Here is a 55,918-nt window from a genome sequence, read left to right as displayed (position 1 = left end):
CCATGCAGACACGGCGTCGCAAGGCGACCACCAGCCCATTTTCACCCCGGAACGGGCGACCGCAAGGTCACATTGGCTGGAATGCAATTCCGGCGGAAAGTGGATCACTGGCCTCGTGCCAGCTGCTCCAGCAGGGGCCGCGTCCGGTAGGCGACGACCTCGTGCATCGCCACCGACATCGTCGTCCGTTCGACCCCGGGGACCGCGAGAACCAGTCCGGCGATGCGATACAGATCGTCGGCGTCGGTGGCCACCACGCCGACCAGCAGGTCGGCCGCGCCCGAGAGCCCGGTGACCTGGGTGACCTGGGTGAAGGTCTCCAGCGCGGCGATGACGTCCTCGAGTCGGTGCTGATCGACCACCACGGTGATGAAGGCCTTCAGCGGATAACCGAGGTCGCGCGGGGACACGCAGCGATCGATCGGTGCGAGCACCCTGTCCTGGTCCCATCGGGCCAGCCGTGCCTGAACGGTGTTGCGCGCCAGATTCAGCATCGCCGCCAACTGCACCCCGGTGGCTCGCGGCGCGTCACACAACGCCAGCAACAATCGGGCGTCGGTGCGGTCCAATCTCGTCATGCCGCCCAGTATCGCACGTCACACTCTTCATATTCTGGGCAACATGCTCAATGACCTCCTGGTTGCTTGCTCACTATGCAACCTGATGCCACCCTGGAAAGAGCAATACGCCCATCAGATTGCGAGGTGGTGAGACCAGGTGACCGATCTCGACGTTCGCCGACCGGACCGACTTCCGTACGCACTCGGCGACCGCTACCGCACCGGATCGGGCCGCGTCGTGCTGACCGGCGTCCAGGCGATCGCCCGCGGGTTGGTCGAACAACACGAGCGCGATACACGTGCCGGGCTGCGGATCGCGACGTTCGTCTCGGGCTATCAGGGCAGCCCACTCGGCGGTGTCGACCGCATGCTGGCCGCGATGCCCGACGTCCTGACCGAACACGACATCACCTTTGTCCCCGGCCTCAACGAAGAACTGGCGGCGACGTCGGTGTGGGGCAGCCAGGCGGACCTCGCCACGATGCCGGCGATGTCCGGGGGGAGGCCGACCCACGACGGGGTGGTGGGTGTCTGGTACGGCAAGGGGCCCGGACTGGATCGCGCGACCGATGCCCTCCGGCACGCCAACATGTACGGCGCCAACCCGCGCGGCGGAATGCTGCTCCTGGTCGGGGACGACCCGGCGTCGAAGTCCTCCACGGTTCCCGCCGTCAGCGAGCGGTCATTGGCCGCGCTCGGCATTCCGGTGCTGTTCCCGAGGAATGCCCGCGAGATCGTCACGATGACCATGCACGGCGTGGCGTTGTCGCGGGCGTCGGGATGCGTGGTGGCCCTCAAGATCGTCGCCGACGTGGCCGACGGCGCATGGTCTTTCGACTCCCACGACGCCGATGTCGAGATCACCGTTCCCGAAGTCCTCTGGGAAGGCAAGCCGTTCGCCTACCGTCAGCGGCCGATGGCGGCTCCCGCTGCCAGCCTGGATGCGGAGGCGGACCTCTACGGACCGCGCACCGAGGTGGTGCGTGCCTACGGCGCCGCCAACCACCTCGACGTCATCGACATCGACCCACCCGATGCGACCATCGGGATCGCCGCCACCGGAACGACGTTCGACTCGGTGCGGCAAGCCCTCGCCGACCTCGGCGCCGACGACTTCGCGTTGCGCCATGCCGGTGTCAGGCTGCTCCGCATCGGCATGCCCACCCCGCTGGGTCCCGACACCGTCACCGCATTCGCCCGGGGCCTCGACGAGATCCTCGTCGTCGAGGACAAGACCGCCTTCGTCGAGACCCAGATCCGCGAAATCCTGTACGGCCGCGCGGGTGCCCCGCGGATCGCCGGCAAGAAGGACGGCGCGGGGCGACCACTGATTCCCGCGGGCGGGGAACTGACGGCCGGGCGACTGCTCGTACCGCTGCGCCGGGTACTCGAGGATCGGCTGGAACTCGCGAAGCCGCCGCCACCGGCGCTGTCGCTGGAAGTGCTTCCGGCGCAACGCGCCGCGTACTTCTGCAGTGGTTGCCCGCACAACCGCTCGACCGCGGTACCCGACGGTTCGCTGGCCGGCGGCGGGATCGGCTGCCACACCATGGTGACGATGTCCGGCCGGAAGGACAGCGCGGTCACCGGCCTCACCCAGATGGGCGGGGAGGGCACCCAGTGGATCGGTCAGGCCCCCTTCACCGACGTGCCCCACCTGTTCCAGAACATCGGCGACGGAACGTTCTTCCACTCGGGTCAGCTCGCCGTCCAGGCGTGCGTCGCGGCCGGCGTCAACATCACCTACAAGCTGCTGTGGAACGAGGTGGTGGCGATGACCGGGGCCCAGAACGCCGAGGGCGCCCTCACCGTGGCGCAGGTGACGCACAAGCTGGCAGCCGAGGGCGTCAGGGAGATCATCGTCTGCGCCGACGATCCCAAGCGGCACAACAAGCGTGCGCTCGCCAAGGGCACGCTGCTCTGGCACCGCGACCGTCTCGACGAGGCGCAGAGGCGGTTGCGCGACGTCGCGGGTGTGACCGTCCTGATCTACGACCAGCACTGCGCGGCCGATGCCCGCAGGCAACGCAAGCGGGGCACGCTGCCGGTCCGCACCACCCGGGTGCTCATCAACGAAGCGGTCTGCGAAGGCTGCGGAGACTGTGGCGTCAAATCCAATTGCCTGTCCGTGCAACCGGTGGAGACCGAATTCGGCCGCAAGACACGGATCGACCAGACCTCCTGCAACACCGACTACAGCTGCCTGGACGGAGACTGCCCGTCCTTCGTCACGGTCGAGGTGCAGTCCGGCAAGCCACCGCGGCGCCGGCATGCGCCCGAACCTCCGGCGGTGCCCGACGTCGCCTGCGAGCCGGGGGCCGCCACGCGCAACGTCCTGTTCGCCGGCATCGGGGGCACCGGCATCGTCACGGTGAACCAAGTCCTCGCGACCGCGGCGCTTCGGGCAGGCTACGACGTGGAGAGCCTGGATCAGACCGGTCTGAGCCAGAAGGCCGGCCCTGTCGTGTCACACCTGCGATTCGCCGCAGGCGAGCTCGATCCCGCCAACCGGCTCACCCCGGGCAGCGCGGACTGCATCGTCGCCTTCGATCTGCTGGTCGCCGCGGATCGCAGAAACCTCGGCTACGGCGACCCCGCCAACACCGTCGCCGTCGCGTCGACCAGCAAGACGCCGACCGGAGAGATGGTGTACGACAAGACGATCGCCTACCCCGAGACGAGCTACCTGCTCAACAGGCTCGGCCAGGTGTCGCACAGCGTGCACTCCCTGGATGCGCTCGCGGCGGCCCAGGCACTGTTCGGCGACTCGACCGCCGCCAACTTCCTGCTGATCGGTGCCGCCTATCAGACCGGGGCGCTCGGCATTCCGGCGTGGTCGATCGAGGAGGCGATCGGGATCAACGGCGTGGCCGTCGAGGCGAACACCGCCGCCTTCCGGTGGGGGCGCGTCGCCATCGCCGACCCGGCCCACTTTCACGACGTCGTGTCGCCGGTGCGCGTCCGGGAACCCGCCGCACTGCCCAGACGTGTCCTGGACGGCGCCACTTTCGCCGGCCGGGTGGGCGACCTCATCGCACGACGGGCGGCCGACCTCGTCGGGTTCCAGAACGAGGCCGTGGCCCGTCGCTATGTGACTGTGCTGCAGTCGATCTGGACCGCGGAACGTGCGGTGGGGGATCGCACCGAGTTCAGCGAGGCCGTCGCCAAGGGGCTCTACAAGCTCACCGCGTACAAGGACGAGTACGAGGTGGCGCGGCTGTTGTCGGACCCGCAGTTCCGCTCGTTCGTGCAGTCCGAGGTCCCGGGGGCGGAGAAGCTGACCTACCGGCTCCATCCGCCGGCACTTCGGGCGATGGGGTGGAAGAAGAAGATCGGCCTCGGCCCGCGAAGCCACATCGCCCTGCGAATCCTGGCGCAGGGAAAGCGGCTCCGGGGAACCCGATTCGATCCTTTCGGCTACTCGCGGGTCCGCAGGACCGAACGAGACCTGATCGCCGAGTACATCACCATCGTCACCCGCCTCGCCGCAGGCCTGGATCAGGCCGGTTACGACCGGGCGGTGGAGATCGCAGCACTCGCCGACATGGTGCGCGGTTACGAGGGCATCAAACTCGCCAGCGTCGAGGCCTATCACGGCAAACTGCGTGAACTCGGTGCCCTCTAGTCCCGTGGCTGCACATGCTTGGTGATCCACTGGGCGGCGAGCTTGACCAGACCGGACTGCGGGTAGCGAACGTGGGCGTCGAAATCGTCGCCGCGCGAGCAGACCGGATCGTTGGTGTTGCACAGGTCGGCGGTGCGGGCGCCGAAGTCGGGGCTCAGGGTCGTCAACGGGCGGCCGAGTCGCGCCGACGGGTTACCGAAGACGGCGACGGCCGCGACGTGGGGAACGACGGCTGCGGGTAGCGGCGCGGTGTAAGCGAGCGCTGCGACGGGTGAGGTGGTGACGACGTCGACGACGGCGGCGCCCTGCGAGTAACCGCCCAGCACGATCTTGGTGTCCGGGCACGTCGCGGCGATCGACTGCACCCGCTTGCTGGCGTCGTTGGCGCCCGCGGCGACCTGGAGGAAATCCCACGAGGCCGGGTAGTTCACCGCGTAGGCGCCGACCGACTGGCCCTTCACCATCGGGCGCAGTGTGTCGACCAGCGCCTTGCCGACCCTACCGAGCCCGGCAGGCTCGTCGGTACCTCGGGCGAAGACGATCTCGATGTCGTTGCACCTCGGGGCAGCGGACGCCGTGGGCACTGGGACGCTGGTCAGCGCCGCGACTGCGGCCAGCGTCGCCCAACCGGCGACGATCGCACTGCGGGGCGTGCCGACAGACACGGTCTCTCCTCGACCTGACGCGTGAGCGAGTACGCCTCTTTGTACCCCAATTATCACTAAAATCACTCCAGTAACAACCGGGGCCGGACGAGTGGTAAGGGCTACATCCGATGCCGGCGGGGTCGCCGCGGCGCCAGTGCCGACCGGGCAGGCAATGCCGCGGAGCCGAGCGCTCGAGCGAAGCGACCGGTGCCGGGTAGCAGGCCCATTCGGGTGCTGCGCAGGTCACCGCGGGCGATCGCGACGAACGTCTTGAGGCCGCGTCGCCGCCCGCGGAGTGCCTTGCCTGCCAGCAATCCGCAGACGACGCCGACGACGAAGGCGCAGCGGGCACGCCGCTTGTCTGTCCGAGGCACGGATGCCGACAGGAGTCCGACGACGCCAGCGCCTGCGGCGAACGCCAGAACCAGTGACACCAACCCAGCCGTGCCGAGCGACCCCATGCGGCAACCTCCAGGCCGTCGTCCGGGTCGGCGGCTCGCCCGATCCAACCACCGTCGCGACCCGATCGACGTCGGCGCGCACCGATCGTGACCGAAGCGAGCGCCAACCGTTAGCCGCGCGGCCGCTGATCTGCCCCGGACCGGCCGGCAAGGTCTTTTGGCCCCCGGTGACGGTGACCATTGCCCGCAGAGACTTCGCGCCGAGAAGAAATAGCGTCGAGATCACGATGCAGGCCAGGCTTGGCCGCCACGTCGAAGGGGAATGACATGTCTTCGAGTTCAGCTGACTCCGGGATCGTCGTCGGCGTCGACGGGTCGCCAGAGTCCAAGGCGGTCGTCGCATGGGCGGCTCATGAGGCGGCATTGCGCGGCTCGCGGCTGACCCTCGTCCACGCCCTGACCGATCCGAGCGCCGCGGCGTGGCTCGATGTGCCGTTGCCGGCGGACTACTGGACCGAGCAGAGCGCGATGGCCAAGGATCTGCTCGAGGACGTGGCCCGTACCGCCCGAGAGGCGTTGCCGCAGGATCGCGCCGTCGCGATCGAGCAGAAATCGGTGTCGGGGAGCCCGCTGGCCGTGCTGGTCGACTCCTCAGAGGACGCCGAGATGGTGGTGGTCGGGTGCCGCGGTCTCGGTGGCATCCAGCGCGCGTTGCTGGGTTCTGTCAGCTCCGGTCTGGTTCATCATGCACACTGCCCGGTCGCCGTCATCCACGTCGAGGACCCGCCGACGGATCGTGCCGCGGACGCTCCCGTGGTCGTCGGCATCGACGGGTCCCCGGCGTCCGAGCGGGCGGTCGAGATCGCCTTCGACGAAGCCTCGCGACGTGGCGTCGACCTGATCGCCCTCCACACATGGCTCGAAAGCACCGACGATTTCATCGGTGTCGGCTGGGCGGAAGTTCGCGCACAGGCCGACGAGACGCTGGCGGAACGACTGGCGGGCTGGCAGGAGCGCTACCCGGACGTGGTGGTCCGCCGTGTCGTGAAGATGGACAACCCGGCCCGCGAACTCCTGGAGTTGTCCACATCCGCCCAACTGCTGGTCGTCGGGAGTCACGGCCGCGGGGGGATCGCCGGGATGGTCCTCGGTTCCGTCAGTTCGGCGGTGGTACACGGCGCGCGCGTCCCCGTGATCGTCGCGAGGGCGCGTCCGTGAGCGGGTCGCCCGTCGTCGTCGGCGTCGACGGTTCGCAGACGTCCGTCGCGGCGGCACGCTGGGCGGGCGCGGTCGCCGAGAAGATCGGCACCGGCCTGCACATCGTGCATGTCGAGCCCAGCCTCGGGCGTAACCTCGCCGACTCGGCGGCCGCGATCGCGGCGGCCGCGATGAGCTACCGCCGCGACGCCGTGGAGATCCTGCTGAAGGAAGCGTCCGAAGCGGTGCGTGCCGACCTTCCTGCCCTGGTGATCACCACCGAGTCGGTCGACGGGCCCGTCGACAAGGCACTGATCGAGGCGGGCGGCGCGGCGCGAATGGTGGTGTTGGGCGGTGACGGCCCGGCACCGCTCGTGGCGTTGTTGACAGGTTCGGCGACCGTCAGCACCGCCTCGCACGCACCGTGTCCGGTCGTCGCCTGGCGGGGCAGCCGACAACCGGATGGTGAGCGTGCGGTCGTCGTCGGATTCGACTTCACCCCGGCCGCCGAGGCCGCCCTGAGCAATGCGTTCATGTTCGCCGACACACTCAAAGTGCCTCTGCGCGTGGTGTATTCCTGGCCGATGCGAGTGCCCGCAGCCCCGGTGTCCATTCCGTTCCTGATCGACTGGGAGGCGCTGGAAGCCGCGGAGTGGGTTCGGCTGACCGAGGTCGTCGACCGGCGCAGCAAGTCCTATCCCGGTGTGAGCACCCAATGCTTCATCGAACCCGCCGGCCCGGCCAAGGCGCTGGCGATGCACGGATCCGATGCCCAGCTCGTCGTGGTCGGCACCCGCGAGCGCAGCGTGCTGGCCGGTGCGCTGCTGGGCTCGACGAGCATGAATCTGCTACAGCACAGCAAGATTCCGGTGATGATCTGCAGGCCGGGTGTCACTCCGCGGAATGATGGCGAGGATGGTCCAGCCGGGAGATGAACACCGCCGCCTGGGTGCGACGTTCCATGCCCAGCTTCGCCAACAGCCTGGACACATAGTTCTTCACGGTCTTCTCGGCCAGGAACATCCGGGCCGCGATCTGCTTGTTCGTCAGGCCCTCACCGAGCAGATCCAGCAACACCCGTTCCTGATCGCTGAGTCCGGACAGCGGATCGGCGTGGTCGGCGTCGGAGCGCAGCTTGGCCATCAGCGCCGCGGCGGCCCTGTTGTCGAGCAACGATCGGCCGGCGCCGACATCCTTGATCGCGGCGGCGAGTTCCATGCCCTTGATGTCCTTGATGACGTATCCGCTGGCGCCCGCCAGGATCGCGTCCAGCATCGCTTCGTCAGAGGTGAACGAGGTCAGCATCAGGCAACGCAGGTTCGGGAGCATCGAGAGCAGATCTCGGCACAGTTCGATTCCGTTGCCGTCGGGCAGGCGGACGTCGAGCACCGCGACGTCGGGTTGAAGGGCCGGTATCCGCGCCAGGGCCTGCGACACCGAACCCGCCTCGCCGATGACCTCGAGCTCTTCGTCGGCGCTGAGCAGGTCGACCAGCCCGCGGCGGACCACCTCATGGTCGTCGACGAGAAAGACCTTCACCACGGGATCGCCCTTCGCTGGACAGTGAACCATATTCACAGTACGTTCTGCGGTTCGCAGATCAATACCGAACAATTCGCGTGGTTCACTGCCGCGTATCCGGGTGGGCCGACGAGCTCTCTGACCGTGTCGGCGTGTTCCCGGCCAACGACGACCAGTTGGATCGAGTTCGCGTTCTTGGTGAGATACGCCAGGGTGTTGCCGTGAACGGCCACCGCCTGCACGTCGACGTCCGGGTAGCTCCGTCGCCATTTCGCCAACCGGCGATCGAGTCGCGCCTTCGCCAGCTTGTTGCGGTCCGGTCCCGCGTGGCTGTCGTAGATGTCGGTGAACCCGCACTGCCAGGTGGTCACCACCCGAAGGGCAGCGCCACGGAGCCGTGCCTCGTCGAGTGCGTGTCGTACGACGACGTCGGTGACGTCGGAGTCGTCGATCTCGGCGACCACCCAGCCGGCGCTCGCTGCGCCAGGGTCATGGCCGCGAACCACCGCCACCGGGCAACAGGCGGCGGTGGCCAATGCCGCGGCGGTCGACCCGACCGGGTCGCCGCGGCCGTGCCTGAGCCCCACGGAGCCGACACAGAGCAGCACGGCAGTTCGGGAGGCCTCGACGAGCGCGTGGGTCGGTCGTCCGTGCACCATCTCGGTTTCGATCTTGACCGCCTTGCCGGTCGCCTCGACGACGGACAGGGCGTACCGCACTGCCTCGTCGGCGTCGGCCCGGCATCGGGCACGCTCCTCGGCGCCCGCGCCGGGGCAGCAGTCGGGGCTCAAAGCGCAGACCAGACGGAGCGGAATGTCGCGGCCGGCTGCCTCGTCGACTGCCCACAGGGCCGCGTCCAGCGCCGACCGGGAGCCGTCGATGCCGACCACGACGGAGGGCCCAGACGTGTGTTCTCGCATGCTCGCTCCGATGTTGGCGAACTCTCTGGCCGGACGTTACCGGCGTCACTTCCGGTCAGACAGGGCCGAAGGTCACCCCTGCGTGGTGTTCGGTCGAACGTGGAAGACGTCATCGATCGGTCGGCGCGGAGTCGGAGGCGGCGCCTCGGCGACGGCCGGGGCCAGACCCACCCGCACCAGGATCTGCGGGTGGTCGCCCCCGCTCAGTGACGCCACGACCGTCCGGCCGGCCGGTACCTCCATGAGGTGGGTGACCGGGCAGGTGGCCAGGTCCGCCATCGTCGCGTCGAGCAGCACGGCGGACAGCGCTTCCCCGCACCGCAACACGCTGTCGTGTGCGTCGTCGAACGTCGACAGCACCAGGATCTTCGAGTGGTCCTCGCCGACTTCGGGTCGTCGGTGCGAGTCCGGGGTCACCGGGAAACTCCGGTTGAGAACCCGGTCGCTCTCGGCCGCCGATACCAGGGATTCCTGCGGAATGCCCTCAGAGGTGGTGGTGTCACCTGTTGTCCACCAGAGGAGTTCCTCGTGGTAGGAGGAGTCGTACATGCGCAGTGACTCGGTGAGATCCGATGCCTTGGCCAGCTCCGGCCGGTGCTCGTCGGCGATCACGGCCAGCCGCACCGACCGGTCGTCCAGGACCGAGCGCACCTCCGATTCGAACAGATCCCAGTCCGGCGGCGCCGCGAACGGCAGCCGGTCGGTCCGTCGCAGCAGGATCGCGTCGGCGCGGCGGCGATGCCCGTCGGTGACGAACTCGGTGGGGCTGAAGTCGATCGAGGCCAGGTGGTCGACGTTGTTGGGGTTGGGAAACCGATCGACGTTGGCCGTCCATCCCGCTGCGGTCATCGCCACCCGGAAATGATCGAGCACGGCGCCGCAGCCGAGCAGGGCCTCGCGTCCGGAACTGTCGGTGGACCGGATGACGCGCTCCTGGTCGGCGAACAACTGGACGACGTTGCCGTCGAGCACCCAGCGCCAGGGCTGGCTGTTGTGCAGTGACGGCGCCCGGCAGGCCAACTGCAGTGCTGCTCTGATGATCTCGACATCCACGAAGGAGTCACGCATCGCACCCTCCTCAATCGTCACCCATCATCCGCGCAGTGGGTGGCAACCGCCAGAGTCGATGGTCCCCGGTGCGGGGCCTTAGTGCCCTGGTATGCCGGATCGTCACCGTCGACGCTGGAGGGTATGAACCGCTTTCCGGTACCGCCGTGCGCGGACGACGAACCAGTGGCGGCTGCCGCGGGGGACTTGGCCGCGCAGGTGCGAGAGACGCACACCGGCGTCGTCGTCCTGCTCGGGGACCGGGCCTACAAGGCGAAGAAGCCGGTGGTCACCGACTTCCTGGACTTCAGCACGACCGCCAGCCGGGAGCGCGCCTGCCAACACGAGGTCGCCCTCAACAGGAGGCTCGCTCCCGACAGTTATCTGGGGGTGGCCCATGTGACCGATCCGCAGGGCGGTCCGGCCGAACCCGTGATCGTCATGCGCCGCCACGCCGATGCCGACCGCCTCTCCACCCGGGTGAAGAGCGGCGCGCCCGTCCACGAACAACTGCGCGCGATCGCTACCGTGCTCGCGCGCTTCCATTCGGTCGCCGAGCGTGGCCCGGCAATCGACACCCAGGGCACCGCGGATGCGGTGTGGGCACGCTGGCAGCAGAACCTCCGCGAGTTGGAGGGCTATTCCGACGTGGTGGCACCCGACGCGGTGCGGGACGCGGCGCGTATGGCCGGTCGATTCGTCGCGGGCCGTGAGCCGTTGTTCACCCGCCGCATCGCCGAGCGTCACATCCTCGACGGGCATGCCGACCTGCTGGCCGACGACATCTTCTGCCTGCCGGACGGCCCCGCTCTGCTCGACTGCCTCGAATTCGACGACCGACTTCGCCACGTCGACGGCATCGACGACGCCGCGTTCCTCGCGATGGACCTGGAATTCCTAGGACGCAAGGACCTCGCGGACTTCTTCCTCGAGGAGTACATGCGGTGCAGCGGCGATCCCGCACCGCGCGTTCTGGCGGACTTCTATGTGGCCTATCGGGCGGTGGTTCGCGCCAAGGTCGACTGCGTGCGGGTCACCCAGGGGCATCGAGAAGCGTCGGACGACGCCCGCCGACACCTCGACATCGCCCTCGAGCACCTGAGCGCGGGTACGGTCCGGCTCATCATCGTCGGAGGAGGGCCGGGTTCCGGGAAGACCACCCTGTCGAAAGCGTTGGCCGCCGAGATCGGGGCGACCGTGATCTCGACCGACGATGTCCGTCGGCAGCTACAGGCCGAGGGTGTGGTCTCGGGCGCGGCAGGCGAGCTCAACGCGGGTCTGTACTCGCCGTCGAACGTAGCGCTCGTGTACGACGAGGTGCTCCGGCGAGCTCGAGAGTCGTTGGGTGGCGGACACTCCGTGGTCCTGGACGGCACCTGGAGAGAGGCTCAGCAACGCGACCGCGCCCACGAACTGGGTCGCCAGGCGTCGGTGCCGGTGGTCGAATTGCGCTGCTCTGTCCCGGTTTCCGAGGCTGCGGCCAGGGTCGGGCACCGACCACGGTCGAACTCGGACGCGACACCGGACATCGCCACTGCTCTCGGCGACGCCGGTGCCGCGGGACGGGAGGCCCACGTCATCGATACGGGTCGACCGCTGGCCGACTCCGTGGCGGAGGCCCGACGACTGTGTCGCCTCGCCACCTGAGCCTGCGGCGCCGGCGACGGTGACCTTTGGCCCTCCTGCCGGGCCGGGCCACGGCGTAGGAATAGATCATGAGGAACAACGCAGAGACACCACAAGTCCTCGACGTCGACGTCACGACCCACGGCCGCATGCCCGGCGCGGCCGACTACGCGCGCAGCAAGATCGGCGAGATCGGCACGCGCACCCGCAAGCCGGTGCTGCACGCCCGGGTCCGACTCACCAGGCACACCGACCCTGCGGTGCGCTGCCCCGTCGTCGCCCAGGCCAACCTGGACGTGGACGGCCGCATGGTGCGGGCCCAGGTCGAGGCGGCGACGGCGCGCGAAGCCATCGATCGGCTCGACGAGCGGCTGAGGCGCCGCCTGGAACGAACTGCCGAACACTGGGAAGCGCAGCGCGGGCGACTGCCGGAGGACAACCCCCACGAGTGGCGGCACCAGTCCGCGCCCACCGCCAGGCCGCAGCACTACCCCCGGCCCGCTGATGACCGCCGGATCATCCGGCACAAGTCGTTCACGATGGCGCCGTGCACAATCGACGAAGCCGCCCAGGAAATGGAATCGCTCGACTACGACTTCCACCTCTTCACCGAGAGGGCCACCGGTTTCGCCAGCGTGCTCTACCGTGGCGGCCCGACGGGCTACCGGCTGGCGCAGGTGATCGCCGTGGCGCCGGATGAACTGGCTCCGTTCGAGCTTCCGCTGACCTTCAGTTCCCAACCGGCCCCGTGCATCACGACCGAGGAAGCGACAGAGCGGCTCGGGCTGCTCGGCCTGCCGTTCCTGTTCTTCATCGACGCCGCTCAGGGCCGCGCCAACATTCTGTACCACCGTTACGACGGTCATTACGGGCTGATCACGCCCGCCGACTGACCGCCGCGGGGTGGTCGGTGCGAGTCGCCAAAACCTCGATCCCACAACTGGATCGCCGATCCGATCCAGTTGCCAGACGGCCCCGGAGTTGTTCGATAGCTTCTTCGGGGCCGTCGCTCATCGGCGGACGATCAGCACCGAGGATCTGCCGTGGCGGAAGACAGCGTGACCGAACGGCCCGACGATGTCTGCGAGCTGATCGGCCTGCGAACCACCGATCACCGTCAACTGAATCCGTTCGTCGTTGTGCCTCAGGAAGTGTGCGACGCCGGCCTGGTCGGCGACGGGGTAGATGTGCACCTCGGGGTGGTGCTCTTTCATCTTCTCGACGTCGCGGTCGAGGCTGTCGCGGGTGCGCTGCCCCTCGCCGAGGGCGAGTACCGGGGCCTTGCGCAGCCGCGCCTCCGCCAGTGCGTGTTCGACGACGGACTCGTTGTCGGGTGCGTCGTTGACGGCGACGACGATCCAGCTGGTCTCGCCGTCGGAACCGTCGTCGTCGCGGGGCCGGATGATCGCCACCGGGCAGTGCGCCTTCTCGGCCAGTTCGGTTGCCGCCGAACCCAGGATCGCGCGGGCGTGTCGCCCGATCCCGACCGACCCGACGCAGACCATGGCCGCATCGCGGGATTCCCCGATGAGGGCGGCGCCCGGAGGGCCGGTGAGAATGGCGGTGTCGACCTCGACGGTCAGACCTTCGGCGTCCATTGCGTCTCGCGCCGCATGAAGTGAGGCGTTGCCGTGGTGCACGTCGCGGTCGTAGTCGTCGGCGGACGGATGTGTGGCCTTGGTGACGAAGACCAGGCGCAGCGGGACACTTCTGCTGATGGCTTCGTCAGCAGCCCATCGCGCGGCCTGGACCGCCGTGTCGGAGCCGTCGATGCCTGCGACCACCGGTGTGGGTGCGTGGGTGCCGTTCATCGTGGTCACCGGTGCTCTCTCAGCAGGGCCAGGCGCCGTCGATATTCGTCATCGTCGACTTCGCCGCGCGCATAACGCTCGGCCAGGAGGTCCTCCGCCGGGGCCGACGTCGGTGCTGCGCTGCGGCCGCGATCAGTCGCGACATATCGAATCGCCAACACCACCACGGTGATCACCACCGCCCAGAACACCACCGTCAACACGGCCATCAGGATCCACCAACCGCTCCCGCCGCCATGCCACATCCAGCTGTCCCCGTCATACATCACGGCGATCACCTCATCCACAGAGCCGTACCGTCACCTGGGGCTCAGGGTGCGCCGCTGCGGAGTCGACGGCTAGAGCCTTAGGACCCCAAAGGACCACGGTTCAATCATCGGTGAGGGTGAAGTAACTCTCCTCTTCCTGCAGGAAGTGCAGGCGCAGCAAGGTGTAGAGCCCGTACAGGCAGGCCAGCAGATCGTCGACCTGATCTGGTTGAATTCCGCTGTCCGCCTTGGCGAGTGCGAGGTGAGTGCCTATCCGATCGGACAGCCGCTGAATCTCGGCGTGGGTGCGGCTCATGGTCGCGGTGGCCTCGCCGGTGCCCAGGGGGCGGGCCAGCGCCGGGTAGAGAAGGGTTTCCTCGGCACGTTCGTGCGGCAGCAGCTTCTCGGTCAGGAAAGTGTGCGCGAGCTTCAAAGCCTGCAACGCGCCGGCGTCGGCTCCCGCGACCAGACGATCTGCGGCGTCCCGCAGCAGCCCGAGCGTGTCGCGCAGCTCGTCGTGTTCGGCCGCGAACCGGCGCAACATGTCGTCGGTGTCGTCCGCCAGCCCGACCTCCAGCGCCGGGTTGCCCTTCAGCGCCCGCAAGGCGTTGAGGATGACGGCGACGTCGATGCCCTCCTGCAGCAGAGCACCCGCAGCGGGCGGCAACCAGCCGAACGCGGCGATCGCCATGGCGATCAGCGACAACGTCATCCCGACGGTGGCGCTCTGCACGGCGATGCGGCGCGACCAGCGGGCGATGTCCATCGCATCGGCGAGCCTGTCCAGGCGATCGGAGGTCAACACGATGTCGGCGGCCTCCGAGGACGCCGTCGCTCCGCGCGCGCCCATCGCGACGCCCACGGTGGCCGCGGCCAACGCCGGAGCATCGTTCACGCCGTCGCCGACCATCACCGTCACCGCGCGATCGCGCTCGGCGCGCACCGCGGCGACCTTGTCGGCCGGGCTCTGCTGGGCGTAGACCTCGTCGAGACCGAGCACGGTGGCGACTTCGCGCGCGGGCTCCGCGCGATCGCCGGTCAACATCACCAACCGCTTCAGCCCGGCGGCGCGCAACCGCCGTACGGTGCGGGGTGCGTTGCGGCGGATGGGGTCTCGCAGCAACACCGCACCCACCGGCTCGTCGTCGACACACACCCAGGCGATCGCCGCCGAATCCAGGCGGGCCCGGTTCTCCGCGGCCCTGGCCCACCCCGCGTGGTGCGCATCGCCAACCAGTTTGCCGACGTGTACCCGCTTGCCGTCGATGGTGGCGGTGACGCCGCGCCCCGGCTCTTCGACCACGTCACCGGGCAGCGACAACCCGGGGACCCGGGTCAGCGCTTCGGTGACGATGGCTTCGGCCAGCACATGCGGGGACATCTGCTCGACCGACGCCGCAAGCTGCAGTATCTCGGTGGTGTCGCGGCCCGGTGCGGTCGCGATCTCGACGACGACCGGTCGCCCGACCGTGAGGGTGCCGGTCTTGTCCATCACCAAGGTCGTTGCGTGACCCAGGTTCTCCAGTGCGGCGCCGCTGCGGATCACCACGCCCTGGCGCGAGGCACGCGACAACCCGGAGACGATCGCCACCGGGGCGGCGAGCAGCAACGGGCACGGAGTCGCGACCACCAGAACGGCCACCGCTCGCACGGCTGATCCGCTCGTCAGCCATGCGACGCCCGCGATGGCCAAGGTCAGCGGCAGGAACCACGCGGCGTACCGATCCGCGAGCCGGATGAGCGGGGCACTCTCGGCGCCGGCCTGCTCGGCCAACCGGACGATGCCTGCATACGTGCTGTCCTCTGCCGACGCCGTGGCGCGGAACTCGAATGCGTTGCCCGCGTTCACCACACCGCTGCGGACGGGCTCGCCGGCAGCACGCTCGACCTGCAGAGGTTCGCCGGTCAGCACCGACTCGTCCAGCACCGCCGTGGCGCCGACGATGCGGCCGTCGACCGGGACGACCTCACCCGGGCCGACCACCAGGAGGTCGTCGACCGCCACGTCGGCCAGTGGGATCGCCGCTACTTCGGTGCCGACCCGGCGCCGCGCGAAGCGGGGCGCGTGTTCGAGCAGCGCGCGTAGGTCGTGGGAGGCGCGACGCTCGGCGGATGCTTCGAGCGCGCGCCCGCCCGCCAGCATCACCGCGATCAGCGATCCCGCCAGGTACTCCCCGACGAGAAGGGTGCCGACCAGGGACAGCACCGCGATGAGATCGACGCCGGCGCGGCCCCGGCGTAGCGCTGCGAGCACCCACAGCACCGCAGGCACCAACGCGACCAATGTGCCTGCGATCCAGCAGCCGTCGGCGAGGGTGAGCCGGCCAGCGAGCCAGGCGATACCACCGGCGGCCAACGCGGCGAGCGTGATCACCACCAGCGCGGGCTCGAGGCGCGGTCGCCACCATGCGACCGATCGATGTGCTGCTGAGGTCATGTGGTCCATCACGTGCCAGGACATTTCCCTCCTACTATCGCACTTGCTGTGTGTCGGCAGGGTTTGGTTGGCCAGGTCAGGCGTTGCAGGCCGGTAAGGTCCTGTCGCATGGCGAGCGACCTGATCCTCGACGCCGTCGGACGTCCGGGCAGCGCAATGTCACATGCTTCCACCCGGATTCCCACGGCCGCAGCGGATGACTCGGTGGCCGCCACCCTTGACCGAATGCGCGGCGAGAGGTTTGACAGTGCAGCGACGGTGGCGGTGCTCGACGACGACCGCCTGCTCGGCGTCGCGACGATCGAGAGGATGTTCGCCGCGCCTGCGGGCGCCACGCTGAACGATGTCATGGACTCGGCGCCGCCTGTGGTGGCACCGGACACCGATCAGGAACACGCCGCGTGGCAGGCGGTGCAGCGGGGTGAACCCGGCCTTGCCGTGGTCGGCGGCGACGGCCGGTTTCGAGGTCTGATCGCGCCGCAGCAGTTGCTCGCAGTTCTGCTGGTCGAGCACGACGAGGACATGGCCCGTCTGGGTGGCTTCCTGCATTCGGTCCAAGAGGCCAGGACGACCACCGTGGAAAGCGTCACCCGGCGGTTGTGGCACCGGATGCCGTGGCTGCTCGTCGGGCTGGTCGGCGCGATGATCGCCGCGGGGCTGATGTCGACGTTCGAGGGTCGGCTCGGTGCGACGCTCGCGGTCGCCTACTTCGTGCCCGGAATCGTCTACCTCGCCGACGCCGTGGGAACGCAGACCGAGACCGTCGCGATCCGCGGGCTGTCGGTGGGTATCGGTATTCGCCGCATTCTCGGCCCGGAAGTACTCACCGGACTGCTCGTGGGCGTGCTGCTGGGCGGTGGCATGTTTCCGATGGTCGGTCTCATGGTCGGCGATTGGATGCTGGCGTGCGCGGTTGCCGTCGCGCTGCTGGCCGCGAGCTCGATCGCCACGGTGGTGGCGCTCGTGTTGCCCTGGCTGATCAACCGGATGGGAAAGGATCCCGCCTTCGGGTCGGGCCCGCTGGCGACCGTGATCCAGGATCTGCTGACGATCGCGATCTATCTCGGCGCGGTGACGGTGCTGCTTGCGTGACAGTCTCCGCGGCAGAGTATCGGCTGCCGAAGGTCCCTCCGGCAAGAGGACCTACGGCGGCTGACTGCCTGCGTTCGCCCCTTCATCGCGCACCGTCCCGGATGGTCTGATCAATCGACACGGACTGAACGGGGGGCGATCATGAGGTCACTGACATGCCTGGTACGCCGAAGCCCGGCGACGCCGACCTACCAGCTCACCGACCGGCTTCACGAGGGGCGCACGGTTCGCGTACCGGCCGAGGGAATCAATGGAACGGTCGCCGGCTGGCTCGCCGATTTGGGCGTGCACAGCCCGTTGGTCGACGACCTCGCGCGGCTGGTGTGTGAGGGCGAGTGGGTGGCGGCCCATGCCGTCGCCGAGCGCCTTTCCGTCGAGGTGACCGTCGCCCCTCACGCCTGATCCGCGCGGACCCGCGTTCCGGCCGTGCCGTTGACGATGTCGGTGATCTCGACGAGCGAGCCGATGACGGCTTCGTTGCCGGTGTGACGCGTGAAGTCGCATGCGGCTTGCACTTTGGGGCCCATCGAGCCCGCGGGCAGGTCGAGGCCGGCGAAGTCGTCGGGAGTGACCCGGCCGAGGCGGGCCTGCGCCGGGGTGCCCCATCCGGTGTAGACGCCGTCGACGTCGGTGGCGATGACGAGCAGGTCGGCATCGAGTTGCTCGGCCAGCAGCGCCGACGCGAGGTCCTTGTCGATGACGGCCTCGACGCCACGCAGGTCACCGTGTTCGTCGTACATGGTCGGGATGCCGCCTCCGCCTGCACAGATCACGATCACACCCTGGTCCACCAGGGTGCGGATCGGCTGGATCTCGAAGATCCGCTTGGGTTTCGGGCTGGCGACGACCCGCCGGAACTTGTCGCCGTCCGCAACGATGCTCCAGCCGCCTGCCGCCGCGAGACGCTCGGCGGTTTCTCGGTCGTAGACCGGCCCGATCGGCTTGGTGGGGTGGTCGAAGGCGGGGTCGTCCCCGTCCACCTCGATCATCGTCAGGAGGGTGGCGATCGGCTGCTCGGTCGGCAGCACGTTGCCGAGTTCCTGCTCGATGACGTAGCCGATCATCGCCTCGGTCTGGGCGCCGAGGACGTCGAGCGGATACGGAGCGACGCCATGGTAGGCCGCCGCCTGCAGTGCCAGCAGACCCACCTGCGGGCCGTTGCCGTGCGCGACGACGATCTCGTTGCCTTCCACGATCGCGGCGATGCGCTCGGCGGCCACCCGGATGTTCGCCCGCTGATTGTCCGCGGTCATGGGCTGGCCGCGCTGCAACAGCGCGTTGCCACCCAACGCGATCACGATCCTCATCGCTTCAGCTCAGCGCCGAGACGAGCACGGCCTTGATCGTGTGCATCCGGTTCTCGGCCTGCTCGAAGGCGATGTTCACCGGACTCTCGAAGACGTCCTCGGTGACCTCGATCCCGTTGGACAGGAACGGGTACTGCGCCGCGATCTTGGCACCGATCGTGGTCTCACAGTTGTGATAGGCGGGCAGGCAGTGCATGAACTTCACCCGCGGGTTGCCCGCAGCCGAGATCAGGGCGGAGTTCACCTGGAAGGGGAGCAGCATGTTGATCCGCTCGCTCCACGTCTCCAGCGGTTCACCCATGGACACCCACACATCGGTGTGGATGAAGTCGACACCGCCGACCGCCTTGTCAGGGTCGTCGGTGATGGTGATCCGGGCCCCCGACGCCGCGGCGAACCCCTCGCACATCGCCACGTGGTCCTCGCTCGGCCACAGTTCCCTCGGCGCGCCGATGCGCACGTCCATGCCGAGCTTGGCCCCGACCAGCAGCAGGGAGTTCGCCATGTTGTTGCGGCCGTCGCCGACGAACGCATAGGAGATGTCGTGCAACGGCTTCGGGCAGTGCTCGGTCATGGTCAGCACATCGGCCAGCATCTGGGTCGGATGGAACTCGTCGGTGAGCCCGTTGAAGACGGGGACACCGGCGTATTCGGCGAGTTCGTCGACGGTCTCCTGTGCGGTCCCGCGGTACTCGATCGCGTCGTACATCCGGCCCAGCACCCGGGCGGTGTCCTTCATCGACTCCTTGTGCCCGATCTGGGACGACGCCGGATCGATGTAGGTCACGTGAGCACCCTCGTCGTAGGCCGCGACCTCGAATGCGCAGCGGGTGCGGGTGGACGTCTTCTCGAAGATCAGGGCGATGTTCTTGCCCGCCAGACTGTTCCGCGTGTCCCCGGAGTATTTGGCCCGCTTCAGGTCCCGGGCCAGGTCGAGCAGGTAGTGCAGGTCCCGGTCGCTGTGGTGCACCAGCGTGAGCAGGCTGCGGTTGCGATTGTTGAACGCCATGGTCGGCTTCCTTCAGGGTGATCGATCAGGTGTAGAGCGGGTCGCGCAGGATCGGGCAGGTCATGCATCGGCCGCCGCCGCGGCCGCGCCCCAGCTCGCTGGCGTCGATGGTGACGACCTCGACGCCCGCCTTGCGCAGCGCCGTGTTGGTCAGGATGTTTCGGTCGTAGCCGATGACGACGCCCGGCTCGAGTGCGACCACGTTGTTGCCGTCGTCCCACTGCTCGCGCTGGATGCCGTAGACGTCGCCTGCGGTGGTTACGACCCGGAAGTCCACGCCCACGGCATCGCCGATCGTGTCCACCAACCCCTTCGGCTCACGCCGGACGTCCAGGCCCGACGGCGCGCTGTCGTCGGGGCGCAGGCTGATCGGCACGATCCCGTCGACGATCGGAGCGAACGCCGTCACCAGGTCGCGGTCGCAGAAGGTGAACACCGTGTCCAGGTGCATGGCCGAGCGGGTTTTCGGCAGGCTGGCGACGATCACCCGTTCGGCGGCACCGGCGGCGAACAGGTTGCGCGCCACCTGGGTGATCGCCTGATGGGAGGACCGCTCGCCCATGCCGATCACGACGAGCCCCTTGCCGATCGGCATCACGTCACCGCCCTCGAGGGTGGCCAGGCCGTGGTCGGTGGGCGGTCCGTCGGGATCGCCGAGCCATACGTCGTACTTCTCGTCGGCGAAGGCCGGATGGAACCTGTAGACGGCAGTGGTGAGCAGGGTCTCCCGGCGCCGTGCCGGCCAGTACATCGGGTTGAGCGTGACGCCCGAGAAGATCCACGCGGTGTTGTCGCGCATGAACTGCGTGTTGGGCAGGGGCCTGATGACGAACCCCGCCGGGTCCAACGCGTTGAACAGCGACAGGAAGCTGCTGTCCACCTCGTCGACCACGTCCTGGTAGGCGACGCCGCCGATCAGGAACTCGGCGAGCCTCTCCGGCGACAGCCCGGTCAGCCAGGCACGGATCTCGTGGGTGAGGCCCGGCCCGACCAGGTCGTTGGTCACGGTGCGATCCAGCACCCACTCGCGGGCGCCCGGATCGCCCACCACGTCGGCGAGAAGATCCTGGAGCTCGAGCACCTCGATGCCGTGGTCGACCATCTTGGCGACGAAGTCGAAGTGGTCGCGGCGCGCCTGCTGCAACCAGATCACGTCATCGAAGAGCAACTCGTGGCAGTTCTCCGGGGTGAGGCGTTGGTGGGCCAGTCCGGGTGCGCAGACCAGGACGCGGCGCAGGCGGCCCGCCTCCGACCAGACGCCGAGCCGGGGTTCGGTGGCGGTCACAGGACCGCGAGGTTTCCGGTGGCCATCAGCACGGCGGCCAGGACGGACGTCAACGCCACCACCGCGACGATCACCATCTCGGGCCTGGTGAACGCAGGCAGCCGGCTCTCCCGGCGCGCCCACAGGTACAGCGCAGTGCCCGCCAGGTAGAACATCGCCGCCACCAGCAGGTACTGCCACCCGCCCGCGTACACCAGCCACACCGCGTACCCGAGAGCGATGACGCCGATGACCAGATCTCGGGTCCGACCGCCGCCCGACTCGTATGTGTCACCGCGCACGGCCAGCATCACCTGGTAGGCGGCCGACCAGAGGTACGGCAGCAGAATCAGCGATGTCGCCAGGTAGATCAGGTTGGTGTAGGTGCTCTCGTTGGCCAGCGTCCACAGCAGCAGCGCCTGGACACAGATGTTGGTCAGCCACAACGCATTCGCAGGTGCACCGTGGGTGTTCTCCTTGGCCAGCGCCTTGGGCATCACGTGTTCGATGGCGGGCAGACGCAGGATCTCGACGCACAGCAACACCCACGCGATCAGGGCGCCCAGCAACGAGATGACCAGCCCGATCGAGATGAACGCCGCACCCCAGCCGCCCACCTGGCTCTCGAGGACCCCGGCCATCGACGGATCCGGGACCCCGGCGAGCTCCGCCTGGGTCATCAACCCGTACGACAGCAGGTTCACGAGCAGCAACAGGGCCAGCACGCCGACGAAGCCGAGCACCGTGGCCCGGCCGACGTCCTTGCGTCGGGCGGCACGCTGGGAGTAGACCGACGCCCCCTCGATGCCGATGAACACCCACACGGTCACCAGCATCATGTTCTTGACCTGGGTCATCGTATCGCCGAGCGGCGCACCGTCGATCTCGGCGGTCCGGCCCCAGAAATCGGCACCGAAGAGGCCCGCCTTGAACCCGACGGCGGCGATGGCGATGAACACCAGGATCGGGACCACCTTGGCGATGGTGACCAAGACGTTGACGAATGCGGCCGTCTGGACACCGCGAAGCGTCAGGAAGTGCACGATCCACAGCACGATCGACGCGCCGATGATCGCGGGAACGGTTGCGCCACCTTCGAATCCGGGGAAGAAGTAGCCCAGCGTGGAGAACAACAGGACGAGGTAGGCCACGTTGCCGACCCATGCCGACACCCAGTAGCCGAATGCCGACGTGAATCCGATGTAGTTGCCGAAACCGGCCCTGGCGTAACCGTAGACACCGCCGTCGACATCTGGTTTGCGGCTGGCCAGTGTCTGGAAGACGAACGCCAGCGTCAGCATGCCGACGCCCGTGATCGCCCAGCCGATGAGAAGTGGCCCCGGAGCGGCACTTCCGGCCATCTGCGAAGGCAGGGCGAAGATCCCGCTGCCGATCATCGAACCGACGACGATCGCCGTCAGCGCGGCCAGCCCGAGACCGGCCTTGCCGCCGGCGGGTCGGGTCTCTGGTGGTGGGGTAATCAGTGTGTCGGACAACGTCGTCCTCCAAGCTCGTGCCGGACGAGGGCGGGAACATCGCCTCGCAGCCCGAGGCTAAGAGCATTCGCCGGTACGCCGTGGAGGCTTTGGTCCTCTATCAAGAGGCTTTGGTCACCCGCGGGTCGCTGCCGATGGCGGACCCGGAACGCCCGTGACTACGACTCGGGCTGTGGAGGCGTGGATTTGGCCGACTTGGCCACGGTGAGCAGTACCGTCGAACCCTCGATGGCTTCGAGCGAGTGGCGCGAATCCGGCACGATGATCAGATCACCTGTCGAGCCCTCCCAGCTGTCGCGTCCCGAGGTCAGCCGAACCCTGCCGTGCAGAACGTGAACCGTCGCTTCGCCGGGATTCTCGTGTTCGTCCAGCTTCTGTCCCGCCACCAACGCGATCAACGTTTGACGCAGGACGTGTTCGTGGCCGCCGTACACCGTGTGGGCGCTGCGTCCACTCGAGGCGCGTTCCGCGCCTGCCAATTGCTCGCGAGCCAATGCCGTCAACGAGATCTTGTTCATCGGTCCACGGTAGCCGTCCCGCCGCACCGGCCGTGACCCGATGGGCCGGGTGCCCCTTTCTCGTCGGGGTGACACCCGATGGAACCTGACCGTTGCCCCGGCATTTCTCCGATATTGCGACCACGGTCATGCAGGAGTGGTTATCTGGGGTGGTGAGCACGGTCACCGAACCGTCGACACTCGCAGGGCAGCGCGTCAACCTGGCGCTGGCGACTTGGGTTTCGGCCATCAACTTCTGGGCCTGGAACATGATCGGCCCACTGTCCACGACATATGCCGGTGATCTCTCGCTGAGTAGCACCCAGGCCTCGATGCTGGTCGCGACACCGATCCTGGTCGGGGCTGTCGGCAGGATCGCGGTCGGTTCGCTGACCGACAGGTTCGGCGGCCGCATCATGTTCATCGCGATCTGCCTGGCCTCGATCCTGCCCGTACTGGCGGTGGGGATCGCCGGAACAGTGCATTCGTATCCGCTGCTGCTGGTGTTCGGCTTCTTCCTTGGTATCGCGGGAACCGTCTTCGCGGTCGGCATCCCCTTCGCCAACAGTTGGTACGAGCCCGCCCGCCGTGGCTTCGCGACCGGGGTCTTCGGCGCGGGCATGGTCGGCACCGCACTGTCGGCCTTCTTCACCCCCCGGTTCGTCGGCTGGTTCGGCCTGTTGACCACGCACGTCGTGATCGCCGTCGCGCTGGCGGTGACCGCGCTCGTCTGCGTGCTGGTGATGCGCAACTCGCCGATGTTCACCCCGAACACCGATCCGGTGCTGCCCAAACTGAAGGCGGCCGCAAAGCTCGGGGTGACGTGGGAGATGTGCTTTCTCTACGCGGTCGTCTTCGGCGGCTTCGTCGCGTTCAGCAATTACCTGCCGACCTATATCAAGACGGTCTACGGATTCTCGCCGGTGGATGCGGGGGCCCGTACCGCGGCCTTCGCGCTCGCGGCCGTGGTCGCCAGGCCGATCGGTGGTGCGCTGTCCGATCGCATCCCCCCGAAGTTCGTGGTGCTGGTCTCCCTGGCGGGGACCGCGCTGATGGCGTTCATCGCCGTGTTCCAGCCTCCGCCGGACCTGTGGTCGGCGGCCACGTTCATCGCGCTGGCGCTGTTCCTGGGCATGGGCACCGGCGGCGTGTTCGCCTGGGTCTCCCGCCGCGCACCGGCCAGCTCGGTCGGCTCCGTCACCGGAATCGTCGCCGCCGCAGGCGGATTGGGTGGCTACTTCCCGCCGCTGGTGATGGGCGCGACCTACGACCCGGCGGACAACGACTACACCTTCGGGCTGTTGCTGCTGGTGGCCACCGCGCTCGTCGCGTTGGCGTACACCGCGGTGCGGTTGCACGCCCGAGAACCGGTCGCGCGCGACGGGCCGGGGGTCGCCACGTGAGCGGGCAGACCGGCGGCCCGATCGAGGCGTTGCTCGGCCGCAGTGCCAGGTTCTTCACCCCCGGTGAGATCTCCGACGACCTGCGTACCGTCACCCGGCGCGGCGGCCGCGAGGGCGACGTGTTCTACCGGGACCGGTGGAGCCACGACAAGGTGGTCCGGTCGACCCACGGCGTCAACTGCACCGGGTCGTGCTCGTGGAAGGTCTACGTCAAGGACGGCATCATCACCTGGGAGACCCAGGAGACCGACTACCCGTCGGTGGGGCCCGACAGACCCGAGTACGAACCCCGCGGCTGTCCGCGCGGCGCCGCGTTCTCCTGGTACACGTATTCGCCCACGCGGGTGCGCTATCCCTACGCGCGCGGCGTACTGGTCGAGATGTACCGGCAGGCACGGGCCCGGCTGGGTGACCCCGTCCTGGCCTGGGCCGACATCCAGGCCGACCCCGACCGACGGCGGCGCTACCAGCAGGCCCGCGGCAAGGGTGGGCTGGTGCGGGTGACGTGGGCCGAGGCCACCGAGATGATCGCGGCCGCGCACGTGCACACGATCAAGGAGTACGGACCGGACCGGGTGGCCGGCTTCTCGCCGATCCCGGCGATGTCGATGGTGTCCTTCGCCGCCGGGTCCCGGTTCGTCGAGTTGCTCGGTGGCGTGATGACGTCGTTCTACGACTGGTACGCCGACCTGCCGGTGGCCTCGCCGCAGGTGTTCGGCGACCAGACCGACGTCCCGGAATCCGGGGACTGGTGGGACGCGTCGTACCTGATGATGTGGGGCTCGAACGTCCCGGTCACCCGCACCCCCGACGCGCACTGGATGGCCGAGGTGCGTTATCGCGGCACCAAGGTCGTCAGCGTGAGCCCCGACTACGCCGACAACACCAAGTTCGCCGACGAGTGGATGCCCTGCGCGGCGGGCACCGACGGCGCCCTGGCGATGGCGATGGGCCACGTGATCCTCTCGGAATGCTTCGTGCGCAACCGGATCCCGTTCTTCGTGGACTACGTGCGGCAGTACACAGATCTGCCGTTTCTGGTCAAGCTCGAGGACCGCGACGGCGTGCTCGTGCCGGGAAAGAATCTCACGGCGGCCGACCTCGGCGGGTCCGTCGCCAACACCGAGAACGCGGCGTTCAAGCCGGTCCTGCTCGACGGCGCGACCGACGACGTCGTAGTGCCCAAGGGTTCGCTCGGGTTCCGCTACGGCGACGACGGCGTCGGCAAGTGGAACCTCGAACTCGGCGACCTGGTGCCTGCGCTGACGGTGTCGCGCCCCGACGGGCCGACGGCGGTGGTGCACCTGCCGCGGTTCGACACGATCGACGGGCACGGCGAGACACTGGCGCGCGGTGTGCCGGTACGGGAGGTCGGCGGACGCCTGGTGTGCACGGTGTTCGACCTGATGCTCGCCCACTACGGGGTGTCCCGGCCGGGCCTGCCCGGCACCTGGCCCACCGGTTACGACGACGCCACCGAGCCCTACACCCCGGCCTGGCAGGAGCCGATCACCGGAGTGTCCGCCGCACAAGCCATTCGCATCGCCAAGGAGTTCGCGCGCAACGCCGAAGAGTCAGGCGGGCGCTCGATGATCATCATGGGGGCCGGCATCTGCCAGTGGTTCCACGGTGACGCCACGTACCGCGCGGTGCTGGCGCTGCTGCTGCTCACCGGGTCGATGGGCCGCAACGGCGGCGGCTGGGCGCATTACGTCGGCCAGGAGAAGTGCCGGCCGGTCACCGGGTGGGCAGCGATGGCGATGGGCACCGACTGGTGCAGGCCGCCGCGGCAGATGGCGGGCACGTCGTACTGGTACACCCACACCGACCAGTGGCGCTACGACGGTTACCGCGCGGACGCGTTGGCAAGCCCGTTGGGCCGAGGCAGGTTTCGCGACAAACACACCATGGATGTGCTCGCCTCGGCCGTCGCGATGGGGTGGACGCCGTTCTATCCGCAGTTCGACCGGTCCAGCCTCGACGTCGCCGACGAGGCCCGCGCCGCCGGCCGGGACATCCCCGCCTACATCGCCGAACAACTGGCCGCAGGCGAGCTCAAGCTGGCCGTCACCGAACCGGACGACCCGAGGAACTGGCCCCGGGTGCTCAACATCTGGCGGGCCAACCTGCTCGGCTCGTCGAGCAAGGGCAACGAGTACTTCCTGCGCCATCTGCTGGGCACCACGTCGAACCTGCAGGCCGACCCGGCCCCGGAAAAACTGCGTCCCAACGATATCGCCTGGACGGACGACGTTCCCGAGGGCAAGGTCGACATGCTGATGTCGATCGACTTCCGGATGACGTCGACCACACTGCTGTCCGACGTCGTGCTGCCCGCGGCGACGTGGTACGAGAAGGGCGATCTGTCGAGCACCGACATGCACCCGTTCATCCACGCGTTCAGCCCGGCGATCGATCCGCCGTGGGAAACCCGCTCGGACTTCGAGGCGTTCGGCGCGATCGCCCGGACATTCAGTACGCTGGCGGCCCGGCACCTCGGCACCCGCACCGATGCCGTTCTCGGTGTGCTGCAACACGACACGCCCGGCGCGATGGCGTATCCCGGTGGTGTCGAACATGATTGGCGCACCACGGGGGAGACTCCGGTGCCGGGGAAGACGATGGGCCCGATCGCGGTCGTCGAACGCGACTACGCTGCGGTCGCCGACAAGTGGGCGGCACTGGGCCCGCTCGTCGACACGCTGGGGCTGACCACCAAGGGGGTCACCACACATCCGGTGGAGGAGGTCGCCCAGCTTGGCGGCAAGTTCGGCGTGATGAACTCCGGCCCGGCGGAGGGCCGTCCGGCGATCACGACGGCCGAGCGGATGGCCGACGTGATCCTCGCGCTGTCGGGCACCTCGAACGGGCGACTCGCCGTCCAGGGGTTCCGGGAGCTGGAGAAGCGCACCGGCCGGGCACTGGTGCACCTCGCCGAGGGCAGCGAGGAACGCCGCATCACCTACGCCGACACCCAGGCCCGGCCCGTCCCGGTGATCACCAGCCCGGAATGGTCCGGCAGCGAGACCGGCGGCCGCCGCTACGCCCCGTTCACCGTGAACATCGAGGAGCTCAAGCCCTTTCACACGCTGACCGGCCGGATGCACTTCTACGTCGACCACGACTGGCTCGAGGAACTCGGCGAGCAACTGCCCACCTACCGGCCGCCGCTGGACATGTCCCGGTTGTTCGGTGAGCCCGCGCTGGGGGACGGCGGGCAGGCCGACGGTGTCGGTCTCACGGTGCGCTACCTGACGCCGCATTCGAAGTGGTCCATCCACTCCGAGTACCAGGACAACCTGTTCATGCTCTCGCTCTCGCGCGGCGGCCCGACCATGTGGATGAGCCCCGCCGACGCCGCGAAGATCTCCGTGCGCGACAACGACTGGGTCGAGGCCGTCAATCGCAACGGCGTCGTGGTGTGCCGGGCTGTCGTCTCCCACCGCATGCCCGACGGCGTGGTGTACGTCTACCACGCGCAGGAACGCACCATCGACGTGCCGCTCACCGAGACCACCGGCACCCGCGGCGGCATCCACAACTCGCTGACCCGACTGCTGGTCAAGCCCACCCACCTCGCGGGCGGATACGCCCAGCACGCGTTCGCCTTCAACTATCTGGGTCCCACCGGGAACCAGCGCGACGAGGTGACCGTCGTCCGTCGACGTTCGCAGGAGGTGACGTACTGATGAAACCGATGGCCCAGATGGCGATGGTGATGAACCTCGACAAGTGCATCGGGTGCCACACCTGTTCGGTGACCTGCAAGCAGGCGTGGACCAACCGGTCGGGCACCGAGTACGTGTGGTTCAACAACGTCGAAACCCGCCCGGGACAGGGGTATCCGCGCACCTACGAGGATCAGGACCGGTGGCGGGGCGGCTGGATGCGCGACAAGCGGGGCCGGTTGCGGCTGCGCGACGGCGGCCGGCTACACAAGCTGTTGCGGATCTTCTCCAATCCGAAAATGCCCAGCATCAACGACTACTACGAGCCGTGGACCTACGACTACGAGAACCTCACCTCCGCACCGCTGGGCGAGCACATGCCGGTGGCGCCGCCGCGCAGCCTGATCAGCGGGAAACCGATGAAGGTGTCGTGGTCGGCGAACTGGGACGACGACCTCGGCGGTTCCCCGGAGATCGTGCCGGGCGATCCGGTGCTCAAGCAGGTGAGCGAGCAGGTCCGCCTCGAACTCGAGCAGACCTTCATGTTCTACCTGCCGCGCATCTGCGAGCACTGCCTGAACCCGTCGTGTGTGTCCTCGTGCCCGTCGGGGGCGATGTACAAGCGCACCGAGGACGGCATCGTTCTCGTCGACCAGGATCGCTGCCGCGGCTGGCGGATGTGCGTGTCCGGCTGCCCCTACAAGAAGGTGTACTTCAACCACAAGACCGGCAAGGCCGAGAAGTGCACGTTCTGCTACCCGCGCGTCGAGGTCGGGCTGCCCACCGTGTGCGCCGAGACGTGTGTGGGGCGGTTGCGTTACATCGGGCTGGTCCTCTACGACGTGGACCGGGTGCTCGAGGCGGCATCGGTGGAGAACGACGCCGACCTGTACGAGGCACAGCGCCAGATCCTGCTCGACCCCGCGGACCCGGAGGTCATCGCTGCTGCCCGGGCCGAAGGCATCTCCGACGAGTGGATCGAGGCCGCGCAGCGATCGCCGGTCTACGCGCTGATCAACACCTTCCGCGTGGCCCTTCCACTGCATCCGGAGTACCGGACCATGCCGATGGTCTGGTACATCCCGCCCCTGTCGCCGGTGGTCGACGCCGTCAGCCGTGACGGGCACGACGGCGAGGACATCGGCAACCTGTTCGGGGCGCTGGAGTCGCTTCGCATCCCGATCGCGTACCTGGCCGGGTTGTTCACCGCCGGTGATACCGGCACCGTCGAAGCGGTGCTACGCCGCCTTGCGGCGATGCGGTCGTACATGCGTGACATCAACCTGGGTCGCGAGACGCAGCCGCACATCCCGCAGTCGGTCGGGATGACCGAGGAACAGATGTACGACATGTACCGGCTGCTGGCGATCGCGAAATACGAAGAGCGCTACGTTATTCCGACCGCGTACGCCGACGAGGGCCATCAGCTCGAGGAAACCGCGACCGAGTGTGCGCTGTCGTTCGACGGCGGACCGGGAATGTACGAGTCGGGTCCGTTCGGCGAGGCCAGCGGGGGCCCGGTGCCCGTCGCGGTGGAGACGTTCAACGCGCTCAAGCAGCGGCAGACCGGCGAAGGCATGGCCGCCAACGCCGAGCGCCCGTCCCGGGTGAACCTGCTGAACTGGGACGGTAGGGGAGTGCCGAGAGAAATGTTCCCGCGATGAGGCTGCTCAACCGTGCCCGCGGCGCCACGGTGTCACTGCAGGATCGGCTGGTGTGGCAGTGCGCCTCGCTGCTGCTGGCCTACCCCGACGACCACCTGACCGAACGCCTGCGCACCGTCGACGAATTGCGGGCACCCGCGGCCGGTCCGGCCGCCGACCTGCTGGCCCGAACCGTCACCGCGCTGGCGTCGACCCCGCCGATGCGGGCGGCGGCCGAGTACGTCGAAACCTTCGACCTGCGGCGTCGCTCGACGATGTACCTGACCTACTGGACGGCGGGCGACACCCGCAACCGCGGCCGGGAGATGCATGCGTTCACCCAGGCCTACCTCGATGCCGGCGTCCACCCGCCCGCCGACGAGGCGCCCGACCATCTTCCGGTCGTGCTCGAGTTCGCCGCGACCGTGGACCCGGTGGCAGGACGACGGCTGCTGATCGAGCACCGGGTTCCCATCGGGGTGCTGCACGACAGCCTGACCGAACGCCGATCGCCCTATGCCGACACCATCGCCGCGGTGTGCGCGACCCTTCCTGCCCGCGGTGAACAGGACGAGCGCCGGGCCCAGCAGCTGGCGCAGGTCGGTCCACCGACTGAATCGGTTGGGCTGGCGCCGTTCACACTGACGGTGCCGCCGCGGCGCTCCGAAGGGGGCCGCTGACATGTCCACCGGCGAGATCTTCTGGGACGTCGTGCCCTACGTCGTCCTTGCCATCGTCGCCATCGGCACCTGGTGGCGCTACCGCTACGACAAGTTCGGGTGGACCACGCGCTCGTCGCAACTCTACGAGTCGAGGTTGCTGCGAATCGCCAGTCCGATGTTCCACTTCGGCATCCTGGTGGTCGTCTTCGGTCACTTCATCGGTCTGGTGATCCCGCAGACGTGGACGGACGCAGTGGGGTTGAGCCAGCACGCCTACCACGTCCAGGCGGTGACCCTGGGCTCGATCGCCGGGATCTCCACGCTGACGGGCATCGTGCTGCTGATCTACCGCCGCCGCACCACCGGCCCGGTGTTCATGGCCACGACCGCGAACGACAAGTTGATGTACGTCGTGCTCGTCGCGGCGATCGTGGCGGGACTGTGCGCGACGGCGCTGGGATCCGGTGTCCTCGGAGAGGAGCACAACTACCGCGAGACCGTCTCCGTGTGGTTCCGGTCGATCTGGATCCTGCAGCCGCGGGGTGACCTGATGGTGCAGGCGCCCTTGTATTTCCAGCTGCACGTGATGATCGGGCTGGCGCTGTTCGCGCTGTGGCCGTTCACCCGGCTGGTGCACGCGTTCAGCGCGCCGATCGGCTACCTGTTCCGGCCCTACGTCGTGTACCGCAGCCGCGACGTCGCCGCCAAGGACCATCTGATCGGGTCCACACCGCAGCGACGGGGGTGGTGAGCGCGATCGGCGACGGGCCCGCGATGGTGACCAACGGCCCTGCCGATCCCGCGGCGACCGGGGATACTGGTCATTGGCCCGTGGCATGCGCGAGCGGCTAGGCGATCGACGATCGATGGGAGCATCCAGATGAACCCTGACGTCGAGGCCCTCCTGCGGCGATTCCACTACGACGGAACGCGGTTGATCGACATCCTGTGGGACATCCAGCGCCTGTACGGCCACATTCCCGATGAGCATCTGCCCCAGATGGCCGACGCACTGAACCGGTCCGCGCGCGACATCACTGAGACCGCATCGTTCTACCACTTCTTCCACACCAGGCCGTCGGGGCGGCACCGGATCTACCTGAGCAACACGGTGATCGCCAAGAACCTCGGGTACCAGGCGGTGCACGACGCGCTCGAGCAGGAGACAGGGGTCCGCTTCGGAGGGGCCGATGGGGCGGCGACGTTCGGCCTGTTCGAAACGCCGTGCATCGGACTCAGCGATCAGGAACCGGCGATGCTGCTCGATGACGTGGTGTTCACCCGTTTGACGCCCGGCCGGGTCGCAGACATCGTCGCCCAGTTGAAGGCGGGCCGAGCCGCCGCGGACATCGCAAACCCGGCGGGGCTACCGGAAGATGACATCGCCTACGTCGACAGCCTGGTGGAGTCGAACGTCCACACGGGCGGGCCGGTGTTCTTCTGCGGCGGGGACGACCACCAGATGTCGCTCAAGCGCTGCCTCGCGGGCACGCCGGAGCAGACGATCGACGCGATCACCGAGTCCGGACTCCGCGGATACGGCGGCGCGGGCTTTGCCACCGGGCTGAAGTGGCGCCTGTGCCGGGCCGCGCCGGGTGCGGACAAGTACGTCATCTGCAACGCCGACGAGGGTGAGCCCGGCACGTTCAAGGACCGGGCGCTGCTGACCCGGGCCCCGAAGGACGTCTTCACCGGAATGGTCATCGCCGCGTATGCGATCGGTGCCGGGCACGGGATCGTCTATTTGCGAGCCGAGTACGTCTATCTCAGGCGATATCTGGAACGCCAACTGCGCGAACTCCGCGAAGGCGGGCTCCTCGGACGCGACATCGGCGGCCAGGCCGGCTTCGATTTCGACATCCGGATCCAGATGGGTGCAGGCGCCTATGTCTGTGGCGAGGAGTCCGCACTGATCGAGTCCTGCGAGGGCAAGCGGGGCACCCCCCGGCTGAAACCGCCCTACCCCATCCAGGTGGGTTACCTCGGCAGGCCCACCTGCGTGAACAATGTCGAAACCTTCGCTGCCGCAAGCCGGGTCACGGCGGAGGGTGCCGAGTGGTTCCGGGGTATGGGTACCCCCACCTCGGCGGGAACGCGCCTGCTGAGTGTCGCCGGGGATTGCCGCCGGCCCGGGGTCTACGAAGTGGAGTGGGGCATCACCCTCGACGACGTGCTGGCCCTCGTCGGCGCGGACGACGCTCGCGCCGTCCAGATCAGCGGTCCGTCGGGGGAGTGTCTTTCGGTGCAGGCCGACGCGGGCCGCCGGATCGCCTACGAGGACATCCCGTGCAACGGCGCCGTCACCGTCTTCGATTCCACCCGTGACCTTCTCGACTGCGTCAAGGACTACACCAGGTTCTTCGCCGACGAATCCTGCGGCATCTGCGTGCCCTGCAGGGCGGGCACCGTCGATCTCCACGACAAGATGCAGCGGATCATCTCGGGCACCGCGGTGCAGACGGACCTGGACGACGCGGCCCGTTGGGGTGCCCTCGTGAAGAAGACCAGTCGGTGCGGCCTCGGGGCGACCGCGGCCAATCCGATCCTGACGACGCTGACGAAGTTTCCCGACCTCTATCGCAGCAGGTTGTGCAGCCAGGACGGCACGCTGCTGCCCTCGTTCGATGTCGACGCCGCCCTCGCCGGGCACCGCAACGCGCTCACCGAGCTGGAGACGGACGGGACGACATGAGCATCCGCATCGAGATCGACGGAGTCGCCGTGACGACCGAGCAGAACCGGGTCCTGGTCGACGTCGCCGCGGAGGCGGGTGTGTACATCCCCACGCTGTGTTACCTCGAGGGCAAGCCGTGCCTCGGGACCTGCCGGGTGTGCTCGGTCAAGGTGAACGGTGCGGTGGTCGCGGCCTGCACGGTAGGCGTCTCGGACGGGATGACCGTCGAGGTCGACGAACCGGAAACCGCGGACATGCGCAAGGCGCTGGTTGAGCTGCTCTTCACCGAAGGCAATCACAACTGCCCGAGTTGTGAGAAGAGCGGCCGCTGCACCCTGCAGGCGGTCGGCTACGAGGCGGACATGCTGGTCTCCCGCTTCCCGTACCGGTTCCCGCACCGGGAACGGGATCACGTATCCGAGCGGATCTGGCTGGAACGGGATCGCTGCATCTTCTGCCAACGCTGCGTGGAATTCGTCCGAGACGACGCCGGAGAGAAGATCTTCAGCATCAGCCACCGCGGTGCCGAGTCGCGCATCGAGGTCGACGCCGAACGTGCCGATGCGATGCCGGACGAGCAGGTCCGCTACGCCGTCGAGATCTGCCCCGTCGGCGCGATCCTCGAAAAGGGGGTCGGCTACGACGTTCCCATCGGCCGGCGCAGGTACGAGGTCAGATCCGTCCGCGAGCGGGCACTGGATCAGGCCGACGAGTCGGGTGCGCCGTGACCGACGAGATGAGGTCGGACCAACTGCCCGCGACACCAGCGGATCCGGCGCTGTCGGTGGCACGTGACGGCAAGATCAAGGTGGCCATGATCGGCCTGTGCGGGTGCTGGGGATGCACCTTGTCGTTCCTCGACATGGACGAGCGGATCCTGCCGTTGCTGACGAAGGTCACCATTCACCGGTCCTCGCTCACCGACATCAAGCGGATCACCGAACGGTGCGCGATCGGCTTCGTCGAGGGCGGTGTCGCGAACGAGGAGAACATCGAGACGCTGCGCCATTTCCGGGACAACTGCGACGTCCTGATCTCCGTCGGAGCCTGCGCGATCTGGGGCGGGGTGCCTGCGATGCGCAACGTCTTCGAGTTGAAGGACTGTCTGGCGGAGGCCTACCTCGACTCACCGACGGCGGTCCCGGGCGCCGAACCGGTGATCCCCTCCCATCCCGACATCCCGTTGATCACCACCAAGGTCTATCCGTGCCACGAAGTGGTCAAGATGGACTACTTCATCCCCGGCTGCCCGCCGGACGCCGACGCCATCGTCGCCGTGCTCGACGATCTGATCCATGGCCGGCCGGTCACGCTGCCCCGCTCCCTGAACCACTACGACTGATCCGAAGGGGCCTCGCGTGAGCAGAAAGCTCGTCATCGACCCGGTCACCCGCATCGAGGGCCACGGCAAGGTGACCGTGCACCTCGACGACGACGGCAACGTCGTCGACGCCAGGCTGCATGTCGTCGAGTTCCGCGGCTTCGAGAAACTCGTTCAGGGCCACCCGTTCTGGGAGGCGCCGATGCTGCTGCAACGGATCTGCGGGATCTGCTTCGTCAGCCACCACCTCAGTGGGGCGAAGGCGCTCGACGACATGATCGGTGTCGGCACGGGGGTGCCGCGGGCCGCGGAGAAGATCCGCCGCCTCGGCCACTACGCACAGATGCTGCAATCCCATGCGACGGCGTACTTCTACCTGGTCGTCCCCGAGATGATGTTCGGGATGGACGCCGCACCCGAGCAGCGCAACCTGCTGGGCCTGATCGAGGCGGATCCCGAGTTGATGCGGCGGGTGATCATGCTGCGCAAGTGGGGGCAGGAGGTCATCAAGACGGTCTTCGGCAGGCGGATGCACGGCATCAACTCGGTGCCAGGAGGCGTCGACAAGAACCTGAGCCGCGCCGAGGTCGATCGTCTGCTCAACGGCGAGGAGGGACTCCCGTCGATCGACGAGATCCTCGACTACGCCCAGGACGGCCTTCGCCTGTTCTACGACTTCCACGACAAGCACCGAGACGCGGTCGACCGCTTCGCAACCGTTCCCGCCCTGAGCATGTGCCTGGTGAACCCCGACGGCGACGTCGACTACTACCACGGCGCGCTGCGAGTCGTCGACGAGAACAAGCGCATCGTCCGCGAGATCGACTACCACGACTACCTCGACCACTTCTCGGAAGCCGTCGAGCCGTGGAGCTACATGAAGTTCCCCTTCCTGAAGGATCTCGGCAGGGAGAAGGGTTCGGTCCGGGTCGGCCCGCTCGCACGGATGAACGTCACCGGCACGCTGTCGACGCCGCTGGCCCAGGAGGCGCTCGAGCGGTTCCACGCCTACACCGGCGGCGCACCGAACAACATGACGCTGCACACCAACTGGGCGCGGACCATCGAAGTGCTCCATGCCGCGGAAGTCATCGAGCAGCTGCTCCACGACCCCGACCTGCAGGCGGACGACCTGGTCGCCACCCCCGCGCCCGGCGCCTGGGTCGGCGAGGGTGTCGGGGTCGTCGAGGCGCCGCGCGGCACGCTGCTGCACCACTACCGCGCCGGCCCGGACGGTGACATCACCTTCGCGAATCTCATTGTGGCAACGACACACAACAATCAGGTCCTCAACTGGACGGTGCGCTCGGTGGCCGAGAGCCACCTGGTGGGTCACGGCGAGGTCACGGAGGCGATGATGAACGCCATCGAAGTCGGGATCCGCGCGTTCGATCCCTGCCTGAGTTGTGCCACGCACGCCTTCGGGCAGATGCCGCTGATCGTGACCGTCCACGATGCGGCGGGAACCGTCGTCAACCAACGTGTCCGCTGACATGTCGTCGGTGACGCTCGAGGACTTCGACGACGACACCTGCCTGATCTACGGGATCGGCAACGCGGGCAGGCAGGACGACGGGTTGGGCTGGGCCTTCATCGACTGGCTCGATGCGCAGGGCAGGTGCGCGAACGCGCAGCGGCAGCGGAACTACCAGTTGCTGATCGAGGACGCCGACCTGATCAGCACCAAGGAGCGCGTGCTGTTCATCGACGCCACCAAGGACCAGACGGTCACGTCGTTCACTTTGGGCCGCGCGGCACCGAAGATGGACTTCACGTTCACCTCGCACGCCATCTCCATCCCCGCGATCATGGCGACCTGTCAGCAGTGCTTCCACCGCCTGCCGGAGGTGCACGTCCTCGCAATCAGGGGGTTCGAGTTCGACCTCGAGATCGGTTTGACACCGGCGGCGCAGCGCAACCTGGACGCGGCGACGGCCCATCTTCTTGGGGAGCATCGGTTGTGACCGGGTGACGACAATTTCGTCACCACCCGGACCTGATCGCCGCGGCCGTCGCCGCCGGCATCGGCAAATGCCGCGCTCGTGTCGGCGCGCAGATTGATCTCCGGTGCTCGGCCGAAGTGCCCTGAGACTCGCGCGGCCGAGTCGAAAGACCCTATTGGGTGCCTCCGAGAAGGGGGACCGTAGGACGGTATCGCCCAGGCTCGAGACGATGACGGGGTGGTCGCCTCCAAGGAGGGGCAGTGACGATGTGACGATCCGCCGGACGACGCCATGACGCTGCGTGCAGTCAGTCCGCGGCTGATCCGTGAACTGGAACGGCCCATCGCCACCCTGGGCCGAATCGGTGACATGGCGGTGTTCTACGCCAAGGCGGCGGCAGGTGTTCCCTACGCCTTGCGCTACTACCGGCAGGATATCGTCCGGCTCATCGCCGAGATCAGCATGGGTGCAGGCACCCTGGCGATGATCGGCGGAACCCTCGTCATCGTCGGCTTCTTGACGCTGGCTACCGGCGGAACACTGGCGGTACAGGGCTACAGCTCCCTGGGCGACATCGGCATCGAGGCTCTGACCGGCTTCCTGGCAGCCTTCATCAATGTCCGCATCTCTGCTCCCGTTGTCGCCGGCATCGGCCTGGCGGCGACGTTCGGCGCGGGCGTGACCGCACAACTGGGCGCGATGCGGACGAACGAGGAGATCGATGCGCTGGAAGCGATGGCGATTCGCCCGATCTCGTTTCTGGTCAGCACCAGGCTGATCGCCGGCATGGTCGCGATCACGCCGCTGTACTCCATTGCCGTCATCCTGTCGTTCATGGCGAGCAAATACACCACCGTGGTACTCCTCGGGCAGTCGGCAGGTCTCTACGAACACTACTTCGCCACGTTCCTCAACCCGATCGACCTGTTGTGGTCCTTCGCCCAAGCCATCCTGATGGCAGTGGCAATCCTGTTGATACACACATACTTCGGCTACAACACATCCGGTGGTCCTGCCGGTGTGGGCGTGGCGACGGGTGACGCGGTGCGAACGTCCCTCGTCGTGGTGGTGTCGGTCACCCTGGTGGTCTCGCTCGCCGTCTACGGTTCGGGCGGCAACTTCGATCTGGCAGGCTAGGTGACATCACAGTTAGGCGGGTCGCGTCCTGATCGACATGCTTGAGGGGCCGGCGCCACGGATGAAACGGATCACATCACCACGGCCCGTACTCGGCGCTGTTGGCCCGCCGCATCGCGCTGACGTAGTCGCCGCGTTCGTGTGCGGCCTCATCGGTTCCGATCGGAACCGCGAGCAGCCCGCGGACCTCGTCGATGCTGGCGTATCCCTTGCGTGCCATCCAGTCACGCAGCCCGTCGAGGAGCACGGCGGCGTAGTCCGGGCCGTGACGCAGCAGCGCCGACGCGGTCATCACCACATCCGCCCCGGCCAGCAGGTACTTGATCAGCTCGGTCGAGCCCTCGACGCCGGTCGTCGCGGCGAGCGAGGCGTCGATCCTCCCGTGCAGCAACGTGATCCACGTCATCGGTAACCGCGCCTCCGCTGCGCGTGACAGCAGGACCCCCGGCGCCACGGCCAGCGTCTCGGTGTCGATGTCGGGCTGCAGGAATCGGTTGAACAGCACCAACCCGTTCGCGCCTGCCAGGTCGAGGCGCCGGGCCATGTCAGCGGTCGCGCTGAAGAACGGGCTGAGCTTCACCGCCACCGGCACGGTCACCACGTCCTTGACCTGAGCCAGGATGTCGAGGTGACGCTGCTCGACCTCCGCGCCGGAGATGTGCGGATCGCCGGGCAGCGTATAGATGTTCAATTCGACTGCGGCCGCGCCGGATTCCTGCATCGCCCGGGCGTAGGCGGCCCAGCTGCCCGGGGTGCTGGCGTTGATGCTGCCGATGACCGGGACCGAGACGGACTCGGCCGCGCGTTCGAGCAGGCTCAGATATCGGCGTGCGCCGTGGTCCGCGCCTGCGGCGTCCGGGAAGTACGACAGCGACTCGGCGTAGCTCTCGGTGCCTGCGCGTGCCAGCCGCGCATTCTGCTCGCGTTCGCGGCGCACCTGCTCTTCGAACAGCGAGTAGAGCACCACAGCAGAGACTCCGGCGTCGGCCAGGCGCCGGACACCGTCGACGGTCTGCGACATCGGGGATGCCGAGGCCACCAGTGGGTTGCTCAGGTTCAGGCCGAGGTATCGGGTGGACAGGTCCATCAGCGTTCCTTGCGAGCGTCGGGGTGGAAATGGTCTGCGCCGCGTGAGGCCATGTCCTCGTACACATTCCAGCGTTGTTCGATCGCCTGCTCGGACATGGCGAGCAGCCGTTCGTACTCGACCGGATCGGCGTTCGCCAGCGCGCGGTACCGCAGTTCCCGGCTGCGGTAGTCCTCGAGCCGGATCCGCGGCCGGTGCGAATCGAGCAGGAACGGATTCTCCCCGGCCATCCGCAGAACCGGGTCATAGCGGAGCAGCGGCCAATGCCCGCTGGCGACGGCGCGGTACTGCTGATCCATCCCGAGGCGCATGTCGATGCCGTGCGCGATGCATTGGCTGTAGGCGATCACCAGCGACGGCCCGTCGTACGCCTCCGCCTCGCGGAAGGCCTGCAGCGTCTGCTGCGGGTCGGCCCCCATCGCGACCTTGGCGACGTAGACGTTTCCGTAGGCGATCGCCTGCAGTGCGAGGTCCTTCAACGGCACCGTCTTGCCTGCGGCAGCGAACTTCGCGATCGCGCCCAGCGGGGTCGCCTTGGACATCTGGCCGCCGGTGTTGGAGTAGACCTCGGTGTCGAGCACCAGCACGTTGACGTTGTGCCCGGTCGCCAGCACATGGTCGAGCCCGCCGGAGCCGATGTCGTACGCCCAGCCGTCACCGCCCACGATCCACACGCTGCGCCGCACCAGGTGGTCCACCACGCTGAGCAGGTCCGCGGTGATGGCGGGGTCGAGGCCGTCGAGGCGGTTCTTCAGCTCGGCCAACCGCTCCCGCTGCGCGGCCAGTTCCGACTCCCGCCGTTGCGGCGCATCGAGAATGGCGTCCACCAACTCGCCGCCGAGGGTGTCTCGCAGTTCTGTCAGGCGTCGCCGGGCCAGGCCGGCGTGTGCTTCGCCGGCAAGCCGCAGCCCGAGCCCGAACTCCGCGTTGTCCTCGAACAGGGAGTTCGACCAGGCCGGACCCCGCCCGTCGGCGTTGGTGGTCCACGGTGTGGTGGGCAGGCTGCCGCCGTAGATCGACGAGCAGCCCGTCGCGTTGGCGACCATCAGTCGGTCGCCGAACAGCTGGGAGAGCAGCTTGACGTAAGGCGTCTCACCGCAGCCGGCGCAGGCACCGGAGAACTCGAACAGCGGCTCCAGGAACTGGGTCCCGCGTACGGTGCCGAAGTCCACCCTCGATCGCTCGGTGGCCGGGAGCGACTCGAAGAACGCGATGTTCTCCCGCCCGGTGACGACCCGCGGCTCCGCGGGCTCGAGGTTGATCGCCTTGGTGACGCCTGCGCCCGGTATGACGACCGGGCAGGCCTCGACGCACAGGCCGCAGCCGGTGCAGTCCTCGGCGTACACCTGCAGGGAGAACCTGGAATCGGGAAGGCCGACGGCATCCAGCGGCGCGGAGTCGAAATCCGGTGGAGCGCCGGCCAGCTGCGACCCGTCGTAGAACTTCGAGCGGATCACGCTGTGCGGGCAGACGAAACCGCAGTTGCCGCACTGGATGCACGTGTCGGGGTCCCACACCGCGACGAGCTCGGAGATACCGCGCTTCTCGTAGGCGGTGGTGCCGCTGGGATAGGTGCCGTCGACCGGCAGTGCGCTGACGGGCAGCGCGTCTCCGCGGCCTGCCATCATCTCGGCGGTGACGGTGCGGACGAACTCCGGAGCCGACTCGGGCACCGGTGGCGGCGGCACCCGGTCGGAAGTGACCGACGCCGGCACCTCGATCCGGTGCAGCCCGGCCACGGCGCCGTCCACCGCGGCCAGTTCGCTTGCCAGCACCTCCGGGCCGCGGTTGCCGTACGTCTTGCGCACCGACTCCTTGATCCGGGCGAGGGCCTGTTCGCGGGGCAGCACGTCGGAGATCGCGAAAAAGCAGGTCTGCAGCACGATGTTGATCCGTCCGGGCAGACCGGCTTGGCGGGCGATCCGGTCGGCGTCGACGGTGTAGAGCGTGATCCGCTTGTCCAGGATCTGTTCCTGGACATGGCGGGGCAGCGCGTCCCACACCTTGGCGGCGGGCAGCCGGCAGTTCAGCAGCAGCGTTGCGCCATGGGCGGCCCGGCCGAGCACGTCGATCTTGTCGAGGAAACGGAACTGATGACAGCCGACGAAATCTGCTCCGGAGACCAGGTACGGCGCCCGGATCGGATTCGGCCCGAAACGCAGGTGCGACTCGGTCTGCGACCCCGACTTCTTGGAGTCGTAGACGAAGTAGGCCTGGGCGTGCAGGCCCTCCTCGGCCCCGAGGATCTTGATCGTGTTCTTGTTCGCACCGACGGTTCCGTCCGAACCCAGTCCGAAGAACACGGCACGGACGGTGCCGGGTGACTCGATGTCGAACACCGGGTCGTAGTCCACGCTCGTCCCGGACACGTCGTCGTCGATACCGATGGTGAACTGCCGCCGCGGCTGCTCGCGCGCGAGTTCGGCGAACACCCCGGCAACCATGCCCGGGGTGAACTCCTTGGAGGACAGGCCGTATCGCCCACCGGTCACGCGCGGCATGCCCGCGCGCTCACCGTCCGCGCACCCGCCCGCGAGCGCGGCGACCACGTCGAGGTAGAGCGGCTCACCGATCGAACCGGGCTCCTTGGTGCGGTCCAGGACGCCGATCGTGCGCACCGTCTCCGGGAGCGCGCCGAGGAACGCGGCGGCGGGAAACGGTCGGTACAAGCGCACCTGCACGACGCCGACGCGCTTACCGCGCTCGACGAGGGCGGCGACGGTCTGCCTGACCGTTTCCGCGCCGGATCCCATCAGCACCAACACGCGTTCGGCCTCGGGATGTCCGGCGTACTCGACGATGTGCATCGCCCGGCCCGTGCGCTCGCCGAGACGGGCCATCAGGTCCTCGACCACTCCCGGGACCCGCGCGTAGAACGGGTTGACCGTCTCGCGCGCCTGGAAGTAGACGTCGGGGTTCTGCGCGGTGCCGCGGATGAACGGCCGCTCGGGGGACAGCGCCCTTTCGCGATGCGCCCAGATCAGGTCCTCTCCGACCATCGACCGCAGGTCGTCGTCCGACAGCGTCTCGATGGTGTTGATCTCGTGGGAGGTCCGGAATCCGTCGAAGAAGTGCACGAAGGGAATCCGGGTCGCGAGGGTGGCCGCCTGCGCGACCAGCGCGAGGTCGTGGGCTTCCTGCACCGAGGCCGACCCGAGCAGCGCGAACCCCGTCTGCCGCACCGCCATCACGTCGGAATGGTCCCCGAATATCGACAATCCCTGCGCGGCAAGCGATCTCGCCGCGACGTTGATGACGGCCGAGGTCAGCTCGCCGGCGATCTTGTACATGTTCGGGATCATCAGCAGCAGACCCTGCGACGAGGTGAACGTCGTGGTCAGCGCGCCACCCTGCAAAGCCCCGTGCAGCGCGCCCGCCGCACCTCCCTCGCTCTGCATCTCGACGACGGTCGGCACGGTGCCCCACACGTTGGTCCGCTGCGCGCTCGACCACTCGTCGGCCAGCTCGGCCATCGGCGACGACGGGGTGATGGGGTAGATGCAGCACACCTCGTTGAGGCGGTAGGCCACCGAGACCGCGGCCTCATTGCCGTCCATCGTGGCGCGCATCAGGTCGGCTCTCCGAACATCTCGATCGCGTGCACCGGGCACTGATCGGCGCATTCGGCGCAGCCGGTGCACTTGTCGTAGTCGAACCGATACCTCCGTCCCACACCGAGTTTGATCACCGCGTCCTCGGGGCATGCGCCCAGGCAGCCGTCGCATTCGAAGCAGTTGCCGCACGACAGGCACCGGCCCGCCTCGTAGACCGCCTCGTCGGTGGACAGGCCACCGACGACCTCCTCGAAACCATGCACCCGCGCCGTCGCGTCGAGTTCGGGCGGGCGGCGGGGCGCGGTGTCACCGAAGTACCAGAGGTTCAGTTTGTCGAAGGTCGCCGTCGGATGTTTGGGCGGCGGTTCCGTCTGCGATCCGCGCAGCCAGGCGTCGATGTGATGCGCCGCCTTCTTCCCGTGGCCGACACCGACGGTCACCGTGCGCTCACTGGGCACCATGTCGCCGCCGGCGAAGACACCGGGACAGCCCGTCATCAGTGATGCCGAGACACGGACGCTGCCGTCGGCGTCGAACTCGACACCCGGCAGTGTCCGCATGAATGCCGACTCCGTCTCCTGACCCAGCGCCATGATCAGTGTGTCCGCGGCCAGCGTCTCGAAACGCCCGGTCGGACGCGGGTAACCCGATTCGTCGAGTTCCATCACCTCGACCCGGATCTCGGGGCCGTCGAAGGCGGTGATCGTCCGCAACCAGTTGATCCGCACCCCCTCGCGTTCGGCGTCCTCGGCTTCCTCGGGGTGCGCTGACATCTGGTCGCGGGTGCGGCGGTAGACGATCACGGCGTCCTCGGCGCCGAGGCGGCGGGCGACGCGGGCGGCGTCCATCGCGGTGTTGCCGCCACCGTAGACGGCGACGTGACGGCCGACCACGGGCTCCTCGCCGGAGGCGACGCTGCGCAGGAACGACACCGCGTCCACCATCGGCCCGGCGTCGCGGGCCGGGATGTCGACGCGCTTCGCCAGGTGCGCGCCGATGGCCACGAACACCGCGTCGAACGCGCCGTCGTCCCGTTCGGCGGCGAGATCCTCGACGCGGTGGTCGACCGTCAGCCGCACGCCCATCGCCGCGATCCGGTTCAGCTCGTCGTCCAGCACGTCCCTGGGGAGGCGGTAGCCGGGGATGCCGTACCGCATCATCCCGCCGGGTACGGCGCCCGCGTCGCGGACCTCGACCTCGTGGCCGAGGCGCGCCAGGTGATAGGCGGCGGACAGACCACTGGGCCCCGCACCGATCACCAGGACCCGCTTGCCGGTGCGCACGGGCGGGGCGTCGAACATCCAGCCCCGCTCCCTGGCGAGGTCGCCGAGGAACCGCTCCACGGAGTGGATCGACACCGCGGCGTCGAGATGGACTCGGTTGCAGACCGTTTCACACGGGTGATAGCAGACTCGCCCGTGGATGGCGGCGAACGGGTTGTCCGCGACGAGCTGACGCCACGCAGCCTCGTGGCGCCCCGCGGTCGCGTGCGCCAGCCAGGCCTGGATGTTCTCACCGGCCGGGCAGCCGGCATTGCAGGGCGGCAGCAGATCGACGTACACCGGCCGGCGGTCGCGCACCGGGCCGGCCAGCGAACGGCCGTGCGCGAGGTCCGCGAGCGGCGTGACGTCGTCGAAGCCGGCCACCATCAACCCGGGAACCGGACGGTGGTGCCGGGCATCAGCTGGACGACCTGACCGCGGCACTCCACCTCGATGCCGGCCGCATGGCGCGGATCCACGCTGATGATCACGCCCTTTCCGCTGACCCTTAGATGCAGGTGAAGGCCGCGGTAGTGGATCGGTATCGCCAGCACCCCGAGCGATTCCGGCCAGTACGGGGACAGGATCAGACGGTCGGACCGGGTCTCGAGCCCGGTGAAGCACCGCTGCATGAGGTCGACGGTGCCTGCCATGGCCGCCAGGTGAACACCTTCGGACGTGGTACCACCCTGGATGTCGGACACATCCGACTTCAGCGCCTGCTGGAAGAACTCAAGGGCATGCTCGCGATTGGCGCGGGCCAGCACCCAGGTGTGCACGACGCTGCTGAGTGTGGATCCGTGGGAGGTGCGGGCCAGGTAGTAGTCCACCATCTCCGGCACCTGCTCGGGCAGGAAGCGATAGCCGAGCCGGTCGAGCAGCTCGCGCAGCTCGTTCGCCGACATCAGATACAGCAGCATCAGCGCGTCGGCCTGCTTGGACGCCTTGTAGCGGTTGACGTCGTCGTCCTCCGCCTCCAGGATGCGGTCCAGGCGCTGGATGTTGCCGTACTGCCTGCGGAGGCGGTCCCAGTCGAGGTCGGCCAGCTCGCCGTAACCCTCGAACTGGCTGATGACGCCGTCGTGGAACGGGACGAACATCCGCCGGCTGACGTCTTCCCAGTGCGCCAGTTCCTCGCTGTGCAACCCCAGTGTCTCCAGCAGATCGAGCCGGTTGGGCAGGGGCAGCAGGTTCAGGGCATCGAGCGCACGCATGATCACCCAGACCGCCATCACGTTGGTGTACGCGTTGTTGTCGATGCCGTCGTAGGGGGCGTCGGGATAGCCCGAGTGGAACTCGTCGGGCCCGATGACGCCCTTGATGCCGAAGCGTCTGCGGTCCTCGTCGAAGGTCGCCAGGCTGACGAAGAACCGGGCGACCTCGACGATCAACTCGGCGCCGTAGTCGATCAGGTAGGCGAGGTCGCCGGTGGCCTGGTAGAACTTCCACGCGCTGTAGGCGACGGCGATGCCGATGTGGTGCGCGCGGGCGCTGGCGTCCGGGTTCCACCGGCCGCTGCGCGGATTGAGGTGCAGCCGTTGGCTTTCCTCGCGGCCGTCGCTGCCGGACTGCCACGGGAACATCGCGCCCGAATGGCCTGCCTCGAGGGCGGCGTGGCGGGCCTCCGGCAACCGCCGGTAGCGGTACCCCAGCAGGGACCGGGTGATCATCGGCACCCGCAGGTTCAGCACCGGGAAGATGAACAGTTCGTCCCAGAAGATGTGGCCGCGGTACGCCTCACCGTGCAACCCGCGGGCCGGCACCCCCACGTCGAGGTCGGCGGTGTTCGGTGACACCGTCTGCAGCAGATGCAGCATATGCAGGCGCAGGATCCGCACCTCGTCGGTGAAGTCGTCGAACTCGATGGACAGCCGCTCCCACAGGTGCGTCCAGTCGGTCAGATGTCCGTCGAGCACCTCGCTGAACCGGCCGAGCCGGGCGACCCAGCGCTGCGCGTCGACACCCGGTTCGGAGGTCGCCACGTCGCGCCCCGTGTAGACGGTGACGACCTTCTCGACCGTCACGGCGTCCCCGGTCGACAGCCGCACCGCGATGTCGTGGCCGATCTCGGCATCGTGCTCGAACAACGAGAAGGTCGCCGGGACGGATTCGCCGTCGCGCCACACGGTGTTTCGCGCCGCCATCGCGACGGGGACCCGGGACTGGGTGGTCTGCACGGTCAGCAGCACGGAGTCGTCGGCGATCTCCCGCACGTCCACCGCGTTCAGGTGCTCGTCGGCCAGCTCCCGGTACCGCTCGACCAGTGAGTTCGTCACGTTGCCGTCCAGCGTGGAGCGGAACTCGATCGTTCCCGACCAGTCCTCGGCGCGCACCGTCGTCTCCAGCGCGCCGACGTGGGGCAGGTGCATGGCCACGAACCGGCGTTGCGTCAGTGAGCTCGTCCGGCCGGCGTCGTCGCGGAATCGGACCTCCCGGGTCAGCACCGCTCCGCGGAGATCGAGGGTCTGCCGGTACGACAGCACGGTGACGGCGTCGATGTCGAACCAGCGGCCGCCGTCGACACGGAAGGTCAGCGAAAGCCAGTTCGGCAGGTTGACCAGACTCTCGTTGTCGATCTCGGTCCCCGACACGTTGTCGACGAGGCGGTTGTACACCCCGGCCGCGTAGGTGCCTGGGTAGTGCACCTGTCCGGCCTTCGCCTCGGGCGCGGCGCCGCGGGTGGCGAAGTAGCCATTTCCCAACGTGCACAACGCTTCACGGAGCTTCTCGTTCTGCGGGTCGTAACCGTCGAAGACGTAGTCCCACGCCTCACCCGACACCTGGCGCTTGTAGGCCAGCCACCGGGAACCGCGTTGGATGAACTCGCACACCTGATCCGGACTCTGCAGGGAGAAGTGCGCAGCCGTCTTGCGGTCGCCATCCTCGTCGTGTCGGACGACCATCCCGATGCCGTCGAAGCTGACCGCATCGAAGGCGTCCTCGTCGGTCAGGTCGTCGCCGATGTAGATCGGCAGCAGGGAACCGGAGGGGTCGATGCGGTCGCGGATCCAGGCCAGCGTGGTGCCCTTGTCCCAGTCGAGGTCGGGCCGCAACTCGACGAGCATCCGCCCACTGGTCACCCGGAGGCCAAGGCGCGACCCGAGTTGATGTGTGGCAGAGATGATCTCACTGACTCGCTCCGGTGCCACCTCGCGGTAGTGCACCGCCACGGCGAAGCGCTTGTGCTCGACACGCACTCCCGCGATCTGGACCAGGCGCTGGTTCAACTCGGCAGCGGCCTGCTCGAGAACCGGGACGAACACCGCGGCCTCGTCGTTGCAGTGATAGGTGCCGTCCGGTGCCGTCAACTCGAAGCCGTGGCTGCCCGCATACCAGACGCCGGGCGCGCCGACCCGGGCACTGACGTCGGTGAGGTCGCGCCCGCTCAGGATGGCCACGGGGCACACCCCGGAGACGAGTTCGAGTGCCTCGGCGGCACCGTCGACGAGCCGGGCCGCAGCGGGGTCCGAGACGATGGGGGACAGCGTGCCGTCGTAGTCCAGGAACAACATCGACTCGCGCGCGCTGGTGACGCCGATCAACTGGCCGTAGGACGCCAGTGCATTCGGCAGTGCCGAGATCCTCCTGTCGCCCGTGCGGACGGCGATGTCCGCCAGGCCATCGAGCACGACGTCGGCACCGTGGCGCGTCAATTCGTCAGCAGTCCCCGCCCCGTCGATGCCGACGACGAGCGCGAACCCTCCGTCGCGGCCCGCCGCCACACCCGCCGCGGAGTTCTCGACGACGACACAGCGCTGCGGTCGTACCCCGAGACGGCCGACGACTTCGAGAAGTACTGCGGGATCGGGGTTCTCGGCCGTGCCGCGGTCGCCTGCGATCCCGTCGATGCAGACGCCGAACAGGTCTTCGATCCCGGCGGCCTTCAGGGCCTGCCGGCACTGCGGATTCGACGAGTAGGCCGCCACGGCGACCCCGATGCCCTGCAATTTCCTCGCCAGGTCGACCGTCGCGCCGAACAGCGGCACCTCGCTGGTCAGCGCGCCGTCGAGGTCGAGCAGCACCGCGTCGTGGTAGCGCGGATCGATGGTGACAGGGAGCTTCATGACACAGACGAGTCCATCAGCTGGTTCTCCAGCTCCAGCACCTGGCGGGTGGTCTTCACGACGGTGTCGGGATTGAGGCTCATCGAGTCGATGCCGAGCCGGACGAGGAACTCGGCCATGTCCGGGTAGTCCGACGGGGCCTGACCGCACAGTCCCGAGTGGATACCGTTGCGGCGGCAGCCTTCCACGGCCAGCCGGATCATCTCCTTGACGCCCTCGTCGCGCTCGTCGTAGTCGAAGGCGACGACCTCGCTGTCGCGGTCGACCCCGAGGGTCAGCTGGGTCAGATCGTTGGAGCCGATGGAGAAGCCGTCGAAACGCTTCGCGAACTCGTCGATCAGGATCACGTTGTTCGGGATCTCGCACATCGCGTACACCTCGAGGCCGTTCTCACCGCGCTCGAGCCCGAGGTCGGCCATCGTCTTCAGCACGAGGTCAGCCTCGGCGACCCGACGGACGAACGGGATCATCAGCACGACGTTCGTCAGGCCCATCTGGTCGCGGACGCGTTGCATCGCGCGGCACTCCAGCGCGAAGCCCTCGGCGTAGGCCGGGTGGGCGTACCGCGACGCGCCGCGGAACCCGATCATCGGGTTGCTCTCGGACGGCTCGAAGCCGCGCCCGCCGACCAGGCTGGCGTACTCGTTGGTCTTGAAGTCCGACATCCGCACCACCACGGGCTTGGGCCAGAAGGCGGCGGCGATGGTGCCGATCCCCTCGGAGAGACGCTCCACGAAGAAGGTGGCGCCGTCGGGGTAGCCGGCGGTGAGGCGGTCGATGATGCTTCGCGCCTCGGGGTCGTCGACCTTCTCCGGATGCAACAGCGCGAGCGGGTGGACCTTGATGTACTCGCTGATGATGAACTCCATCCGGGCGAGTCCGACACCGTCGTTGGGCAGGAACGACGTCTTGAACGCGAGGTCGGGGTTACCCAGGTTCAGCATGATCTGGGTGCGCGGCCGGGGCATGTCGCCGACCTCGGTGCGGTCCATGTGGAAGCCCACCGCGCCGTCGTACACCCTGCCCGTGTCGCCTTCGGCGCACGAGATCGTCACCATGGCCCCGTCGGGGACGCTGGTGGTCGCGTCGCCGGTGCCGACCACGGCGGGGATGCCGAGTTCGCGGGCGATGATCGACGCGTGGCAGGTCCGCCCGCCGCGGTTGGTGACGATCGCCGCCGCGGTCTTCATGACCGGTTCCCAGTCCGGGGTGGTGGTGTCGGCGACCAGCACCTGGCCGGGCCGGAAGTCCGCGAGCTGGGACAGGTGCTCGATGCGCTTCACCGACCCCGAGGCGATGCGCTCCCCGACCGAGCGGCCCTCGGCGAGCACCTCGGCGCGGCCCTCCAGCACGTAGCTCTCCAGTGCCGTGGCACTGTGCTGGGACGCGACCGTCTCGGGACGCGCCTGGACGATGTAGAGCTTGCCGTCGAGGCCGTCCTTGGCCCACTCCATGTCCATCGGCCTGCCGTAGTGCTTCTCGATGGCGCACGCGTAGCCGGCGAGTTCGAGTACCTCGGAGTCCTCGAGACAGAACCGGGCACGGTCGGCCTTCGGGGTGGGCACGTTGCGCGTCGTGTTCTTCGTCTCGCCCTCGACGAGGATCATCTTCACGGCCTTGTCACCGAGGAGGCGGCGCAGCACGGCGCGATGACCCTCGAGATAGGTCGGCTTGTGGACGTAGAACTCGTCGGGGTCGACGGCGCCCTGCACCACGTTCTCGCCGAGGCCGTACGCGCCGGTCACGAAGACGGCGTCGCGGAAACCGGACTCGGTGTCGATCGAGAACATCACCCCGGACGAGGCGATGTCGGAGCGCACCATCTTCATCACGCCGATAGACAGCGAAACCTTGAAGTGGTCGAAACCCTGATCAATGCGGTAATGGATCGCCCGATCGGTGAAAAGGCTTGCGAAACAACGTCGGCAGGTGTCGAGCAGACTCTCCTCGCCCTTGATGTTGAGGTAGGAGTCCTGTTGACCGGCGAAGCTGGCCGTCGGCAGGTCCTCGGCGGTGGCCGAGCTGCGCACCGCCAGGCTCACCTCCTCGCCGTACTCGCGCTGAAGCGCGCGGTAGCCCTCCAGGATCTCGGCGGCCAGGTCGTCGGGGAGGCCGGCACCGTAGACGATCTCCCTGGCCCGCTTGGCCTTGCGCGCCAGCGCGGCGACGTCGGCGGGGTCGATGTCGTCGAGTTCGGCGTGCAGGCGGTCCCAGGCGCCCGCCTCGTCCAGCATGTGCCGGTAGGCGGCGGCGGTGATGGCGAATCCGCGCGGGACGCGCACACCCTGGCCGGACAGCTTCTGCAGCATCTCGCCCAGCGAGGCGTTCTTTCCGCCCACCAGCGGCACGTCCCCGATGCCGAAGTCCTCGAAGAACCGAACGTATCCAGACCCACCCATGACATGTCCTCTCGGGGAGCGCGGCACCGATGCCGCGACACCTCCCCAACGTTCCACAGCGGCCGGTGAACATCCAGGGTCCAAGGTCACCGTGAGCCCGTGACCCTGTGGCACCGCGCCCTTGCGTCGCCCGCGACGTTGTCCCCATGAGTTGAGGACTTGAGACCCTGCCGCGGCGACCAGCCGAAGGTGCAAGGTCGAGGGATGGAGCATCTGTCCGCGCTCGACGCGAGCTTCCTGCAGGCCGAGGACTCCGATCCGCACGTGAGCCTCGCGGTCGGCGCCGTGTCGATCATCGAGGGTCCGGCTCCCGACTACGGGGATCTCCTGTCGGTGTTCGCCGAACGGACACAGGGCATCCCACGCTGCACGCAGGTCCTGCACACGCGGCCGTTCGATCTCGGCGCGCCCGAGTGGGTCGATGACCCGCACTTCGACATCGCACACCACCTGCATCGCGCCGCGTTGCCGCACCCGGGCGGTGACGCCGAACTGTTCACGATGATCGCCGACATCATGGGGCGGCGGCTCGACCGCGACCGGCCGCTGTGGGAGTGCTGGATCATCGAAGGACTTGGCGGCAATCGATGGGCGACGGTGATGAAGATCCACCACTGCATCGCCGACGGCATCGCCACCGCGCAGATGCTCGCCAGGTTGAGCGACGACGGCGCCGGTGAGAGTTTCGCCGGCGACATCCGTGCGGCCCGGGAATCCAGCCCGTCGATCCTGGGCCTGCTGCGGCCGAGGCTCAACCCGTTGACCTGGATGGGCGACGCGTGGCGCGCGACACTCGCCGCCGGTAGCGCCGCCGAACACGCCGTGGTCGGGGCGGCCGAGCTGACCGCCCACGTGCTCACCGCCGGCCAGGAGTCGTCGCTGAACGGACCCGTCGCCGGGATGCGCCGCTACAGCGCGGCATCGGTGGATCTCGCCGTCATGAAAGGGGCGGCCCGCGATTTCGACGTGACGCTCAACGACGTGGCGCTGGCGGCCATCACCAGCAGTTACCGCGCCATGTTGCTCGACCGCGGGGAAACGCCGGGACCCCACGCGTTGCGTACGCTGGTTCCGGTGTCGATGCGCTCGGTGGGCGACTTCGACGTCACGGACAATCGGGTGTCGGCGATGCTGCCGTTGCTGCCGGTCGACGAACCCGACCCGGTCAGGCAGCTGGAGATCGTGCACCGGCGGCTGGCCCAAGCCAAGGGGAGTGGTCAACGCGAAGGCGGCAGTGCCCTGTTCGCCGCCGCAGGCAACCTGCCCTTCGTCATCTCGGCGTGGACGATTCGGCTCCTCACCCGGCTGCCGCAGAAGTCGGTGGCAGCGCTGGCCACGAACGTGCCGGGCCCTCGCGGGCGGCAACGGGTGCTGGGCCGGAATGTGTTGGAGATCCTGCCCATCCCGCCGATCGCGCTTCACCTGCGCACCGGCATCGCGATGGTCAGCTACGCCGGCAGGTTCTCGTTCGGGATCACGGCAGACTTCGACAGCGCTCCCGACGTCGACGCGCTCGCCCGCGGGATCGAGGACGCAGTAGAGCACCTGGCGGCGCTGGGCCGTTCCCGGGGGAGCACAACCTCCGTGGACGCACCGGCGAAACATCCGCCGGCGTCCTAACGAGACGAGAACACGCGCCCCCGCCGACGCCCGGGCGGCGGCGTGCCGGGCGCCGAGTCCGCTTCGGCGTTCGCGGCGATCTGGGCGAGCGTGGCCCGAAGGATGTGCCCGACGAACGGCCGGATCAGCCGCCAGTAACGCAGGAAGCGCCTGCGTGAGTCCGGATCGGTTGTCACCGTTCGGCATTCGTAGGTGAGCAGCGTTGCGGAGGTGCCGTACGGCAGCACGGAGAAGTTCGCCGCTATCTTGCCCCAACCCGGTTCGTCGAAGTTCCCGAAGTCGGCGGCGGAGACGTCACGCCACTCGATGTTGGGCTGCCAGAATCTTCCGACGGCGCCGAAGGTCACCTCGCGGTTCGGTTGCTCACCGAGGAACGTCCAGCCCGGGAGGCCCATCTCGGGGTCGATCACGAGCCTGGGCAGCGGCGGCGCGGCGTGGCCGGAGAGTCGGGCGGGCAGACTTCTCAGCCACATCGACAGGTCCAGAAGCGGCGAGTGGACGGTGAGAAGGTCGAGGTTGCGTGCAGCCGCAAAGGTCGTTGCCGGATCGGCTGCTACGACCGTGTGTTCGGCGATCACGGCGTCGAACGTGGGCATTGCCGAGTCGATGAGAAGCGCGACGGCATCGGATGTGGTCATGATGCAACCGTCGCCTGGTGCGCCGGTCAAACCTAGGGTCCATGGTCCTCGCCCCGACGACCGGGCGGCACCTGTTTGGAGATGTCCGGCCCCGCTGCCGAATGCGACCAACGCCCCCGATCGGCGGGACCAAGGTCACCGGTCTGTCAAAGGTGGTGCCGGCGCGCGGCGCAGTCGTTATGTTGACCACAAATGACCGAGTTCATGCGCAACAGCGACGCGTTCACGTGGGCGATGGAAAGCGATCCCCGGCTACGTTCGACCGTGGTGACCGTCATCCTGCTCGACCGGTCGCCGGACTGGGACGAGGTCCGTCGTCGCTTCGAGCTCATCTCCCGCAAGGTGCCGATGGTGCGCCAGCGGGTGGTGCCGTCACCGCCCCCTGCGCCGCCGAGGTGGGAGCCCGCCCCCGACTTCGACATCGACTTCCACATGCGCCGGGTGAGAGCACCCGCACCCGGCACCTTCGACACGGTGCTCGAGATGGCGCGGCTCGCGGCGATGGAGGACTTCGACCGGGCCCGTCCGCTGTGGAAGGCCACGCTGATCGACGGGCTCGAGGACGACCGCGCCGCGATGGTCCTCAAGTTCCATCACGCGCTGACCGACGGCGTCGGGGGCATTCAGATCGGGATGATTCTGTTCGATCTGTCGGAGGTCCCCGAGCGGCACGGCCCAGCGGCCGAACTGCCCGAAGTGCCCCCACCGCCGTGGCTGCGCGGCTACCGGGACACCGCACGCTACGACGCACGCCTGATGAGCGACGCGGTGATGGGCGCCGTGAAGATGGCCCCGAAACTGTTGTCCCGCAGCATCTTGCGGCCAGTGGACACGGTGTCGTCGGCCGCCGGGCTGGCTGCGTCGGTGTACCGGACGGTGCGCCCGGTGACGCGGACCGGCTCGCCGCTGATGAACAAGCGCAGCCTGATCCGCCGACTCGGGGTGTTGGACGTGCCGTTCGGCGGGCTTCGGGCGGCCGCCCACCGTGGCGGCGGTGCGCTGAACGACGCATTCGTCGCCGGTGTGGCAGGGGGGTTGCGCCGCTATCACGAACACCACGACGTCTCGGTCGGCGACCTGCACCTGACGATGCCGATGAGCCTGCGCGAAGAGGGCGACGAGATAGGCGGCAACCGGATCACCCTGATGCGGTTCGACGTGCCGGTGGGCATCGCCGACCCGGCGGAGCGGATCCGCCGCATCCACGACATCACCGTCAGGGTCCGTCAGGAGAAGTCACTGCCCTACACCCAGTGGATCGCCGGTGCGCTGAACATGATGCCGCGGTGGTACATCGGTTCGATCCTGCGCAACGTCGACTTCCTGTGCAGCGACGTGCCGGGGATTCCGGTGCCGGTGTTCCTCGGCGGGGCAAAGGTGTTGACCCAGTACGGGTTCGGTCCGACCATCGGCTCGGCCGTCAACGTCACGTTGTTGACGTATGTGGATGTGTGCTCGCTGGGTATCGACGTCGACACCGGCGCGATCCCCGACTACGACGTGTTCTACGACAGCCTCGTCGCGGGTTTCGACGAGGTTTTGCCTCGGCACCGCTGACACCTGACCGGGCGCGCGGATGGCACGGGCGGGCCAAGGTTGGCTCCGATGGCCCGCCGATGTCCCGGCGATCGGCGACATAGTGGGGTCAAGACCCACGCTCGGAGGACCCATGCACATCACCGCCGACTACGACCTGTGCGCCGGCCACGGCCAATGCCTGTTGGCCGCGCCGGATGTCTTCGACCTTCCCGACGGCGCAGAACAGGTCGTCATCCTCGACGCCGATCCAGCACCGAGCGAAAGAGACGCGGTGGTGCGTGCCGCGGCGATGTGTCCGGCGCAGGCGCTGCACATCGAGGACTGACTGCTCCTGCGCGAAAGACCGCGAAGGCCGTGCGCGAAAGATTCAGTGCGCCCGCGAGTCCGGCTCGGCCAGATCGTCGAGAAGCCCGCTCTGCCCGGCCAGTGCCGCCGCGGCGATACGACTGGTCACCCCGAGTTTGTGCAGCAACGACGCCACCATCCGCTTGGCGGTGCGCTCCGAGACCACCATCCGGGTGGCGATGTCGGCGGTCTCCATGCCGGTCGACAGCAGTGCCCAGAGCTTCACCTCCGGCGGGGTCAGTGCCTTGAGCACCGCGGCCGACGGCTTGCGGGTACCGCTGAGCAGGGCATCGAGCACCTTGGGGTCGACCACCCGAAGCCCGGCGGCGATCGTCGACAACGGCGCCGCCAGCGCCTCGGGGCGCACCGTCTTCGGCAGGAACCCCTCGGCGCCTGCCCGCAACGCCTCCTGGGCCAGTTCAACGTCGTCGGTGCCCGACAGCGCCAGAATCCGGGTCCGCGGGTGGCGGGCCTTGATGTGTCGGATGGCCGCGACTCCACCGAGCGGCGGCATCGAGAGGTCGACCACGGCCAGGTCGGCGTCGCACGACGTGGCCAGCTCGGCGGCCTCTTCGACGAACGTCGTGCGGCCGCCGATGACGAACAGCCCACCCCAGTCCCGGGTCAGCAGCAGCTCGAGACCCTCGGCGAAGAGCTCGTGGTCGTCGACGATGACGACGACGTACGGCGTCTGGCTCACCGACCCGAGGCTAATCGGAGGTGACGCCGATGATCGACGAATCGGACACCGGGTCCGCGTCGGTGCTTAGGGTCGGGCGATGAGCAACGTGCGTCGGCTCCGGTCGCTGGTGGTGCCCGACGGGGACGGGTATGGCCTGGCCCGCGTGGTGGTCGCGGTGCGCGTCGCCGTCGTGCTGTCCATCGTGGTGCTGGTGGCCACGGGCCCGGATTGGCTGCGACAGCGTTGGGGCGTGACCGCCGTGGTGCTTGGGGTGGCGCTGGCGTATGCCGGCCTGCTGATGGCCCGGCCCCGGTTCGAGGTGCGGCGGACTCGTTATTCGTGGCTGGTGTCCGCGGTGGACGCATCGGTCACCCTGACGCTGATCGGACTCACCGGTGGGGCGGCGAGCCCGGTGGTGGTGGTGCTGGTGCTGGTGGTCATCGCGTCGGCCGCGCGGCTCAGTTTCGTCGAGTGCCTGGTCCTTGCGGTGCTGGTGGGCGCCGCCTACGTGCTGGTGGTGCTCGCTTCCGGCGGTGTTTCCGGAGCGGCGCTGACGCCGCCGGCACAGGGTCTGTGGTGGGCGTTGTACCTGGTGTTCATCGCGGTGCTCACCGGTGGGCTGTCGCTGCTGGCGGAACGCGAACACCGGTCCCGGGTGCGCGCGCTGGTCGAGGCCGAGGCCGAGCATGCCGCCGCCGAGGAGGAACGCGATCTGCGAGCCCGCCTGCTGCGCTCCTACGAGAACCAGCAGGAGGGGCTGCAGGTGCTGCTTCACGAATTCCGCACGCCGGTGGCTTCGCTGGATGCGCTCGCGGGTGCGCTGACCGACACCTCGTCGCCGATGGATCCGGCGGACCGCGAGACCGCGATCGGGCTCGCCGGTCGGCACGCGCGACACCTGTCCGACATGCTCGATGCGCTGGCGGATGTCGCCCTGAGCCGTCGACCCGCCTTCGCGTCCGGCCAAGTGCGCCGGGTGGACATCGGTGCCCTCATCGGTGAGGCAGGTGACGCGGCCGGAGTGCAACCGCCGCGGCTGCAGGTCGCGGTGACCGGTGACGTGTCCGAAGTCCAGGTCGACGCGCAGGGTCTGCGGCGGGTGCTGACCAATCTGCTGGAGAACGCCGCCCGGCACGGCCGCGGGCTGCCGATCGACGTGGAGTGCGTGCGCGACGGCCATGTCCTGACCATCTCGGTGCTGGACCGCGGACCCGGTGTGCCCCAGGAGCATTTGGGGGAGCTGACCGAGAAGTTCGTCAGCCTGAGCGACCGGCGGGGCACCGCGGGCCTTGGCCTGTGGATCGTGGCGCAGATCATCGATGCGCTCGGTGGCACGTTGGCCTTCTCCGCCCGCGACGGCGGCGGACTGGCCGCAACCTTCCGCGTGCCGATCGACTGACGAGCACGACCTTCGCGATCCATGACCTGGCCCGTCCGGGCCGGTGATTGGCCCGCGCGTCAGGCGTATTCGGGCGACGTGGCGCCCACCATGGAGATAACCGCACGGTGAGCCGTGACACACCGCGCGGACGCCGCCTGAAAGGACTCCGATGAGCACCGCCATCGCCACCA

Annotated in this window: 44 protein-coding genes (1 of these 44 running past the window's edge); 23 read left to right on the top strand and 21 right to left on the bottom strand. The window is 68.2% G+C overall.

Annotated features, from left to right (window positions below):
• Window positions 1-104: 104 nt before the first annotated feature.
• Window positions 105-578: an Lrp/AsnC family transcriptional regulator gene (locus H7I57_RS08740; RefSeq protein ID WP_264023020.1), complete on the bottom strand. Its 474-nt coding sequence runs from the start codon at window positions 576-578 to the stop codon at window positions 105-107.
• A 139-nt stretch (window positions 579-717) separates the two neighbouring features.
• On the opposite strand from H7I57_RS08740, the gene H7I57_RS08735 reads away from it, so the two are divergent.
• Window positions 718-4,185, top strand: a complete 3,468-nt coding sequence (locus H7I57_RS08735) for an indolepyruvate ferredoxin oxidoreductase family protein (protein WP_264023018.1) — start codon at window positions 718-720, stop codon at window positions 4,183-4,185.
• On the opposite strand, the gene H7I57_RS08730 is transcribed toward H7I57_RS08735, so the two are convergent.
• Together H7I57_RS08730 and H7I57_RS08725 are read right to left on the bottom strand one after the other, a co-directional pair.
• A complete protein-coding gene (locus tag H7I57_RS08730) occupies window positions 4,182-4,850 on the bottom strand; it encodes a cutinase family protein (RefSeq protein ID WP_372510152.1) in 669 nt (222 codons plus the stop codon). The genes H7I57_RS08735 and H7I57_RS08730 overlap by 4 nt on opposite strands.
• Window positions 4,851-4,951: 101 nt before the next feature.
• Window positions 4,952-5,293 (bottom strand): hypothetical protein, encoded by a 342-nt coding sequence (locus H7I57_RS08725; RefSeq protein ID WP_264023017.1) that lies wholly within the window; start codon window positions 5,291-5,293, stop codon window positions 4,952-4,954.
• A gap of 267 nt (window positions 5,294-5,560) precedes the next feature.
• On the opposite strand from H7I57_RS08725, the gene H7I57_RS08720 reads away from it, so the two are divergent.
• Both H7I57_RS08720 and H7I57_RS08715 read left to right on the top strand, forming a co-directional pair.
• On the top strand, window positions 5,561-6,451 hold the full coding sequence (locus H7I57_RS08720; RefSeq protein ID WP_264023016.1) for a universal stress protein: 891 nt from the start codon (window positions 5,561-5,563) through the stop codon (window positions 6,449-6,451).
• A complete protein-coding gene (locus H7I57_RS08715; RefSeq protein WP_264023015.1) occupies window positions 6,448-7,365 on the top strand; it encodes a universal stress protein in 918 nt (305 codons plus the stop codon). Before H7I57_RS08720 ends, H7I57_RS08715 begins: the two co-directional genes overlap by 4 nt.
• Here H7I57_RS08715 and dosR read toward each other — a convergent pair.
• The 3 genes from dosR to H7I57_RS08700 all read right to left on the bottom strand — a co-directional run bounded on the left by dosR (window position 7,322) and on the right by H7I57_RS08700 (window position 9,939).
• On the bottom strand, window positions 7,322-7,972 hold the full coding sequence (gene dosR / locus H7I57_RS08710; protein ID WP_264023014.1) for a hypoxia response regulator transcription factor DosR/DevR: 651 nt from the start codon (window positions 7,970-7,972) through the stop codon (window positions 7,322-7,324). The genes H7I57_RS08715 and dosR overlap by 44 nt on opposite strands.
• Before the next feature lie 32 nt (window positions 7,973-8,004).
• The gene (locus H7I57_RS08705) at window positions 8,005-8,871 is read right to left on the bottom strand and encodes a universal stress protein (protein ID WP_264023013.1); all 867 of its coding nucleotides are present in this window, start codon (window positions 8,869-8,871) and stop codon (window positions 8,005-8,007) included.
• Between the two features lie 72 nt (window positions 8,872-8,943).
• Window positions 8,944-9,939, bottom strand: a complete 996-nt coding sequence (locus H7I57_RS08700; protein ID WP_264023012.1) for an Acg family FMN-binding oxidoreductase — start codon at window positions 9,937-9,939, stop codon at window positions 8,944-8,946.
• 123 nt (window positions 9,940-10,062) lie between these two features.
• Here H7I57_RS08700 and H7I57_RS08695 point away from each other — a divergent pair, with 123 nt between their 5' ends.
• Window positions 10,063-11,565: a bifunctional aminoglycoside phosphotransferase/ATP-binding protein gene (locus H7I57_RS08695; RefSeq protein WP_264023011.1), complete on the top strand. Its 1,503-nt coding sequence runs from the start codon at window positions 10,063-10,065 to the stop codon at window positions 11,563-11,565.
• Window positions 11,566-11,633: 68 nt separating this feature from the next.
• On the top strand, window positions 11,634-12,437 hold the full coding sequence (locus H7I57_RS08690) for a sigma 54 modulation/S30EA ribosomal C-terminal domain-containing protein (protein WP_264023010.1): 804 nt from the start codon (window positions 11,634-11,636) through the stop codon (window positions 12,435-12,437).
• Between the two features lie 117 nt (window positions 12,438-12,554).
• Here the strand turns inward: H7I57_RS08690 and H7I57_RS08685 are convergent, their stop codons facing one another.
• The 3 genes from H7I57_RS08685 to H7I57_RS08675 all read right to left on the bottom strand — a co-directional run bounded on the left by H7I57_RS08685 (window position 12,555) and on the right by H7I57_RS08675 (window position 16,040).
• Window positions 12,555-13,355 (bottom strand): universal stress protein, encoded by an 801-nt coding sequence (locus H7I57_RS08685; protein ID WP_264023031.1) that lies wholly within the window; start codon window positions 13,353-13,355, stop codon window positions 12,555-12,557.
• Window positions 13,356-13,360: 5 nt separating this feature from the next.
• Entirely contained in the window at window positions 13,361-13,621 is a 261-nt protein-coding gene (locus tag H7I57_RS08680; protein ID WP_264023030.1) for an SHOCT domain-containing protein, read from the bottom strand.
• Window positions 13,622-13,724: 103 nt separating this feature from the next.
• Complete coding sequence (locus H7I57_RS08675) at window positions 13,725-16,040, bottom strand: heavy metal translocating P-type ATPase (RefSeq protein WP_264023029.1); 2,316 nt, start codon at window positions 16,038-16,040, stop codon at window positions 13,725-13,727.
• Between the two features lie 108 nt (window positions 16,041-16,148).
• Here H7I57_RS08675 and H7I57_RS08670 point away from each other — a divergent pair, with 108 nt between their 5' ends.
• Complete coding sequence (locus tag H7I57_RS08670; protein ID WP_264023009.1) at window positions 16,149-17,132, top strand: magnesium transporter; 984 nt, start codon at window positions 16,149-16,151, stop codon at window positions 17,130-17,132.
• Between the two features lie 141 nt (window positions 17,133-17,273).
• On the top strand, window positions 17,274-17,534 hold the full coding sequence (locus H7I57_RS08665; protein WP_264023008.1) for an Rv2628 protein family: 261 nt from the start codon (window positions 17,274-17,276) through the stop codon (window positions 17,532-17,534).
• Here the strand turns inward: H7I57_RS08665 and arcC are convergent.
• From arcC to H7I57_RS08640, 5 genes are all read right to left on the bottom strand, one after another.
• Window positions 17,525-18,439: a carbamate kinase gene (gene arcC / locus H7I57_RS08660; RefSeq protein ID WP_264023007.1), complete on the bottom strand. Its 915-nt coding sequence runs from the start codon at window positions 18,437-18,439 to the stop codon at window positions 17,525-17,527. The two genes, H7I57_RS08665 and arcC, sit on opposite strands and share 10 nt — an antisense overlap.
• Before the next feature lie 4 nt (window positions 18,440-18,443).
• On the bottom strand, window positions 18,444-19,448 hold the full coding sequence (locus tag H7I57_RS08655) for an ornithine carbamoyltransferase (RefSeq protein WP_264023006.1): 1,005 nt from the start codon (window positions 19,446-19,448) through the stop codon (window positions 18,444-18,446).
• 25 nt (window positions 19,449-19,473) lie between these two features.
• Window positions 19,474-20,733, bottom strand: coding sequence for an arginine deiminase (locus H7I57_RS08650; RefSeq protein WP_264023005.1), 1,260 nt, complete (start codon window positions 20,731-20,733; stop codon window positions 19,474-19,476).
• A complete protein-coding gene (gene arcD, locus H7I57_RS08645) occupies window positions 20,730-22,208 on the bottom strand; it encodes an arginine-ornithine antiporter (RefSeq protein ID WP_264023004.1) in 1,479 nt (492 codons plus the stop codon). Before arcD ends, H7I57_RS08650 begins: the two co-directional genes overlap by 4 nt.
• Before the next feature lie 158 nt (window positions 22,209-22,366).
• Window positions 22,367-22,726, bottom strand: coding sequence for a cupin domain-containing protein (locus H7I57_RS08640; RefSeq protein ID WP_264023003.1), 360 nt, complete (start codon window positions 22,724-22,726; stop codon window positions 22,367-22,369).
• 152 nt (window positions 22,727-22,878) lie between these two features.
• On the opposite strand from H7I57_RS08640, the gene H7I57_RS08635 reads away from it, so the two are divergent.
• From H7I57_RS08635 to H7I57_RS08585, 11 genes are all read left to right on the top strand, one after another.
• Window positions 22,879-24,108 (top strand): nitrate/nitrite transporter, encoded by a 1,230-nt coding sequence (locus tag H7I57_RS08635; RefSeq protein WP_264023002.1) that lies wholly within the window; start codon window positions 22,879-22,881, stop codon window positions 24,106-24,108.
• On the top strand, window positions 24,105-27,797 hold the full coding sequence (locus H7I57_RS08630) for a nitrate reductase subunit alpha (protein ID WP_264023001.1): 3,693 nt from the start codon (window positions 24,105-24,107) through the stop codon (window positions 27,795-27,797). The genes H7I57_RS08635 and H7I57_RS08630 overlap by 4 nt, the downstream gene beginning before the upstream one ends.
• On the top strand, window positions 27,797-29,440 hold the full coding sequence (gene narH / locus H7I57_RS08625; protein WP_264023000.1) for a nitrate reductase subunit beta: 1,644 nt from the start codon (window positions 27,797-27,799) through the stop codon (window positions 29,438-29,440). Before H7I57_RS08630 ends, narH begins: the two co-directional genes overlap by 1 nt.
• A complete protein-coding gene (narJ, locus tag H7I57_RS08620) occupies window positions 29,437-30,099 on the top strand; it encodes a nitrate reductase molybdenum cofactor assembly chaperone (RefSeq protein ID WP_264022999.1) in 663 nt (220 codons plus the stop codon). The genes narH and narJ overlap by 4 nt, the downstream gene beginning before the upstream one ends.
• Before the next feature lies 1 nt (window position 30,100).
• Entirely contained in the window at window positions 30,101-30,832 is a 732-nt protein-coding gene (gene narI / locus H7I57_RS08615; RefSeq protein WP_275081046.1) for a respiratory nitrate reductase subunit gamma, read from the top strand.
• Window positions 30,833-30,961: 129 nt separating this feature from the next.
• Entirely contained in the window at window positions 30,962-32,773 is a 1,812-nt protein-coding gene (locus H7I57_RS08610; RefSeq protein ID WP_264022998.1) for an NAD(P)H-dependent oxidoreductase subunit E, read from the top strand.
• Window positions 32,770-33,483: a 2Fe-2S iron-sulfur cluster-binding protein gene (locus H7I57_RS08605; protein WP_264022997.1), complete on the top strand. Its 714-nt coding sequence runs from the start codon at window positions 32,770-32,772 to the stop codon at window positions 33,481-33,483. Before H7I57_RS08610 ends, H7I57_RS08605 begins: the two co-directional genes overlap by 4 nt.
• Window positions 33,480-34,097, top strand: coding sequence for an NADH-quinone oxidoreductase subunit B family protein (locus H7I57_RS08600; protein WP_264022996.1), 618 nt, complete (start codon window positions 33,480-33,482; stop codon window positions 34,095-34,097). The genes H7I57_RS08605 and H7I57_RS08600 overlap by 4 nt, the downstream gene beginning before the upstream one ends.
• Before the next feature lie 16 nt (window positions 34,098-34,113).
• Window positions 34,114-35,568, top strand: coding sequence for a Ni/Fe hydrogenase subunit alpha (locus H7I57_RS08595; protein ID WP_264022995.1), 1,455 nt, complete (start codon window positions 34,114-34,116; stop codon window positions 35,566-35,568).
• A 1-nt stretch (window position 35,569) separates the two neighbouring features.
• Entirely contained in the window at window positions 35,570-36,040 is a 471-nt protein-coding gene (locus H7I57_RS08590; protein ID WP_264022994.1) for a hydrogenase maturation protease, read from the top strand.
• 270 nt (window positions 36,041-36,310) lie between these two features.
• Window positions 36,311-37,156 (top strand): MlaE family ABC transporter permease, encoded by an 846-nt coding sequence (locus H7I57_RS08585; protein WP_264022993.1) that lies wholly within the window; start codon window positions 36,311-36,313, stop codon window positions 37,154-37,156.
• A gap of 76 nt (window positions 37,157-37,232) precedes the next feature.
• On the opposite strand, the gene H7I57_RS08580 is transcribed toward H7I57_RS08585, so the two are convergent.
• The 5 genes from H7I57_RS08580 to ppsA are packed head-to-tail and all read right to left on the bottom strand — an operon-like array spanning window position 37,233 to window position 49,522.
• Window positions 37,233-38,243, bottom strand: coding sequence for a dihydroorotate dehydrogenase-like protein (locus H7I57_RS08580; protein ID WP_264022992.1), 1,011 nt, complete (start codon window positions 38,241-38,243; stop codon window positions 37,233-37,235).
• Window positions 38,243-41,815: a pyruvate:ferredoxin (flavodoxin) oxidoreductase gene (gene nifJ, locus H7I57_RS08575; RefSeq protein ID WP_264023028.1), complete on the bottom strand. Its 3,573-nt coding sequence runs from the start codon at window positions 41,813-41,815 to the stop codon at window positions 38,243-38,245. Before nifJ ends, H7I57_RS08580 begins: the two co-directional genes overlap by 1 nt.
• Window positions 41,812-43,446 (bottom strand): NAD(P)-binding protein, encoded by a 1,635-nt coding sequence (locus H7I57_RS08570; RefSeq protein ID WP_264022991.1) that lies wholly within the window; start codon window positions 43,444-43,446, stop codon window positions 41,812-41,814. The genes nifJ and H7I57_RS08570 overlap by 4 nt, the downstream gene beginning before the upstream one ends.
• Window positions 43,446-47,123 (bottom strand): trehalose-phosphatase, encoded by a 3,678-nt coding sequence (gene otsB, locus H7I57_RS08565; protein ID WP_264022990.1) that lies wholly within the window; start codon window positions 47,121-47,123, stop codon window positions 43,446-43,448. The genes H7I57_RS08570 and otsB overlap by 1 nt, the downstream gene beginning before the upstream one ends.
• Window positions 47,120-49,522, bottom strand: coding sequence for a phosphoenolpyruvate synthase (gene ppsA / locus H7I57_RS08560; protein WP_264022989.1), 2,403 nt, complete (start codon window positions 49,520-49,522; stop codon window positions 47,120-47,122). Before ppsA ends, otsB begins: the two co-directional genes overlap by 4 nt.
• A gap of 204 nt (window positions 49,523-49,726) precedes the next feature.
• Here ppsA and H7I57_RS08555 point away from each other — a divergent pair, with 204 nt between their 5' ends.
• Window positions 49,727-51,142 (top strand): WS/DGAT/MGAT family O-acyltransferase, encoded by a 1,416-nt coding sequence (locus H7I57_RS08555; protein ID WP_264022988.1) that lies wholly within the window; start codon window positions 49,727-49,729, stop codon window positions 51,140-51,142.
• Here H7I57_RS08555 and H7I57_RS08550 read toward each other — a convergent pair.
• A complete protein-coding gene (locus H7I57_RS08550) occupies window positions 51,139-51,780 on the bottom strand; it encodes a hypothetical protein (RefSeq protein WP_264022987.1) in 642 nt (213 codons plus the stop codon). The genes H7I57_RS08555 and H7I57_RS08550 overlap by 4 nt on opposite strands.
• A gap of 192 nt (window positions 51,781-51,972) precedes the next feature.
• Here H7I57_RS08550 and H7I57_RS08545 point away from each other — a divergent pair, with 192 nt between their 5' ends.
• Entirely contained in the window at window positions 51,973-53,337 is a 1,365-nt protein-coding gene (locus H7I57_RS08545; RefSeq protein ID WP_264022986.1) for a wax ester/triacylglycerol synthase domain-containing protein, read from the top strand.
• A gap of 112 nt (window positions 53,338-53,449) precedes the next feature.
• Window positions 53,450-53,644 (top strand): ferredoxin, encoded by a 195-nt coding sequence (locus H7I57_RS08540; protein ID WP_264022985.1) that lies wholly within the window; start codon window positions 53,450-53,452, stop codon window positions 53,642-53,644.
• 42 nt (window positions 53,645-53,686) lie between these two features.
• On the opposite strand, the gene H7I57_RS08535 is transcribed toward H7I57_RS08540, so the two are convergent.
• Window positions 53,687-54,364, bottom strand: coding sequence for a response regulator (locus tag H7I57_RS08535; protein WP_264022984.1), 678 nt, complete (start codon window positions 54,362-54,364; stop codon window positions 53,687-53,689).
• A gap of 79 nt (window positions 54,365-54,443) precedes the next feature.
• On the opposite strand from H7I57_RS08535, the gene H7I57_RS08530 reads away from it, so the two are divergent.
• Complete coding sequence (locus H7I57_RS08530) at window positions 54,444-55,745, top strand: sensor histidine kinase (protein ID WP_264022983.1); 1,302 nt, start codon at window positions 54,444-54,446, stop codon at window positions 55,743-55,745.
• Window positions 55,746-55,896: 151 nt separating this feature from the next.
• On the top strand, window positions 55,897-55,918 hold the 5' end (the start) of the coding sequence (locus tag H7I57_RS08525; protein ID WP_264022982.1) for a cytochrome P450. It continues 1,250 nt past the right edge of the window; 22 of the gene's 1,272 nt are visible here — the first part of the coding sequence; the start codon lies at window positions 55,897-55,899; the stop codon falls past the right edge of the window.

Origin of the sequence: Mycolicibacterium pyrenivorans, assembly GCF_025821625.1 — a bacterium.
In the GTDB taxonomy this organism is placed as follows: Bacteria; Actinomycetota; Actinomycetes; order Mycobacteriales; family Mycobacteriaceae; genus Mycobacterium; species Mycobacterium pyrenivorans.
This window is presented reverse-complemented; position numbering and strand designations above follow the sequence as displayed.

Coding starts and splice junctions, on each gene's coding strand:
- H7I57_RS08590 (WP_264022994.1), top strand. CDS start 35,570: ATGTCGTCGGTGACGCTCGAGGACTTCGACGACGACACCTGCCTGATC.
- H7I57_RS08550 (WP_264022987.1), bottom strand. CDS start 51,780: ATGACCACATCCGATGCCGTCGCGCTTCTCATCGACTCGGCAATGCCC.
- H7I57_RS08545 (WP_264022986.1), top strand. CDS start 51,973: ATGACCGAGTTCATGCGCAACAGCGACGCGTTCACGTGGGCGATGGAA.
- narH (WP_264023000.1), top strand. CDS start 27,797: ATGAAACCGATGGCCCAGATGGCGATGGTGATGAACCTCGACAAGTGC.
- otsB (WP_264022990.1), bottom strand. CDS start 47,123: ATGAAGCTCCCTGTCACCATCGATCCGCGCTACCACGACGCGGTGCTG.
- narJ (WP_264022999.1), top strand. CDS start 29,437: ATGAGGCTGCTCAACCGTGCCCGCGGCGCCACGGTGTCACTGCAGGAT.
- H7I57_RS08580 (WP_264022992.1), bottom strand. CDS start 38,243: ATGGACCTGTCCACCCGATACCTCGGCCTGAACCTGAGCAACCCACTG.
- H7I57_RS08675 (WP_264023029.1), bottom strand. CDS start 16,040: ATGACCTCAGCAGCACATCGATCGGTCGCATGGTGGCGACCGCGCCTC.
- H7I57_RS08605 (WP_264022997.1), top strand. CDS start 32,770: ATGAGCATCCGCATCGAGATCGACGGAGTCGCCGTGACGACCGAGCAG.
- H7I57_RS08700 (WP_264023012.1), bottom strand. CDS start 9,939: ATGCGTGACTCCTTCGTGGATGTCGAGATCATCAGAGCAGCACTGCAG.
- H7I57_RS08655 (WP_264023006.1), bottom strand. CDS start 19,448: ATGGCGTTCAACAATCGCAACCGCAGCCTGCTCACGCTGGTGCACCAC.
- arcC (WP_264023007.1), bottom strand. CDS start 18,439: ATGAGGATCGTGATCGCGTTGGGTGGCAACGCGCTGTTGCAGCGCGGC.
- H7I57_RS08585 (WP_264022993.1), top strand. CDS start 36,311: ATGACGCTGCGTGCAGTCAGTCCGCGGCTGATCCGTGAACTGGAACGG.
- narI (WP_275081046.1), top strand. CDS start 30,101: ATGTCCACCGGCGAGATCTTCTGGGACGTCGTGCCCTACGTCGTCCTT.
- H7I57_RS08695 (WP_264023011.1), top strand. CDS start 10,063: ATGAACCGCTTTCCGGTACCGCCGTGCGCGGACGACGAACCAGTGGCG.
- H7I57_RS08610 (WP_264022998.1), top strand. CDS start 30,962: ATGAACCCTGACGTCGAGGCCCTCCTGCGGCGATTCCACTACGACGGA.
- H7I57_RS08670 (WP_264023009.1), top strand. CDS start 16,149: ATGGCGAGCGACCTGATCCTCGACGCCGTCGGACGTCCGGGCAGCGCA.
- H7I57_RS08530 (WP_264022983.1), top strand. CDS start 54,444: ATGAGCAACGTGCGTCGGCTCCGGTCGCTGGTGGTGCCCGACGGGGAC.
- H7I57_RS08705 (WP_264023013.1), bottom strand. CDS start 8,871: ATGCGAGAACACACGTCTGGGCCCTCCGTCGTGGTCGGCATCGACGGC.
- H7I57_RS08570 (WP_264022991.1), bottom strand. CDS start 43,446: ATGGTGGCCGGCTTCGACGACGTCACGCCGCTCGCGGACCTCGCGCAC.
- H7I57_RS08725 (WP_264023017.1), bottom strand. CDS start 5,293: ATGGGGTCGCTCGGCACGGCTGGGTTGGTGTCACTGGTTCTGGCGTTC.
- ppsA (WP_264022989.1), bottom strand. CDS start 49,522: ATGGGTGGGTCTGGATACGTTCGGTTCTTCGAGGACTTCGGCATCGGG.
- H7I57_RS08740 (WP_264023020.1), bottom strand. CDS start 578: ATGACGAGATTGGACCGCACCGACGCCCGATTGTTGCTGGCGTTGTGT.
- H7I57_RS08720 (WP_264023016.1), top strand. CDS start 5,561: ATGTCTTCGAGTTCAGCTGACTCCGGGATCGTCGTCGGCGTCGACGGG.
- H7I57_RS08690 (WP_264023010.1), top strand. CDS start 11,634: ATGAGGAACAACGCAGAGACACCACAAGTCCTCGACGTCGACGTCACG.
- H7I57_RS08685 (WP_264023031.1), bottom strand. CDS start 13,355: ATGAACGGCACCCACGCACCCACACCGGTGGTCGCAGGCATCGACGGC.
- H7I57_RS08540 (WP_264022985.1), top strand. CDS start 53,450: ATGCACATCACCGCCGACTACGACCTGTGCGCCGGCCACGGCCAATGC.
- H7I57_RS08665 (WP_264023008.1), top strand. CDS start 17,274: ATGAGGTCACTGACATGCCTGGTACGCCGAAGCCCGGCGACGCCGACC.
- H7I57_RS08680 (WP_264023030.1), bottom strand. CDS start 13,621: ATGTATGACGGGGACAGCTGGATGTGGCATGGCGGCGGGAGCGGTTGG.
- H7I57_RS08555 (WP_264022988.1), top strand. CDS start 49,727: ATGGAGCATCTGTCCGCGCTCGACGCGAGCTTCCTGCAGGCCGAGGAC.
- H7I57_RS08640 (WP_264023003.1), bottom strand. CDS start 22,726: ATGAACAAGATCTCGTTGACGGCATTGGCTCGCGAGCAATTGGCAGGC.